This window comes from Leisingera aquaemixtae (assembly GCF_001458395.1).
Lineage (GTDB): Bacteria > Pseudomonadota > Alphaproteobacteria > Rhodobacterales > Rhodobacteraceae > Leisingera > Leisingera aquaemixtae.
Map to the genome: position 1 here is coordinate 1 of NZ_CYSR01000034.1, position 57,671 is coordinate 57,671.

44 protein-coding genes (1 of these 44 running past the window's edge) are annotated in these 57,671 nt (G+C 63.5%); 25 read left to right on the forward strand and 19 right to left on the reverse strand.

Annotated elements, in window-relative coordinates:
* Positions 1–546: integrase core domain-containing protein (locus PHA8399_RS19160; RefSeq protein ID WP_145977075.1), on the forward strand; the 546-nt coding region annotated here is incomplete at its 5' end.
* Positions 547–795: 249 nt separating this feature from the next.
* Here PHA8399_RS19160 and PHA8399_RS19165 read toward each other — a convergent pair.
* From PHA8399_RS19165 to PHA8399_RS19175, 3 genes are read right to left on the reverse strand one after another with little or no spacing between them, the layout of a single operon-like run.
* Entirely contained in the window at positions 796–1,695 is a 900-nt protein-coding gene (locus tag PHA8399_RS19165; protein WP_058287711.1) for a plasmid partitioning protein RepB C-terminal domain-containing protein, read from the reverse strand.
* Entirely contained in the window at positions 1,692–2,585 is an 894-nt protein-coding gene (locus tag PHA8399_RS19170; protein WP_058287712.1) for a plasmid partitioning protein RepB C-terminal domain-containing protein, read from the reverse strand. The genes PHA8399_RS19165 and PHA8399_RS19170 overlap by 4 nt, the downstream gene beginning before the upstream one ends.
* Positions 2,585–4,078: a recombinase family protein gene (locus PHA8399_RS19175; protein ID WP_058287713.1), complete on the reverse strand. Its 1,494-nt coding sequence runs from the start codon at positions 4,076–4,078 to the stop codon at positions 2,585–2,587. Before PHA8399_RS19175 ends, PHA8399_RS19170 begins: the two co-directional genes overlap by 1 nt.
* Positions 4,079–5,699: 1,621 nt before the next feature.
* On the opposite strand from PHA8399_RS19175, the gene PHA8399_RS19185 reads away from it, so the two are divergent.
* From PHA8399_RS19185 to PHA8399_RS19195, 3 genes are all read left to right on the forward strand, one after another.
* Positions 5,700–7,358, forward strand: coding sequence for a transcriptional regulator (locus PHA8399_RS19185; protein ID WP_058287715.1), 1,659 nt, complete (start codon positions 5,700–5,702; stop codon positions 7,356–7,358).
* 165 nt (positions 7,359–7,523) lie between these two features.
* Positions 7,524–7,982 carry a hypothetical protein gene (locus PHA8399_RS19190; protein ID WP_058287716.1) on the forward strand — a complete coding sequence of 153 codons (459 nt, stop codon included), beginning with the start codon at positions 7,524–7,526 and terminating at the stop codon, positions 7,980–7,982.
* Positions 7,983–8,225: 243 nt separating this feature from the next.
* Positions 8,226–10,874: a methyl-accepting chemotaxis protein gene (locus PHA8399_RS19195; protein ID WP_058287717.1), complete on the forward strand. Its 2,649-nt coding sequence runs from the start codon at positions 8,226–8,228 to the stop codon at positions 10,872–10,874.
* A gap of 24 nt (positions 10,875–10,898) precedes the next feature.
* Here the strand turns inward: PHA8399_RS19195 and PHA8399_RS19200 are convergent, their stop codons facing one another.
* A complete protein-coding gene (locus PHA8399_RS19200) occupies positions 10,899–11,810 on the reverse strand; it encodes an MBL fold metallo-hydrolase (RefSeq protein WP_058287718.1) in 912 nt (303 codons plus the stop codon).
* A gap of 128 nt (positions 11,811–11,938) precedes the next feature.
* Positions 11,939–12,865: a pca operon transcription factor PcaQ gene (gene pcaQ, locus PHA8399_RS19205; RefSeq protein ID WP_058287719.1), complete on the reverse strand. Its 927-nt coding sequence runs from the start codon at positions 12,863–12,865 to the stop codon at positions 11,939–11,941.
* An 86-nt stretch (positions 12,866–12,951) separates the two neighbouring features.
* Between pcaQ and pcaC the strand changes: the two genes are divergently transcribed.
* Genes pcaC through PHA8399_RS19225 form a run of 4 tightly spaced genes read left to right on the forward strand, consistent with a single transcriptional unit; the run spans position 12,952 to position 15,543 of the window.
* Positions 12,952–13,347, forward strand: coding sequence for a 4-carboxymuconolactone decarboxylase (gene pcaC / locus PHA8399_RS19210; protein WP_058287720.1), 396 nt, complete (start codon positions 12,952–12,954; stop codon positions 13,345–13,347).
* Positions 13,344–14,081: a protocatechuate 3,4-dioxygenase subunit beta gene (gene pcaH / locus PHA8399_RS19215; protein ID WP_058287721.1), complete on the forward strand. Its 738-nt coding sequence runs from the start codon at positions 13,344–13,346 to the stop codon at positions 14,079–14,081. Before pcaC ends, pcaH begins: the two co-directional genes overlap by 4 nt.
* Positions 14,081–14,701, forward strand: coding sequence for a protocatechuate 3,4-dioxygenase subunit alpha (gene pcaG, locus PHA8399_RS19220; RefSeq protein ID WP_058287722.1), 621 nt, complete (start codon positions 14,081–14,083; stop codon positions 14,699–14,701). The genes pcaH and pcaG overlap by 1 nt, the downstream gene beginning before the upstream one ends.
* Positions 14,702–14,712: 11 nt before the next feature.
* Entirely contained in the window at positions 14,713–15,543 is an 831-nt protein-coding gene (locus PHA8399_RS19225; RefSeq protein WP_058287723.1) for a 3-oxoadipate:acetyl-CoA acetyltransferase, read from the forward strand.
* A 99-nt stretch (positions 15,544–15,642) separates the two neighbouring features.
* Here PHA8399_RS19225 and cueR read toward each other — a convergent pair whose 3' ends face one another.
* Both cueR and PHA8399_RS19235 read right to left on the reverse strand, forming a co-directional pair.
* Positions 15,643–16,032: a Cu(I)-responsive transcriptional regulator gene (cueR, locus tag PHA8399_RS19230; RefSeq protein WP_058287724.1), complete on the reverse strand. Its 390-nt coding sequence runs from the start codon at positions 16,030–16,032 to the stop codon at positions 15,643–15,645.
* Positions 16,029–18,536, reverse strand: a complete 2,508-nt coding sequence (locus PHA8399_RS19235; RefSeq protein ID WP_058287725.1) for a heavy metal translocating P-type ATPase — start codon at positions 18,534–18,536, stop codon at positions 16,029–16,031. The genes cueR and PHA8399_RS19235 overlap by 4 nt, the downstream gene beginning before the upstream one ends.
* 356 nt (positions 18,537–18,892) lie before the next feature.
* Here PHA8399_RS19235 and PHA8399_RS19240 point away from each other — a divergent pair, with 356 nt between their 5' ends.
* The gene (locus PHA8399_RS19240) at positions 18,893–20,005 is read left to right on the forward strand and encodes an S-(hydroxymethyl)glutathione dehydrogenase/class III alcohol dehydrogenase (protein ID WP_058287770.1); all 1,113 of its coding nucleotides are present in this window, start codon (positions 18,893–18,895) and stop codon (positions 20,003–20,005) included.
* A 79-nt stretch (positions 20,006–20,084) separates the two neighbouring features.
* On the opposite strand, the gene PHA8399_RS19245 is transcribed toward PHA8399_RS19240, so the two are convergent.
* From PHA8399_RS19245 to PHA8399_RS19255, 3 genes are read right to left on the reverse strand one after another with little or no spacing between them, the layout of a single operon-like run.
* Positions 20,085–21,599, reverse strand: coding sequence for a SpoVR family protein (locus PHA8399_RS19245; RefSeq protein WP_058287726.1), 1,515 nt, complete (start codon positions 21,597–21,599; stop codon positions 20,085–20,087).
* Complete coding sequence (locus PHA8399_RS19250; RefSeq protein WP_058287727.1) at positions 21,586–22,923, reverse strand: YeaH/YhbH family protein; 1,338 nt, start codon at positions 22,921–22,923, stop codon at positions 21,586–21,588. Before PHA8399_RS19250 ends, PHA8399_RS19245 begins: the two co-directional genes overlap by 14 nt.
* A gap of 18 nt (positions 22,924–22,941) precedes the next feature.
* Positions 22,942–24,876 (reverse strand): PrkA family serine protein kinase, encoded by a 1,935-nt coding sequence (locus tag PHA8399_RS19255; RefSeq protein WP_058287728.1) that lies wholly within the window; start codon positions 24,874–24,876, stop codon positions 22,942–22,944.
* 722 nt (positions 24,877–25,598) lie between these two features.
* Here PHA8399_RS19255 and PHA8399_RS19260 point away from each other — a divergent pair.
* The 4 genes from PHA8399_RS19260 to PHA8399_RS19275 all read left to right on the forward strand — a co-directional run bounded on the left by PHA8399_RS19260 (position 25,599) and on the right by PHA8399_RS19275 (position 32,997).
* Entirely contained in the window at positions 25,599–28,124 is a 2,526-nt protein-coding gene (locus PHA8399_RS19260) for an Ig-like domain-containing protein (protein ID WP_058287729.1), read from the forward strand.
* Between the two features lie 72 nt (positions 28,125–28,196).
* The gene (locus tag PHA8399_RS19265; protein ID WP_058287730.1) at positions 28,197–29,489 is read left to right on the forward strand and encodes a TolC family protein; all 1,293 of its coding nucleotides are present in this window, start codon (positions 28,197–28,199) and stop codon (positions 29,487–29,489) included.
* Positions 29,486–31,822, forward strand: coding sequence for an ATP-binding cassette domain-containing protein (locus tag PHA8399_RS19270; RefSeq protein WP_058287731.1), 2,337 nt, complete (start codon positions 29,486–29,488; stop codon positions 31,820–31,822). The genes PHA8399_RS19265 and PHA8399_RS19270 overlap by 4 nt, the downstream gene beginning before the upstream one ends.
* The gene (locus PHA8399_RS19275; protein ID WP_058287732.1) at positions 31,819–32,997 is read left to right on the forward strand and encodes an HlyD family type I secretion periplasmic adaptor subunit; all 1,179 of its coding nucleotides are present in this window, start codon (positions 31,819–31,821) and stop codon (positions 32,995–32,997) included. Before PHA8399_RS19270 ends, PHA8399_RS19275 begins: the two co-directional genes overlap by 4 nt.
* A 63-nt stretch (positions 32,998–33,060) precedes the next feature.
* Here the strand turns inward: PHA8399_RS19275 and PHA8399_RS19280 are convergent, their stop codons facing one another.
* Both PHA8399_RS19280 and PHA8399_RS22425 read right to left on the reverse strand, forming a co-directional pair.
* Positions 33,061–33,774, reverse strand: coding sequence for a trypsin-like serine peptidase (locus PHA8399_RS19280; protein WP_082649591.1), 714 nt, complete (start codon positions 33,772–33,774; stop codon positions 33,061–33,063).
* Between the two features lie 34 nt (positions 33,775–33,808).
* Positions 33,809–34,078, reverse strand: coding sequence for a hypothetical protein (locus tag PHA8399_RS22425; RefSeq protein WP_145977076.1), 270 nt, complete (start codon positions 34,076–34,078; stop codon positions 33,809–33,811).
* A 310-nt stretch (positions 34,079–34,388) separates the two neighbouring features.
* Here PHA8399_RS22425 and PHA8399_RS19285 point away from each other — a divergent pair, with 310 nt between their 5' ends.
* The 4 genes from PHA8399_RS19285 to PHA8399_RS19300 all read left to right on the forward strand — a co-directional run bounded on the left by PHA8399_RS19285 (position 34,389) and on the right by PHA8399_RS19300 (position 39,925).
* Complete coding sequence (locus PHA8399_RS19285; protein WP_244270262.1) at positions 34,389–36,734, forward strand: methyl-accepting chemotaxis protein; 2,346 nt, start codon at positions 34,389–34,391, stop codon at positions 36,732–36,734.
* 670 nt (positions 36,735–37,404) lie between these two features.
* Positions 37,405–38,136, forward strand: a complete 732-nt coding sequence (locus tag PHA8399_RS19290) for a response regulator (RefSeq protein WP_058287734.1) — start codon at positions 37,405–37,407, stop codon at positions 38,134–38,136.
* A gap of 231 nt (positions 38,137–38,367) precedes the next feature.
* Positions 38,368–38,862: a response regulator gene (locus tag PHA8399_RS19295; protein WP_058287735.1), complete on the forward strand. Its 495-nt coding sequence runs from the start codon at positions 38,368–38,370 to the stop codon at positions 38,860–38,862.
* A complete protein-coding gene (locus tag PHA8399_RS19300; RefSeq protein WP_058287736.1) occupies positions 38,834–39,925 on the forward strand; it encodes a sensor histidine kinase in 1,092 nt (363 codons plus the stop codon). Before PHA8399_RS19295 ends, PHA8399_RS19300 begins: the two co-directional genes overlap by 29 nt.
* Positions 39,926–39,976: 51 nt before the next feature.
* Here the strand turns inward: PHA8399_RS19300 and PHA8399_RS19305 are convergent, their stop codons facing one another.
* Positions 39,977–40,645 carry a GntR family transcriptional regulator gene (locus tag PHA8399_RS19305; RefSeq protein ID WP_058287737.1) on the reverse strand — a complete coding sequence of 223 codons (669 nt, stop codon included), beginning with the start codon at positions 40,643–40,645 and terminating at the stop codon, positions 39,977–39,979.
* Positions 40,646–40,746: 101 nt separating this feature from the next.
* Positions 40,747–41,361, reverse strand: coding sequence for a helix-turn-helix domain-containing protein (locus PHA8399_RS19310; protein ID WP_058287738.1), 615 nt, complete (start codon positions 41,359–41,361; stop codon positions 40,747–40,749).
* Positions 41,362–41,534: 173 nt separating this feature from the next.
* Here PHA8399_RS19310 and lpdA point away from each other — a divergent pair, with 173 nt between their 5' ends.
* The 7 genes from lpdA to PHA8399_RS19345 all read left to right on the forward strand — a co-directional run bounded on the left by lpdA (position 41,535) and on the right by PHA8399_RS19345 (position 50,864).
* Positions 41,535–42,917: a dihydrolipoyl dehydrogenase gene (gene lpdA, locus PHA8399_RS19315; RefSeq protein WP_058287739.1), complete on the forward strand. Its 1,383-nt coding sequence runs from the start codon at positions 41,535–41,537 to the stop codon at positions 42,915–42,917.
* Positions 42,918–42,935: 18 nt separating this feature from the next.
* On the forward strand, positions 42,936–43,880 hold the full coding sequence (gene lipA / locus PHA8399_RS19320) for a lipoyl synthase (RefSeq protein WP_058287740.1): 945 nt from the start codon (positions 42,936–42,938) through the stop codon (positions 43,878–43,880).
* 25 nt (positions 43,881–43,905) lie between these two features.
* Entirely contained in the window at positions 43,906–45,276 is a 1,371-nt protein-coding gene (locus PHA8399_RS19325) for an alanine/glycine:cation symporter family protein (RefSeq protein WP_058287741.1), read from the forward strand.
* Positions 45,277–45,345: 69 nt separating this feature from the next.
* A complete protein-coding gene (gene gcvT / locus PHA8399_RS19330; RefSeq protein ID WP_058287742.1) occupies positions 45,346–46,443 on the forward strand; it encodes a glycine cleavage system aminomethyltransferase GcvT in 1,098 nt (365 codons plus the stop codon).
* Between the two features lie 21 nt (positions 46,444–46,464).
* Entirely contained in the window at positions 46,465–46,830 is a 366-nt protein-coding gene (gene gcvH / locus PHA8399_RS19335; RefSeq protein ID WP_058287743.1) for a glycine cleavage system protein GcvH, read from the forward strand.
* Between the two features lie 73 nt (positions 46,831–46,903).
* A complete protein-coding gene (gene gcvP, locus PHA8399_RS19340) occupies positions 46,904–49,762 on the forward strand; it encodes an aminomethyl-transferring glycine dehydrogenase (protein WP_058287744.1) in 2,859 nt (952 codons plus the stop codon).
* Positions 49,763–49,859: 97 nt separating this feature from the next.
* Positions 49,860–50,864, forward strand: coding sequence for a helix-turn-helix domain-containing protein (locus tag PHA8399_RS19345; protein WP_244270263.1), 1,005 nt, complete (start codon positions 49,860–49,862; stop codon positions 50,862–50,864).
* Between the two features lie 64 nt (positions 50,865–50,928).
* On the opposite strand, the gene PHA8399_RS19350 is transcribed toward PHA8399_RS19345, so the two are convergent.
* The 5 genes from PHA8399_RS19350 to PHA8399_RS22430 form a co-directional block, all read right to left on the reverse strand.
* Complete coding sequence (locus PHA8399_RS19350; protein ID WP_058287746.1) at positions 50,929–52,215, reverse strand: ABC transporter permease; 1,287 nt, start codon at positions 52,213–52,215, stop codon at positions 50,929–50,931.
* Complete coding sequence (locus PHA8399_RS19355) at positions 52,212–53,132, reverse strand: ABC transporter permease (protein WP_058287747.1); 921 nt, start codon at positions 53,130–53,132, stop codon at positions 52,212–52,214. Before PHA8399_RS19355 ends, PHA8399_RS19350 begins: the two co-directional genes overlap by 4 nt.
* Before the next feature lie 13 nt (positions 53,133–53,145).
* On the reverse strand, positions 53,146–54,258 hold the full coding sequence (locus PHA8399_RS19360; RefSeq protein WP_058287748.1) for an ABC transporter ATP-binding protein: 1,113 nt from the start codon (positions 54,256–54,258) through the stop codon (positions 53,146–53,148).
* Positions 54,259–54,411: 153 nt separating this feature from the next.
* Positions 54,412–55,536: an extracellular solute-binding protein gene (locus PHA8399_RS19365; RefSeq protein ID WP_058287749.1), complete on the reverse strand. Its 1,125-nt coding sequence runs from the start codon at positions 55,534–55,536 to the stop codon at positions 54,412–54,414.
* Positions 55,533–55,721 carry a hypothetical protein gene (locus PHA8399_RS22430; protein ID WP_145977077.1) on the reverse strand — a complete coding sequence of 63 codons (189 nt, stop codon included), beginning with the start codon at positions 55,719–55,721 and terminating at the stop codon, positions 55,533–55,535. Before PHA8399_RS22430 ends, PHA8399_RS19365 begins: the two co-directional genes overlap by 4 nt.
* A 265-nt stretch (positions 55,722–55,986) precedes the next feature.
* Here PHA8399_RS22430 and PHA8399_RS19370 point away from each other — a divergent pair, with 265 nt between their 5' ends.
* Positions 55,987–57,671: the 5' portion of a GcvT family protein gene (locus PHA8399_RS19370; protein ID WP_058287750.1), read on the forward strand. 751 nt of this gene lie beyond the right edge of the window; 1,685 of the gene's 2,436 nt are visible here — the first part of the coding sequence; the start codon lies at positions 55,987–55,989; the stop codon falls past the right edge of the window.

A 57,671-nucleotide genomic window follows, 5' to 3' on the forward strand; every position in this document is an offset into this window, starting at 1 on the left:
GGTTATCTGGGGTCACAGGATACGTTCTATGTCGGCACGCTGAAGGGCGTCGGGCGGGTCTACCAGCAGACCTATGTCGACACCTATTGCAAGGTCGCCCATGCCAAGCTCTATACGACCAAAACCCCGATCACTGCCGCTGATCTGCTGAATGATCGCGTCCTGCCATTCCACGATGAACACGACCTGCCGGTGCTGCGGATCATGACGGACCGGGGCACGGAATACTGCGGCCGGGCCGACAAGCACGACTACCAGCTCTTCCTGGCCATCAATGACATCGACCACACCAAGACCAAGGTGAAATCGCCCCAGACCAACGGCATCTGCGAGCGGTTCCACAAGACCATTTTGCAGGAGTTCTATCAGGTCGCGTTCCGCAAAAAGCTCTACGACAGCATCGGTGCGCTGCAAACGGACCTCGACGAATGGCTGCATAACTACAACCACCAACGCACTCATCAGGGCAAAATGTGTTGCGGCAGAACGCCGTTCCAGACCATGATTGAAGGCAAGCAGATCTGGAAGGAAAAGTTCGTGAACTGAACTTGGCCTGACAGACGCCGCCGGAAAAACGGCCAACTGTCAGATCACATCTGAACCACTACATGTGAGCAACATTCACACTTCTGCCGGATGTAAAATCCCGGCTTTGTGGGCTCCGCACGGGATCGCCGCCATCCCCACAGCCGCACTTGATCCGCCCCACCGTGCGGCGTCTCCTGCGGTCCCCGCGCTTTTTCGGGTCCGGGTCCCCAGTCGTGATCCCATCCCAATTGACGGGAACCACTTGGATCACAAAGTCAGTGCTTCCGTCTCCGTAACCTTTTCAAATTCGGGCAGAAACTCGGTATGGTGCATTTCTATGTATCGTACGATCCGTGGGTTTTTGATGAGCTTGGAAACATACCCCCGCGCCAGAACCAGATCGAGATGATCGGATCCGTAGGTATCTTCGACCAATCGCAGCTCCCGCTCCAGATTTGCAGACTCGCGTTCCATAAGCTCAAGTTGCTGGCGGGAAACCCCCTTTGCAGCCTTGGGTTTCTCCGGATTGACAAGCTGGCTTTCAGGCGTCGCAGCCAGCAGCGACTTCGCATAGTTCACGGTGAACTTGTTCATGGTTACCATCAGCTCCGCAGCTTCGATCTGGCGCAGCGGCTTCATCTTCTTGAGAACACGAAACCCCGTCAGCGTGACCTGCTTGTCCTTCAGCAATTCGGCCGCTTCTGGACAGATCCCATCCAACAGGCGCCTCTTCTCCTGGAGCGTTTTGATGTTGATATTCAAGGCGCGCGCTAATCTCTCCTCTGGTACGCCACGCTTCAATGCCATCAGGATCATTTTGTGTTCCTGAATGATCGCAAGCCGGCTGATGCGCTTGTTGTAGGTATAAGCTTCGTCATCAGTGGAGATTTGGCAAAGAGCATCACGCTTACCCAGGTCTTGCAGGATTGCATGGCGCAAGTGCCCATCGAGAAGCATGTAATTCCCTGGGTCAGACTTGTCCGCAGTGACGACAAGTGGCTCGACCAGACCGATTTCCTCAACGGATGCAGCAACCTGACGATACTTGACCGTCTCCTTTGTCCCTTTCTGGACGACGTAAAGTGGATAGATGCGTCTCAGCGGCACACGGACAAATTCCTTTTCAAACGCCAGAGTAATCTGTTTCTTTTGCTTTGAACCCTTCATTGTATTTCCCCTGTGCGGGACGCAAGCCTGTCAGTCAGCTTCTTCGGAATTGTCGCCAGGCTTTCCGCGCGAAGCAATGTCACGAAATTTTCATCGTTCAGCAAAGTCCGCAAAGCTTCCGTGATGAACATCAATTCGTTGCGGGTTGCCGTCGCCTTTCGAAGCAGCACCTGCTTCTTCTCCACGTCGTTTTGGTATGTGCGCAGCAGGCTTTCGACAGATAGCGGCCGTCTTGGCCGTTTATCCGTGCCGGGCTGCCCCTTGCCATGCTTCTGGCGAGCCTCCACCAAGCGCTTTGCGGCCAAGAGCCTGCTCCCCCGGAGAAGGTTGCTCTCATAGGCCTGGCGCAGGATGTCTTGTACTTTTGTATCGTCGGCGTCGGCGATGTCGACAGCTACACTTACCGGAATTTTGCTACTTTCAACCGCCCGTAGAAGCCTGTGTTCACCGCTTTCCAAAAGCCGCAGCACACCGCGCACATATTTCATCGTCAGATTAGTCTTTTGCGCGATCTCGACGTCTGAATAGCCCCTATCTTTCAAACCTTTAATGTCGCGGAGCAGATCCAGAGCTCTGTGCTGCCGGCGGGCTACATTCTCAACAAGACTCATGACAAGACAATCTTCACCGCTGGCGGAAATCACGATCGCGGGGATTTCTGTTTGCCCAAGCTCTTGGAAGGCTTCCAGCCGTCCCTGGCCGCAAACCAAATCATAATGCGGGCCAGCATCGCTGTCTCTTCTTGCTACCGTGATGGGCCGTTTCAGGCCCAGTACAGCAATGCTGTCGACCAGCGCAGCAAAGGCATTACGGTTTCGAACGCGAGGATTGATGACCGTAATTCGATCAATTGGCACCATTTCCGCAGCTGTGTGAGCTTCCTCAATCATCAGGCAGCCTCCGGAAGTGGTACCTGAATCGCCATTTCGAACAGGGGAGACAGCGTGCCGAAACAATAAGCATCAAGCGATAACCCGTTGTTCTCTGCAAGCCGAAGGCGCGGTAGTGTCATGTCGATGCCTGGAAGCAGGTAATAATCGAGCGGACTCTGGTTCGGCCTGTCCATACGAACAGCAACAGTAATGTCGGGCTTCAACCTCGTGTCGAAACGGATGTTCCAGCGGAGGGAACCTGCGCTTGTCTGATGACACCGGACAATGACCAGTGAAGCGGTAAACTCATTGTTAATGGTCAGGAGATCCGTACTTGGATCCTGTTCTACAAACCCGCCTGCTGCTTCAATTCCTGCTATAGTTTCCGCCACAACACCAGGGTGCAGCTCACGCAGGCGACGATTGATCTCAATATACCGATAGTCGCGATCCGGTTGGAAACCAACAAGCTTGTATGCGCGAATTAAGCTCCCGAATCGGGTGCGGTAAGAACCGCTTGACGGAAGCGCGTCCGCTTCGTCGATGATCAGGCCTGACAAATACCCCTGGGATTGAAGGATATCCCGAAGGCCGGCCAGCATCTCATCGTCAGTCAGCCTTGCTGATCTCGCGCCAATGATGGCACCAGCCGCGGAAAAGAGCTCCGGATCGACAATTGCTTCGAAGACACCCTCCGCTCTGACCCAAGTATCCGGGTCGTTTTGCACCCGATACTTCTTCAACTTGAAAGAGCTTCGGTTCCAGACATTGTTCCCGATGTATTTCTCGTTGATCAGAAGCTGGTGCACAGTACCTCGGGTCCAAGCTCGTCCCAGATCGGTCAGTATTCCACGGGAGTTCAGCTTCTCCGAGATTTCTGTTTCAGATTTGCGTTCCTCGACAAATGATCGAAATATCTCTACTACGATGGCAATTTCTTCGTCAGGCCCTGGCACAAGGATCACCCGGTCGGTTTGAATACTCTTATGCTGGCCTCGTTCAAGAATACCTTTGGGCTGACCTCCCTCATCGATCAACATACGCCTCAGACCGAAACCCGGCGGCCCGCCCTGCCGGAACCCGCGTTCAATCAGGCGGCATTGCCCGGCGAATACCTTCTGGGAAAGCTCGCGGCTGTATTCACCGGCCATCGCACGTTTGACGCCTTTGACAATCGTCGATACCGGACTGCCATCATTCTCAAATTGCTCGGCACAATAGACGACTGATATGCCCGCACGCTTGCAGATGTATTCGTAATAAGCACTTTCGTCGGCATCCTGAAACCGCCCCCAGCGGCTGATGTCGTAGACAAGAACAACCTTGAAATCGGCGTTCCCGGACTGAATGTCTTCGAGAAGCTGCTTCAGCCCGTCGCGCCCTTGAATTCGAAGACCGCTCTTTCCTTCATCCGAATAGGTCCGAACGATGTCGATGCCTCGCCGCCGGGCGTATTGCGCAATGGCGTCAGACTGGTTCTCAGTAGAGTAGCGCTGGTGTTCTGTAGACATGCGCACGTATTGCGCTCCGCGGATCGCACGCTGGGATTTTGGAGCCCCAGGGCTCTCTTCATGATCATCGCGCCGACTCAAGAGCCAATCACCTCCCTTCGTCAAAATCCAAATCAGTTGGGAATGGCCGCGATTCCTGCGTGCCAAAGCTTAAACGCGGGACCTCGGAAAAGTGTTTCCGAAGATGGGCAATGTTTTTTCAGATCAGGACAAGGGCAAATGAACAAATTAGACTACCGACTGGAGATCTCGGCTGCACTAAAGCGCGAACTTGGGGGATCTCACCGGGCGATCAAGGCTTCCATGAATTGGACAGGGGCATCTGAGAGAACCGCGAAGAACTGGTTGGCCGGAGCAAACTGCCCAACGGGCGAGCACTTGATCGAGCTCATGAGGCACTCAAATGAGGTCGCGTTAACTGTATTGGCCTTGTGCGGCAGAAACGAAGCATGCATTTCTTTTGAGCTCGATCGGCTCCGCCAAACACTTGTCAGAATGCTCTCGACTGCAGAGGAAATTTTGGGCCCAGAATCTGGGGCACCGCATCAAGCCGCAGAAAACCGTCGCGGCAGCAAAGAAAGCTCATAGTCTGCTCAGGTACCGAGTGTGGCGCGTCCTCAAGGCACTGCAAAATGATCCATGCCTGAGACAGTGAAATCTGAAGGCCCGAGAAAGCCTGTTTCTGCCCCATGCGCGCCGGGCAGTCATGGGGTCCGGATTCCTGCAACGCATTTGCTCAACCGGGCACTGCATCCTCAGACTGCAGCGTGGATACAAACTGGGATACGTTCTTTTCCACTTGACCACATATCCTCAGTATTTTACCTTTTAATTGTGTAATAACATGGACTTAGCATGGCATCCTACCACCCCAGCCATCGGCTTCTCACACAAGAAAACAAGCACCCGGTGCACCCGTTAGCCCCGAAAAGGCCCCCGGTTTCGGCCCCAGTGTTTTGGCGTGCTGTTAGCGGCTTCAGAACGTGTGTCTCGGGTGGGTCGGGAGGCCCCCAGCGGGCTGCTGGAGACCATCGCCACAGGTTAGAGCAAGCGAAAGTCCACATCGTTCGCCCAGTGATCCCAGTCATCGCACTCGTTATCCGCCGCCGACCCTTCGATCAGATGTTCTGGCCGACAGCACAGTTGATTTCCTCCCCCTTTGCCTGAAAGACGGTTTCGCTGCTGAGAGTGCGGGACTTGGCCATGGCCGCGCCCTTGGCGAGGGAGAATTCACACTGCCCTTCTGCCCCGCCAACTCCTCCGCCGTTTCTGCCGCGCTGCGATCAGGTCGCGGGGTTTGCATCCGCACGATCCGGCCCGGAATTACGCGCTGAAGCAGAAATTGCACGCATACCGTGCGTAGCCGCCGCCAAACTTCAGACAGCGGCAAACCGCCTTGCGAGGCTGCAGCAAGGCGGCCTGAACAGCCTGAACAGTGTCCTGTTGAAGAGTGACGCAAGGTCACTTATGATGCCGGAACGCACGCAGGCTTGCTGCTGATGCAACGTGCTGAACCTCCCCCCTCAATATTTTACAATCAGTAATTGCAAAACAAATTAAGGCAATGCAATATGATGGTGATTTAATATTAGATGCAACAATCGTTCAGTGGGGTTGACGGATGACTGTCTTTCTCAAGATTTGCCGGTTTGGAGCTTTTGGCGTCTTTGATGCGCAAGGGGAAAACGTACAGCTGGGGGCCAAGCACCAGGCGCTGATGTCGCTGCTGTCCACGGCCGACGGAGGGATACGGACGCGGGCGTTTCTGGAGAAGACACTGTGGTGCCTGGCACAGCCGGAGCAGGCCAAGGCCAGCCTGCGCACGGCGCTGTCGACGCTGCGGCGGCACCTGGGGCCGGAGGCGGCCAAGCTGCTGTTTGCCAACCGCGAACGGGTCATTCTGGACCTGACCCGGGTGGAGCTGGACAGCTGCGCCGGCAGTTCGGAATTCATGGAAGGTTTTGAGCTGCCTCATGAATCCGTCTTCAATAGCTGGCTGTCGGACACCCGGGCGGAGTTTTCCCGCAGTTCCGCGCACCCGGTGCCGCAGGCTGGTGCCGCTCCGGGGCGGGTGATCCTGGACAGATTGCTGCCGTCGATTGCGGTTCTGCCCTTTGTTCACCGGTCACCGGGGGCCGCGGATGCGCCGCTTGGATCGCTGATGTCCGAAGAGCTGTCGCGGCACCTGTCGCGCAGCTGGGCTTTCTCGGTGACGTCCTACCTCGCCTCACGCCAGTTTGACCCGGAAAAGGTGCGCCCGGCCGAGGTGTCCTCGGTTGCGGGGGTCGACTACCTGATTTCGGGAACGGTCACCAGCGACGGCGGCCGGTTCCGCGCCGAAATAGACCTGCATGATGCGGTCCGCGAGAAGGTGATCTGGTCGCGCAGCTTTGACGGCAGCAAGAGCAGCCTGATGGAGGGACGCAGCTCCGTCCTGCGCAACGCAACGCTGCAGATCGGCCAGACCGCCGCGGGCGAGGCGGTCCGGCTGGCCGGGTTCAAGCCGCTGAAGGCGCTGGAAAGCCATGTGCTGCTGATGGCGGCGATCTCACTGATGCAGGAAATGGACGCGGGCAAATTCCAGCGCGCGCATGAAATCCTGTCCCATCTGCTGGAGCGGGAGCCGAACCATGCGCTGCCGCTGACCTGGATGGGATTCTGGCATGTGATGCGGGTGGAAAAGGGGTTGTCGCCGAACCGGGAGGAGGACAGCCGTCTTGCCAGCAGGATGGCGGACGCGGCCATTGACGCGGCGCCCGCGTTCTCACTGGCCCACACCCTCAAGGGGCTCATCTCCAGCCACCTGACCTTCCGGTTCGACCTGGCGCAGGACGCTTATGACCTGGCACTGCGCGACAACCCGAACGAAGCCTTGGCGCTGCTGCTCAAAGGGGCGACGCTGGCGTACCAGGATATGCCGGACGCGGCGGTGCAAATGACAGATGCGGCGCGGCAGCTGACCCCCTTGGGACCGCAGTGCTATTATTTTGACGCGATTTCGGCCCTGGCACATTTGTCGGCCCGCAATTACGGCCGCGCGATCGAACTGGCCGACCGCTCGCTGGACGCCAAGGGCGCCTTCCCGGTGCCGCTGCGCTCCAAGGCGATTGCCTTGCAGATGTCCGGACGGGGCGACGAGGCCCGGAGCACGGTGCAGAAGCTGCTGGAGGCAGCGCCGAAGTTCTGCCTGTCGCAATTCCAGCGTGACAACCCCGCCGCGATGAGCCCTGCGGGACCGGAATGGGCCTCTGCCCTGCGGCAGGCCGGGGTGCCGGAGTAACCCTGACCGGGCGCCGCCAAGCCCCGGCTGCCGGGTGACGCTGGGAAATGCGCATCTGGCCCGCATCTTTTGCCGAAAGGCCAGGATAAACGTGTTAGCATCCGGTAGAACCCGGCGGCTGGCCGGGCCGGCAATGACCCGCAAAGGGCGGCGCAGGGAGAGGGCGTGAGCGAACATCTGGAATTTGAACGGCGCTTCTCGGGCTTCGGGCCGGCGGTCCGGCCCGAGGAACGGACACAGGAGATTCTCGACATTGTGGACGGCTTCATGCACCGCTGGGGCTACTCGGTCAGCAATCTGATCGGCGCAGAACTGACAGTGGGGCATCTTGGCGGCAGCCCGGAAGGGGCCCCGGACCTGATATTCCGCATGGCGGTGCTGGACTATTTCGAAATTGTCATCCGCAGCCGCAACGGCACCGTCAGCTATGGCGGCTGGCTCACCGGCACCTTACCGGTCTCGGTGTCCAGTGAGCAGGTCAACGGCCGCCCGGTTCTGCTTACCACCTGCCGCGAGGGCGGCCGGATCCGCCATGTGTTCGATCCGCTGGCCGGGTACCGTCCGGTGGCGGATGCCGCTAACCTGCCGTTGCATGCTGTGTGGCGGCTCTCGGACCCGGCCTAGGCGCAGCCCCAAGACGCTTGCGGTCATCTGCTCCGGGACCGCCGCGCCGCTGCCGGCCGGTAAAATACAACGGACTTTCCCGCGCCTGCTCATGCTTTCTTTAGAGTCTTTCTGGCCTTCTAGCACAAAGAAGCAGGCGGGCGGACTTGCACCTGCAATCCCTGACCAGTCCCGCGCGCCAGCGGGGTGCCCCATGACTGGCCCGGGTTCAGATAGAAGCGGGCGGATGCATTGGGTGAGACGATGACTATTGAAAAAGACGTTCCGGCGCGGCGCCGTTTCCGGCTGTTTTCCAGTATTGGCGCCAAGATCACGCTGATCCTGATGACGATGGGCGCTGCCTGCGCCGTGGGCGGCATCCTGGTCACCCTGGTGTTCACGCAGACCGGCCGTCAAATGCAGGTTCTGACGCAAGAGAAGGTCCCGCAGCTGGAGCTGAGCAGCCGCCTGGTAAATGCCGCAGGCCAAGCCAAAAACACGATGATCGGCGTTCTGCAGGCCGGATCGGTTGAGGATCTGGCCCAGGCCGAGGAAAAGGCCGCCGCCGCCATCGCGCATCTGAACAGCACGGTCGCCGGGCTGCCCGCCGGGGAGCAGGCCCAATTCGCACCGGAGGCCGCTGCCGCTGCTGAACGGCTCAATAACCTGATTGCCGCGCGCAAAGGCGCCTTCGCCAACCAGGTTGCAATCGACACCCGGACCGCCCGCCTGCAGACCCTCAGCCAGGCGGTGCAGGACAAGCTTGTCATGGTCGCCTCCGAAGCCCGCAACAGCCTGATGGACGGCGGCGAAGAGACCATCATCCAGGTCGACGAGGTTCTGAACGATCTGGTGGAGCAGCAATTCGGCGGACTGCAAACGCTGCTGGAAGCACGCGCGGACATCAGCATCCTGTCCGGCGCGGCGCTGGCACTGGGGCATGTGCGCGACGTCCCGACCAAAGGGGCGCTCAAGAAAATGGCCAAAGACGCGCTGAAACGGCTGGAGCCTGTGCTGGGCCGGCTCGAAGAGCTGGGACTGGACGCCGGCCGGGTGCAAAAGGTCCGCGAGTCGGTGGAGCTGTTCCGCTATACGCTGACGGCCAGCCGCAAGGAGCTGAAGGACAGCCGCAAGGAGGTGCTGGCCGCCCGCAACGCCAGCGTGCGCCCGCTGACGCAGGCGATGGAGCGGATGGTATTCACCCTGTCGGTCGCAGCAACCCAGGCCAGTGCAGACAACCGCACCGCCATCCAGGGCCTGCTGGACAACCAGGTCGGCGTGCTGCAGCAGCTTCTGGAAATCAACGGCTGGATCAGCGCCTTTCAGGTTGCGGCGCTGGACATGGCCGCAGCGCATGAGATTTCCGCCGCCCGGGCCGCTGCCGGACCGCTGCAGGACGCCGCCGCTGCGCTGGCGGGCTACAGCGGGTTCAATGACGGGGTGTTTGCTCAGGAACTGGAAGGGATGATCGCGCTTGCCGATCCCTCGCAAGGCCTGCCGGTGTTCAAGGCCGCGGCGCTGGAGGCTGCGGCCGAAGCTGCTACGGCATCGCAGGCCACCGTGGACGCCGTGCTGGAATTTGCTGGCAAGGCGACCGCCCTCGGGGCCGAAAGCCAGCTGGAAATCGCCTCAATCGCGGACGGGCTCGCCAGCGACGTGACCGCAGCACAGCGGCAGCTGCAGATCCTGGCGGCTGTGGCGGCGGCGGTGTTTCTGGCGGCGCTGGTTCTGACCCGGATTCTGATCCTGCGCCCGCTGGCCGATATCAGCGGCACAACTGAGCGGCTGGCCGCCGGAAATCTGCGCCCGGTGACCGGTTACGAGCGCTCCAGCGATGAAATTTACCGCATCGCCACGGCGCTGTCGGTATTCCGCGACGGGCTGGTGCAAAAGGCCGAAGTGGAGGCCGCAGCCGAAGCGGAGCGCGATGCGCGCCTGGCCGAGCAGACCGCCGCGGTTACGGCCATCGGCAGCGGTCTGGAACGGCTGTCGCAGGGCGACCTGACCTACCGCATCCGCACCGAAATGGGCGAAGGCTATGCCAAGCTGCGCGACGATTTCAACGCAGCGCTGGAGAAGCTGGAGGCCTCGGTGAGCAGTCTCAGCGCCAGCGGCCAGTCGATTGCCGGCGGCAGCACCGAAATTTCCTCGGCGTCCCGCAACCTCTCCGAACGTTCGGAGCACACTGCCCAAACCCTGGCCGGAACCGCGGCGGCGGTGAACCAGCTTTCGGTCTCAATCGCCGGCACCGCCCAGGCCTCGGGCGAGGCCTCCGCCTCGGTCGAGGCGGCACGCCAGAACGCCAATGAGAGCATTGAGGTGGTCAAACGGACCTACGGCGCGATGGAGGCGATCAAGGAAAGCTCCGAGAAGATTTCCCGAATCATCGGCATGATCGAGGCAATTGCCCAGCAGACCAACCTGCTGGCGCTGAACGCCGGCGTCGAGGCGGCCCGGGCAGGCAATGTCGGCAAGGGGTTTGCCGTGGTCGCCTCGGAGGTGCGGACGCTGGCGCACCGGTCCAAGGAAGCCGCCACGGAAATCGCCGCTTTGGTGGAGGAAGCGGGCCAGAATGTCGAGCTTGGCGCCGATCTGGTCGAGCAGACCCGCGCGGCGATCAGCGACATTTCTGCCTCTGTCACCAGCGCGGCCGACCTTATGAAGTCCATTTCCCAGGCATCCTCGGAACAATCCGGCAGCCTGCAGGAGATCAACACCGCAATGGCCAATCTCGACGACGCCACCACCCGCAACGCGGCCCTGTTCGAGGAGGTCACCTCCTCCAGCCTGGGGCTGTCCAAGGAAGCTCAGGCTATGGCTGGCGCCATCGGCGCCTTCCGCACTCAAGCGGCGGCCCCCGGACATAGTGCCAGCGGCACAGAGCAAGAGGAGATCTGGCGGCTGCAGGCCTGAGGCGGTGCTCGAAACAGCCCTGCCCTACTCCCCGGCAACGAAGCGGTAGCCGCTGCCGGACCGTTCTGCCCGCCCGATGCCGCCGCCCGGCAAGTGATAGCCAATCAGCCGCATCTGCTCCGCGGCCAGCAGATCCAGCAGGCGCAGGCGCGTCGCGGCCGCCGTTTGCGGATCCTGGTCAGAGCCGACCGGCCAGGAGGGTTCTGCAAAGCTGACATGGTGATTGCCAACCGCGTCGCCCAGGATCAGGACGCTTTCACTGCCGCCGCGGACTTCAAAGGCCATATGCCCCGGCGTGTGGCCGGGGGTGGCGCGGGCGGCAACGCCGGGCAGGATTTCCGCCCCATCGGCGAACAGCTGCACCCTGTCCTCCAGCGCCTCCATCCGGCGGCGCGCCCCGGCGGCCATGGCAGCGCGGCTGCTGCCGATGCTGGCGGCCGTGTCCGGATCGTACCAGTAATCCCATTCATCCTGCCCCATCAGAAAGGCCGCCTCGGGGAACAGCAGTTCATCGAAATCGTCCAGCACCCCCCACAGATGATCCGGGTGGCAATGGGTAAAGACCACGTGGGTTACGTCCTCCGGGGCGACCCCGATGGCCTCCAGCGCCCCTGGCAGCTTGCCCGCGCTGTCCTGAAACCCCGGCCCGGAACCTGCGTCAAACAGAACCACCCGGCCCTCGTCCCTGAGCAGGGTGACATTGACCTCTGGCATCAGCGGCCCCGCCCCGATCCCGTAGCGGTGCAGCAGCGGTTGCAGCGCCTCCGGGTCAAGCCCGCCAAAGATGAATTCCGGCGGCAGGGTCAGGTGGCCGTCCGACAGCGTTTCAATCTTCTTGGCCCCCAGCTCGATCCGGGCCAGCGCCCATCCCGGTGCCGCCGCCGCAGCCAGCCCCGCCGCAGCCCCCAGGCCGAAATTCCGTCTGCTTAAGGCCATCGCCTTTCCTCCCGCTTCAGTCTGCCTGCATCAAATGCAAATATTCTATTTGGTGAATTATACGGCATGGCCGCAGCAACGCAAACTCCTGCATTGCCGCAGTCCTGCCAGTCCGGCCAGCAGCGGCGCTAAACCAGTCCCAGAGCGGCGCAATGGCTGCGCAGCGCGGCGCAAAACCGCTGTGCAGCGGCGGTCAGCCGGTGATCGCGGCGGGTGCACAGGCCAACCGGGCCCAAGGTGCTGTCCGTGTTCACCGGCAGCGCAGCCATGGTGCCCGCCTGCAGATCCGGCCGCACCACGCCGTGACTAATGATCCAGACCGCCTGATGCGCCAGCACGAAGCGGCGCCCAAAGGAAGATGAGACCGTCTCGACCGGAAAGCGCGGCAACGCCAGCCCCTGCTCCAGAAACATCCGCTCGACCAGAGGGCGGATGATAGACCCTTCCGACGGTATCAGCACCGGATAATCCTCAAACACCGCCGGCGGCAGATGGGCAGCCCCGGCCAGCGGGTGGCCTGCTGCGACCACCACCGCGACGCGCTCACGGTACAAGGGGTCGAATTCCACCCCGGCCATCGTTTCCGGCGCGGGCAGCCGGCCGACCACCACATCCAGGCTGCCGCGGCGCAGCTGGTCAATCAGATACTGATTGCCGCCGGACATCACCAGGAACCGCCCCGGTGCCCTGCCTGCACGCAGCTGCGCCAGCGTGTCGGGCACCAGATCCGCTGCCACTGTAGGCAGCGCCCCGATGTAGACCTGCGGCCCCTCCGCCTCCCCCAGGCCCTGCAGCAGCGCCACCCCGTCACGCGCCAGCGCCAGGCTGCGCCCCGCATGATCCCGGAACAGCTCTCCATAGCTGCTGAGCCGGATGCCGCGGCCATGTTTTTCCACCAGCGGCTTGCCGCAGACCGCCTCCAGCTCGCGCAGCGCCCGGGTAACAGCGGGCTGGGTCATGCCCAGCGCCTCAGCCGCCTGGGTGACGCTCAGCTTGCGGGCGACTTCAACGAAGACTTCAAGATGGCGCAGCTTCAAAGAGGACGAAAGTCTCATATCACCACAGGTATCATTTCATGCCTGATTGGGGATTATACAGATCACCTGCGGTATGCGATACTCCTATGCAAAGGGAGACCGCAATGACGCAAGACAGATACGACCGCGGCATGCAAGTCCGGCGCAGGGTGCTGGGCGACGCCCATGTGGACCGCGCCGAGGCCGCCAAGACGGCGCTGGACCAGCCGTTTCAGGAGCTGATCACTGAGGCCGCCTGGGGCACGGTCTGGGCGTCGGACCGGATTTCCATGCGGGAACGGTCGATGCTGACATTGGCGCTGCTGGCAGCGACCGGCAATTTCGCTGAGATCCCGATGCACATCCGAGCCACCGCCCGCACCGGCGCCAGCCAGGAAGACGTGCAGGAGGCCTTCCAGCATGTGGCCGTCTATGCCGGCGTGCCGCGCGCCAATCAGGCGCTGAAACTGGCCAAGGAAACCTATGCCGCAATGGCAGCCGAAGGGGAGGAGCCCGCATGAGCACGCCGCCGAAAGAGGGGGAGTTCTATCAGCGCGACCGCCGCTGGCACCCCCCTGCCCTGTCGCAGGACTACAAGACCTCGGTCACCCGCTCGCCCAAATTCCCGCTGATCAGCCTGGAGAACACCCCCAGCGAGATCACCGGCCCGGTGTTCGGCCACAACGATATCAACGCCGCCGACAATGACCTGCTGAGCAACTTCGCCCAGCCCGGCGAAAGCCCGGTCGGCGAGCGGATCATCGTGCATGGCCGGGTGCTGGATGAAAACGCCCGCCCGGTGCCGAACACGCTGGTGGAGATCTGGCAGGCCAATGCGTCCGGCCGATACCGGCATAAGAAGGACAGCTATCTTGGGGCGCTGGACCCGAATTTCGGCGGCTGCGGCCGGACGCTGACGGATGCGAACGGCTGCTACCATTTCCGCACTGTAAAGCCCGGCGCCTACCCCTGGCGCAACTGGGTGAACGACTGGCGGCCCGCGCATATCCACGTTTCGGTCTTCGGCAGCGGTTTCGCCCAGCGGCTGATCACTCAGCTCTATTTCGAGGGCGACCCGCTGATTGCCCGCTGCCCGATCGTGAACACCATCCCGGACCCGGAGGCGGTTGAGATGCTGGTGGCCCGGCTCGACATGAACGCCACCATTCCGCTGGACACCATCGCCTACCGCTTTGACATCGTGCTGCGCGGGCGGCGGTCCACCCTGTTTGAAAACCGGCTGGAGGGAAACTGATGCGGCAGAAGCTGGAATACCTGAAAGAAACCCCCTCCCAGACCGCTGGTCCCTATGTCCATATCGGCCTGGCCCCTGGTGCGGCGGGGTTTGAGATCTACGATCAGGAGCTTGGCTGGGACATTGCAGGTCCCAATGCCAAAGGCGCGCGCATCCGGGTCGAGGGCGTGGTGACCGACGGCACCGGTTCTCCGGTCAAGGACGTGCTGCTGGAGGCCTGGCAGGCCAATGCGGACGGCGTCTATGCCCACCCGGAGCATGTGGGCGAGGTGGAGCAGGGGTTCCGCGGCTGGGGCCGGGTGATCACCGACTTCGAGACCGGCGAATGGGGATTTGACACCGTGAAACCCGGGCCTGTGATGGGCCGGGGCGGGCAGATGATGGCGCCGCACATCAATCTGTGGATCGTCGCGCGCGGCATCAACGTCGGGCTGAATACCAGGGTCTATTTCGAGGACGAGGAAGAGGCCAATGCGGCAGACCCGGTGCTGAATGTGATAGAATGGGAGCGCCGCCGCGCCACACTGATCGCCAAGCGCGAGGCGCGGGACGGTCTGGCAGTCTACCGGTTCGACATCCGCCTGCAGGGCGAAGATGAGACCGTGTTTTTCGACATTTGAAGGGGAATTTAATGAGCACACCCTGCATCATCTGCGTGGCCATCACCGGCTCGGTCCCGACCAAGGAGAACAATCCGGCGGTGCCTGTCACTATCGCGGAACAGATCGAAAGCACACAGGAGGCGTTCGAGGCCGGCGCCTCGATTGCGCATTGCCATGTGAGGAATGACGATCAGACGCCGACCTCGGATCCGGAAAAATTCGCGCGGCTTATGGAAGGGCTTCAGAAACACTGCCCCGGCATGATCATACAGCTGTCGACAGGCGGCCGCTCCGGCGCGGGGCGCGAGCGCGGCGGGATGCTGCCGCTGCGCCCCGACATGGCATCGCTGTCGGTCGGATCCAACAACTTCCCCACCCGGGTCTACGAGAACTCCCCCGACCTGGTCGACTGGCTGGCCTCCGAGATGCGCACCTACGAGGTGAAGCCGGAAATCGAAGCCTTTGACCTGTCGCATATCCACCAGGCGGTGAAGATGAACCGCGAGGGGCGCATTCCCGGCACGCTTTACGTGCAGTTTGTGATGGGGGTGAAGAACGCGATGCCGGTGGATAAGGACGTGTTCGACTACTACGTCAAAACCATGCAGCGGCTGGCGCCGGAGGCCCAATGGTGCGGCGCCGGGGTCGGGCCGGGGCAGATCCTGGTCAACGAATGGTCGATTGCCGCAGGCGGCCATACCCGCACCGGGCTGGAGGACAACATGCGGCTCGACCGCGAGACGCTGGCCCCCTCCAACGCGGCGCTGGTGAAACGGGCCGCAGACCTGTGCGCGAAATACGAGCGCCCCGTCGCCACCTGGCAGCAGGCCCGCGAGATCCTGGAGCTGCGCCCCGCCTGAATGCGCCCGCTTCGGGCCGCAAGGCCCGAAGCCGTGCCCAAGGCCGCCAGGCGGCCCGTCAGGGCAGCCGCGGGCGCGGGAGCGCCGCGCCGGGCTTGCTCAAACCTCGCCTGACAGATCCTTGAGGATCGGGCAGTCCGGGCGGCTGTCGCCTGCGCAGCCTTTGACCAGTTCGCCAAGCGTGTCGCGCATGGCCTGCAAGTCGGCGATCTTCTCCTCGATCTTGGCCAGATGCTCCAGCGCCAGCTGTTTCACATCGGCGCTGGCGCGGCTTTCGTCCTCGTAGAGCGCCATCAGGGTGCGGCAGTCCTCGATGGTGAAGCCCAGCGCCCGGGCCCGGCCCAGAAACGCCAGCTTGTGCAGATCGGTCTCCGCAAAGCAGCGGTAGCCGTTGGCGCTGCGGTGCGGTTTGATCAGGCCGATGTCCTCGTAATAGCGGATCGTCTTGGCGGGCAGCCCGGAGCGGCTGGAAACGTCACCGATGTTCATGCGCGCGCCTCCTGTCCGCCTGCTGCGGCCGCTGCGCGGGCAGTGTGGCCCTCCTCTATCGCTGGTTTCAGGCGGCGCAGGCGCAGCGCGTTCGACAGCACAAACACGCTCGACAGCGCCATCGCGCCCGCGGCCAGCGCCGGCGACAGCAGCGGCCCGCCGAAGGGATACAGCACCCCGGCTGCCACCGGGATCAGCAGCACGTTGTAGCCAAAGGCCCAGACCAGGTTCTGGCGGATGTTGCGCATGGTGGCGCGGCTGACGGTCAGCGCATTCACCACCCCGCGCAGATCGCCGGAGACCAGCACCACATCTGCGGCCTCGATCGCCACGTCGGTGCCGGTTCCGATGGCAATGCCCGCATCTGCCGTGGCCAGCGCAGGCGCGTCATTGATGCCGTCGCCGACGAACGCCAGGGTGCCGTGCTCCTGCTGCAGCTCTGCAATTGCGGTCACCTTATCCGCCGGCAGGCATTCCGCCTTTACCGCGTCAATGCCCAGCTGCGCGGCAATCGCCTGCGCGGTGGCCGCAGCATCGCCGGTGATCATCGCCACCTTCAGCCCCTGATCATGGAACGCCTTGATCGCGGCAGGGGTGCCCGGCTTGACCGGGTCGGCCACCGCAATCACCGCCGCCGCCCGCCCGTCAATCGCTGCGTACAGCGGGGTTTCGCCGCGTTCTGCCAGCCGCTGACCCTCGGCCTCAAGTGCGCCCAGCGCAATGCCTTCGCGGACCATCAGCCGGGCAGCGCCCACCAGCACTTCGCGCCCCTCGGCCCGGGCCCGCAGGCCATAGCCCGGGATCGCCTCAAAAGAATCCGCCTTGGGCAGCCCTTTGCCTGCCGCTGCCGTGATGGCGCGGGCGATGGGGTGCTCCGACTGCGCCTCCGCCGCGCCGGCCAGACGCAGCACCTCGTCCCGGCTGAAGCCCTCGGCACAGACCAGCGCAGTCAGCGACGGGCGCCCCTCGGTCAGGGTGCCGGTCTTGTCGAGCGCCACCACCTGCACTTCCTGCAGCCGCTGAAGCGCGTCGCCCTTGCGGAACAGAACGCCCATCTGCGCGGCACGGCCGATGCCCACCATGATCGACGTCGGCGTTGCCAGCCCCATCGCGCAGGGGCATGCAATGATCAGCACGGAGACGCCGGCCACAAGGGCCAGCGGCAGCGACGGCGCCGGGCCGAACAGCGACCAGGCCAGCACGGTCAGCGCCGCAACCACGATTACCGCGGGCACGAACCACAGGGTGATGCGGTCGACCATCCCCTGCACCGGCAGCTTGGCGCCCTGCGCCTGCTCCACCATGCGGATAATCTGCGCCAGAACGGTGTCGCGGCCCACGCGGGTGGCGCGGAATTCCAGTGCCGCATTGCCGTTGATGGTGCCCGCCGTCACCTCATCCCCCGAAGCTTTCGCGACCGGCACCGGCTCGCCGCTGATCATGCTTTCGTCGATGTAGGAGCTGCCCGAGACAATCTCGCCGTCCACAGCGATGCGTTCGCCCGGGCGGACACGGATCAGATCCCCTGCCCCGATCTCCTCCACCGGGGTCTCCACCGCCTCGCCAGCGGCGACAACCATGGCGGTTTTCGGCTGCAGCCCGGCCAGCTTGCGGATGGCGGCGCCGGTGCGCCCCTTGGCGCGCGCTTCCAGGAACCGGCCGGTCAGGATCAGCACCACGATCACCGCCGCGGCCTCGTAATAGACATTGGCAGTGCCTGCCGGCAGCAGCCCGGGCGCGAACGTGGAGATGACCGAAAACCCGTAAGCCGCAGAAGTGCCCAGCGCCACCAGCGCATTCATATCAGGCGCGCCCCGGAACAGCGCCGGGAAGCCCTTGGTGTAGAACTGCCGCCCCGGCCCTGCCAGCACGAGGGTGGTCAGGGCACATTGCAGCAAATAACTGTTTTGCATACCGATATTGGCCGCCACCCAGTGGTGCAGCGCCGGGATTATGTGGCTGCCCATCTCGATCAGGAAGACTGGCAGCGTCAGCACCGCCGCGATCAGCACCTGCCGCCCCAGCGCGGCAATCTCATCCGCCTTGCGCTGGCTTGCCTGCTCCGCCTCATCCGGGGCACCGCTGCTCAGCCGCGCCGGATAACCCGCTCCTGTCACCGTGCGGGCCAGATCGGCGGCCCGGACCGCCCCGGTCAGGAACCGGACCTGCGCGGTTTCGCTGGCCAGGTTCACACGCGCCTCCAGCACCCCCGGCACCGCCAGAAGCGCCCGCTCCACCCGCCCCACACAGGACGCGCAGGTCATACCGCTGAGCGCCAGGGTCACCTCGGACTCAGCCGCCGGATAGCCTGCGGATTTCAGCGCATCCGTCAGCTGAACCAGTTTCACCTCCGGCACAGCCTCGACCTGGCCGGTTGCGTTTGCAAGGTTCACGGATGCCGCTTGAACCCCCTCAACGCCCGCCAGGGCACGTTCGGCGCGCCCGGCACAGCCTGCGCAGCTCAGGTTGGTAATTTGCAGTGATATACGGGTGTTTTCTGACATGGGAGACCTGCGGTTTTGTCCTATGCTGGATCATATGAGGGTTCCAGTCAGGGGAAGGTCAAGGCCCCGCGGCAAGATTCCTTCCCAAAACTGGAAGCCTGCGGGCAAGCAGCTGGAAAAGGCGGTTTCTTTCTTCCTTGGCCGATGGCGCGGACCGCTGCTCAGCCGTCGCATTCGGGGCCAAGCCCAGCACGCCGGGACTGATAGGGTGCCGAGGCGGCGCTTGCGTGCGCCGGCCTGCAAATGTAACGCTGAGGCAATCAGACCCGCGGTGCTGCTGCTGGCAACGCATTCACCCCGGTCCCGCCCTAGGGCGGCCCGGCCCCGGAGAATTTGGACGAAGGACCAGTCACATGATCAAAACCCGCGCCGCCGTTGCGGTTGCCCCCGGCAAACCGCTGGAAATCATGGAGGTGAACCTCGAAGGCCCCAAGGCGGGTGAGGTTCTGGTGGAAATCAAGGCAACCGGCCTCTGCCACACCGATGAATTCACCCGGTCGGGCGATGACCCCGAAGGCATCTTCCCGGCGATCCTGGGCCATGAGGGCGCAGGCGTCGTGGTCGAAGTCGGCGAGGGCGTGACCAGCCTGAAACCCGGCGACCACGTGATCCCGCTTTACACGCCCGAATGCCGCGAGTGCGAATACTGCCTCAACCCCAAGACCAACCTTTGCCAGGCGATCCGCTCCACCCAGGGCCAGGGGCTGCTGCCCGATGGCACCACCCGTTTCTCGATGCTGGACGGCACCCCGATCCATCACTACATGGGCTGCTCGACCTTTGCGAACCACACCGTGGTGCCGGAAATCGCGCTGGCGAAAATCCGGGAGGACGCGCCGTTTGACAAGGTCTGCTACATCGGCTGCGGCGTCACCACCGGTATCGGCGCGGTGATCAACACCGCCAAGGTGGAAATTGGCTCCCGCGCGGTGGTCTTTGGCCTCGGCGGCATCGGCCTCAACGTGATCCAGGGCTTGCGTCTGGCCGGTGCCGACCAGATCGTCGGTGTCGACCTGAACCCGGGCAAGGTCGAAATGGCCGAGAAGTTCGGCATGACCGACTTCGTCAACCCCGCTGAGGTCGAGGGCGACCTGGTGGCGCATCTGGTCGAGCTGACCGGCGGCGGCGCGGATTACACCTTTGACGCCACAGGCAATGTGCAAGTGATGCGCACTGCATTGGAATGCGCCCACAAAGGCTGGGGTGAAAGCATCATCATCGGCGTGGCGCCCGCAGGGGCCGAGATTTCGACCCGCCCGTTCCAGCTGGTCACCGGCCGCAGCTGGCGCGGCACCGCCTTTGGCGGCGCATCAGGCCGCACCGACGTTCCGAAGATCGTCGACTGGTACATGGACGGTAAGATCGAGATCGACCCGATGATCACTCACAAGCTGACCCTGGATCAGATCAACGAAGGTTTCGACCTGATGCACGAGGGCAAATCCATCCGCGCCGTGGTCGAATTCTGATCCTCAGAATTGATGTGAAACAGATGAAATGCAGGCCCAGGGGCCTGCGTTTTTTCGCGCAAAAGTTGTCAGCTGGCAATCAGTGTTCGCTTGCGGTTTCCACCGCATCCAGCCTGACACCGTAACCCCAAAGCCGGCGCAGGTGCTTCAGCACCTCTTCCTGTTCCTCTTCATCCAGGTGGATGCCGTCGCGCACGGTGTGGGTCAGTTTCAGCTCCCGGTCGCCGCGCAGGTCCGCGTCCGTCACCTGAATGTCCGGCTCCAGATAGGCCAGGTCATACTGCTTGGCCAGATCGCGCCGGATCGCCTTATAGCCGGCCCGGTTGTGGATCTGGCTGACAACCAGATTGGGCAGATCCGCGTCATTGGTCAGCGTGAACAGCTTGAACTTGCGGATCAGGTTCGGAGACAGGAACTGCTGGATGAAGCTTTCGTCGCGGTAATTCGCCCAGGCATCGCGCAGCACACCGCGCCAGTCCGGGTTGCCGGCAAAATCCGGGAACCATTCACGGTCTTCGTCGGTCGGGTTCTGGCAGATCCGGCGGATGTCCTGCATCATCGCAAAACCCAGCGCATAGGGGTTGATGCCCGAATAGCGCGGATCGTCGTACTCCGGCTGCATCACCACATTGGTGTGGCTGTGCAGCATCTCCATAAAGGCGCCTTCGGTGATCTGGCCCTGCTCATAAAGCTTGTTGATGATGTAGTAATGCACAAAGGTCGCGCAGCCCTCGTTCATCACCTTGGTCTGTTTCTGCGGATAGAGGTACTGCGCCAGCATCCGCACGATGCGCAGGATCTCGCACTGCCAGGGCTCCAGCTTCGGGCTGTGCTTCTCCAGGAAATACAGCAGGTTTTCCTGCGGCAGGTTCATCTGCTTGCGGCGCGCGCTGAAGGAGGCGTCCTCTGGCTGTTCCAGCTTGTCCCGGCCCAGGGTGGAGTCGGTCCAGATATCCAGCACGCTCTGGCTGCTCTCATAGCCCTCGCGCACCTTCTGCATGGCGACCAGCTCCTCGCTGGTCGGCTTGGGCGGGCGGCCATAGCGGAACACGCCCTGAGACTGCAGCGCATGGGCGGCGTCCAGCACCTCCTCCACCGCGCTGAGGCCGTAACGCTGCTCGCAGGCGGCGATGTAGTTCTTGGCAAAGGCCAGATAGTCGTGAATGCCCGCGGCATCGGTCCATTGCTGGAACAGGTAGTTGTTCTTGAAGAAATGGTTATGGCCAAACGCCGCATGCGCCATCACCAGGGTCTGCATCGCCATGGTGTTTTCTTCCATGTTGTAACTGATGCAGGGGTTCGAATTGATCACGATCTCATAGGCCAGGCCCTGGCGGCCGGTCCGGTACAGCGCCTCGTCGCGGGCGAAATGCTTGCCGAAGGACCAGTGCTGATACATCAGCGGCAGGCCGACGCAGGAATAGGCGTCCAGCATCTGCTCGGCTGAGATGATTTCGATCTGGTTGGGATAGACATCCAGCCCGAGGTCTTCGAGCGCGATCTGCTCGATGGCGTCGCGCGCCTTCTCCATCAGCTCGAAAGTCCATTCCGGCCCGTCGAACAGCGGCGTGCGCGCCGTTTCAGCTGCCTGCATACTGCGCTCCCTTAACCTTGGGGAGGAAGAACTCCCGGAAAATCGGATAGATATGGCCCGGCTGCGAAACCCGCTGCATCTCGAAATGCTGCGCCTGCGCCTTCACCTCGCGGTAGTTCTGCCACAGGTCTTCGCCTGCTTCGGGGTTGTTCAGCAGCATCTCCGCCGCCTCATCGACGATTTCCACATAGGCATAGAACTGGCTGACCGGCAGCAGGTCGTTCAGCAGCAGCTTCTTGCACCTGACCGAGTCATTGCCGAAGTTCTCGCCGTCGGAGGCCTGGGCGCCGTAGATGTTCCATTCATCCGGCGGATAGCGCTCCTCGATGATCTCCTTCATCTTCTCGAGCGCGGTGGAGACAATGGTGCCGCCGGTTTCGCGGGCATAGAAGAAGGTCTCCTCATCCACTTCCTGGGCGTGGTGGGTATGGCGCACAAAGACCAGCTCTGTGTGCTCATAGCAGCGTTCCAGAAACAGGTGCAGCAGCAGGAAGAAGCGTTTCGCCAAGTCCTTCTCGCGCTCCTGCATGGAGCCGGAGACATCCATCAGGCAGAACACCACGGCGCGGGAGTTGCGGATTTTTTCCGGAACAAAGGTGTCGTAGCGCAGGTCCAGCGGGTCGATATAGCCGACCACCTTGCGTTTGCGGATGATGCCGTCGAGCTTTTTCCGCAACGCCTCCAGGAAATCTTCCTGCGGCGGTGTGCGGTCGTCCAGCGCCTCCAGTTCGGCGATCTGCTCTTCCAGATCGCGCTGGGACTTGGTGGTGGGACGCTGCAAGGCGATCCGGCGGCCCAGAGAGTTGCGCATGGTGCGCACCAGGTTGAGGTTGTTGGGCGTCCCGGCAGTTGTCAGGCCGGCGCGGCGGGTTCCGATGGTCTCGGTTTCCACCGTGGCCTTTTCCACAAGGTCCGGCAGCTCCAGCCCTTCGAACAGGATTTCCAGATATTCCTCCTGAGTCAGGGTGAAGGAAAACTCGTCCTCGCCATCGCCTTCCTCAGAGGCCTTGCGGCCGCCCTGCCCGGCGCCGCCTTGCGGCCGTTTGATGGTGTCGCCGACAACAAAATCCTTGTTGCCGGGCAGCACGTGACGGCGCAGGCCGCCCTTGGAGGAATGGAAGAACCGCGGCTCCTTCAGCCCCCTCGACGGGATCGTGACCTTTTCGCCGCCGTCCGGGACACCGCTTCCGCTTTGGATCGACTTCCCGCGGACCGACTGGTCGACGCGCTCCTTAATATTCTCCCGGGCCCGCCGCAGGAACCGCTGGCGGTTCCCGAGGCTCTTGCCCTTCGGATTGGCGCGCCTGTCGATGAAATGATGCATGTTGCACAGCGCTCCTCTTTAGCCCGCCTTGTTGACGCGCATGTACCATTCGACCAGGCGCCGGACCTGGCGGTCGGTGTAGCCGTGGCCGCGCATCCGCTCGACGAACTCCTGGTGCTTGCTCTCGGTCTTGCTGTCCTTCTTGGACCCGAAGGAAATCACCGGCAGCAGTTCCTCGACCTGGCTGAACATGTGCTTCTCGATCACGTCGCGCAGCTTCTCATAGGAGTTCCAGGCCGGGTTCGAGCCGGTATTGGCGCGGTGGCGCAGCGCGAACTTGACCACCTCGTTGCGGAAGTCCTTGGGATTGGCGATGCCGACCGGCTTCTCGATCTTGCTCAGCTCCGCATCCAGCACCTCGCGGTTGTAAAGCTGGCCGGTATCCGGATCCTTGTAGTCCTGCTCTTCGATCCAGGCATCAGCATAGGCGATGTAGCGGTCAAAGACGTTCTGGCCGTATTCGGTATAACTTTCGAGGTACGCCTTCTGGATTTCGTTGCCGATGAACTCCTCATAGCGGGGCGCCAGCTCGGTCTTGATGAACTCAAGATACTTCTGCTCCGTCTCTTGCGGGAACTGCTCGCGCTTGATCATCTGCTCCAGCACATACATCAGATGCACCGGGTCCGCTGCTACCTCGTTGGTGTCGAAGTTGAAGGTGGTCGACAGCACCTTGAAGGCAAAGCGTGTGGAGATGCCGTTCATGCCCTCGTCGACGCCGGCGCGGTCCTGGTATTCCTGCACCGTCTTGGCCTTGGGATCGGTGTCCTTCAGGCTTTCGCCGTCATAGACGCGCATTTTCGAGTAGAGGTTGGAGTTCTCATGCGGCTTCAGGCGGGTCAGCACCGAGAAGCGGCTGAGGATCTTCAGCGTCTCCGGCGCGCAGGGCGCGTTGCGCAGTTCGCTGTTCTCGATCAGCTTTTCATAGATCGAGGTTTCGTCCGAGACCCGCAGGCAGTAGGGCACCTTGACGATCGACACCCGGTCGATGAAGGCCTCGTTGTTCTTGTTGTTCTTGAAGGACTGCCATTCGCTCTCATTCGAGTGCGCCAGGATCAGGCCGCTGAAGGGGATGGCGCCGAAGCTTTCGGTGCCCATGTAATTGCCTTCCTGGGTCGCCGTCAGCAGCGGGTGCAGCATCTTGATCGGCGCCTTGAACATCTCGACGAATTCCAGGATGCCCTGGGTCGCCCGGTTCAGGCCGCCGGAGAAGCTGTAGGCATCCGGATTGTCCTGGCTGAAATGCTCCAGCTGGCGGATGTCGACCTTGCCGACCAGGGTCGAGATATCCTGGTTGTTCTCATCGCCCGGCTCCACCTTGGCCACGCAGATCCGGCGCAGCCGCGACGGGTGCAGGCGCACGACCGAGAATTTGTTGATATCGCCGTCAAATTCATCCAGCCGCTGCACCGCCCAAGGCGACATCAGCCCCGGCAAACGGTGCTGGGCAATGCCGTATTCCTCCTCCAGCACCTTGCCCATGCGGACCGGATCGAACAGGCCCAGCGGGCTTTCGAAAATCGGTGAGATCTGATTGCCGGCCTTCAGCACATAGATCGGCTGGTCTTCCATCAGCCGCTTCAGGCGTTCCGCCAGCGAAGATTTGCCGCCGCCGACCGGCCCCAGCAGGTAAAGGATCTGCTTGCGCTCTTCCAAGCCTTGCGCGGCGTGGCGGAAGTAGCCGACGATCCGCTCAATCGTGTCTTCCATGCCGTAGAAGTCGTGGAAGGCGCTGTACCGCTTGATCGTTCGGTTCTGAAAGATCGGCCCGAGACGCGAGTCCTTGGACGTGTCTACCAGTTCCTCTTCGCCAATTGCCTTCAGCATCCTCTCGGCGACGTTCGCGTACAGGCTTGGATCGTCGCGGCAGGCATTCAAATACTCCTGCAGCGGCATTTCCTGCTCGCGCGTTTCGCCGTACTGCTCTGCAAAAAGTTCGGCAATGTCTTTCATCGTGGATCAAGCCTCCTGGTTAACTGGCGCCGTTCCTCCTGGCGTTCCTTCGCACGCGGACAGAGGATGCCCAGCACGTGGGCATAGGTGTCCGCGTCAGTGTTGAGTTCTGATTTCTGCTCGGCGCCGCTGCTGGCGTCATACGTCCGGCTGGCCGCTCTTAGCGGCGGCCTGCGCCCGGTGACCAGGGCTGTCGGCGTCGTCTTTACTTACTCTCGAGCTTACACCAATTACGAACTTCTTCCTATCTGAAAGTGGTGTACTTTTAATTAATTGCCAGAATCTTTTGCGGGAAATTTTCATCACATCGAAGCGACCGCCGCATTCCGGCAGCCCTTCTGCATCGCGGCATTTCAGGGGTTTACGGGCGCGCTTCCGCCCGTGGGGGATTGCTGCAGCACATACTCTCCCTTATGGGGGAAACCGGCGCAGAATGGCTGCACTGCAGGGCGGGCCGCAACCGGAGCTGCCCCGGCTGCAGGCACCGCCCGCCCTCCCGTCCAGATGGAAAACCTTAAAAAATCTGCGGCAGACAGGACACGGTTGCCGCCTTTTTTGCCGCAGCAACGGAGCCTAGATACTGGACAGGCTGCAAAAAATCGTCTCAGTATGGCCTCAAAATGGTCGCAAAAGACGGCCGATGGGCGAAACTACAGGCAACGGAACCACGCAAAGGGCGCCTTATTCACGGCGCCGCGGCGTACAGATTGAGCGGTAGAACAATGAGCACGGTTGCATTTATTACCCGCAATATGGCGGGCACAACACAGCATGGGAATTTCTCCGAAGGCACGCCGGCGCGCATCGACGCCGCCTCGGCCAAGGACATTTCGCTGAATCTCAGCCCGGCCGACGTCGAAAGCTATTCCCGCCGCGGCAGCGATCTGCACCTCACCCTGGCCAACGGTCAGGAACTGGTGCTGGAAAACTACTACGCCTTCGATGCCACCGGCGGCAAGAACCTGTTCCTCAGCTCCGAGGGCCAGTTCATCGAGGTGGTGCTGGAGGACAAATCCAGCGGCATGCTGTTTGCCACTTATGAGCCGCTCGACCTGACCGGCAAGTGGAGCGCCTACGACGAGATGGTCTTTCTGGACGTCGACCGGATCGAGCCGGTGGTCGCGCCGCTGGCCGCGCCGCTGTTCGGCGGCCTGGGGGCCGCAGGGGCTGCAGCAGGCGTTGTCGGCGCGGCCGCCATTGCCGGCGGCGGCGGAGATGGCGGCGGCGGCGGAACCGGCGGCATCGTGCCCACGGTGAATGACCCGGACGCCACCTACCCCGTTTCGGGCTCCACCAGCACAGCAGTTGAAATTACCGGCACCGGGGCGCCGGGGTCCGAGGTCACAGTCACCGTCGGAACCGCGACCCAGACGACTACTGTCGATGAGGACGGCAACTGGGGCGTGACCTTCCCGGTCGATGACCTGCCGCCGGACGGCAACTACGAGTCGACCGTCCATGTGGTTGACCCGAACGGCACCGAGTTCGACCTGGACGGGCCCACCGTGGTGATCGACACGGTTGCCGATGTGACCCTGGACGAGGGCCAGGCCGGCGGCGATGACATGATCAACGCGGCGGAAGCCGCCGATGGCGTCACCCTGACCGGCACCGCCGAAGCCGGCGCCACTGTCGAAGTGACCTTCCAGGGCGTCACCCGCACCGTCACCGCGGCAGAGGACGGCACCTGGAGCGCGGATTTCGCCGCATCGGAGATTGTCGCAGGCGAATACGATTCAGAAGTCACCGTCACGGCGACCGACAGTTTCGGCAACACCGGCAGCGTCACCGGCACCATCCGCGTCGATACCTTAACTGCGGTGGCGATTGATCCCGGCCAGGCCGGCGGCGACGATCTGGTCAACAGCTCTGAGGCCGCGGCAGGCCTGACCCTGACCGGCACCGGCGAGCCGGGCGCCACGGTCAGCGTCACCGTGGAGGGCGTCACCCGCAGCGCCACGGTGGACGCGGACGGCAACTGGGCCGCGGAATTCGAAGCAGGCGCGCTGCCTGCCGGCGAATATGACTCCACCGTCAGCGTGACCTCGACCGACGCGGCCGGCAACACCGCGACGGCGACCGCCGACCTGCGCGTGGACACGCTGGTCGACCCGCTGACCCTGGAGGCCGGCAGCATCGAAGGCGACAACGTCGTCAACAACACAGAGCACAGCGACGGTGTGACCCTCACCGGCACCGTGGAGCCGGGCTCGACCGTTGTTGTGCAGTTGGGCAGCGCCACCGAAACCGCGACGGTTGATGCCGGCGGCAACTGGAGCGTGGATTTTGCCGCCTCCGACATTGCTCAGGGCAGCTATGAAGCGGACATCACCGTCACCGCCACCGATGCCGCAGGCAACACCTCGGCAATCAGCGATACGCTGACCATCGACACCGAAGTAACGCCCTTCACCGCGGACAGCAGCCAGACCGATGACGATGTGCTGAATGTCGCGGAGCGCGCCGCGGGCCTGACCATGACCGGCACGGTCGAGACCGGCTCCAGCGTCGAGGTGACCATCGGCGGTGTGACCCGGGCTGCAACCGTGGATGCCGATGGCAACTGGAGCGCCGCCTTCGACGCCGATGACCTGCCCGAGGGCAACACCACCGCCACCGCTGAGATCACTGCGACCGACGCGGCGGGCAACACGCAAACCCTGACTGAATCCTTCGGCATCGACACCGAGTATGACGCGCCGGACGTCGGCAGCGTCATCAGCACCGGAGCCGGTGTCAGCGGCTTCTTCAGCGAGAATTTCGAATCCGGCGACACGGCGCATGAGCTGACCAGCGGCGGCGGCGTCGCCGACGTCACCGGCACTGAAACGGCCCTTGGCGCCGGGCAGACCCTGTTCAGCTTCGACGCGGATGTGCCGGACGGCTCGCATCTGGTGGTCAACCGCGTCGATGATGCGGGCAACAGCTCCGGCACGATGGTCGTGCTTGAAGACGGCGCGGACGCAACCGTGCTGGACCACGCGGGCCTGTCGCAATTCAACATTGACGAGCTGAACCTTGTGCATGCCGACGGCGTCGACCTGACCCTGACCGAAGCGGACATCAACGCGCTGTCCGGCAACTCCGATACCGTGATCGTGCATGGCGGCTCGGATGACACGCTCACCATCACCGGCGCAACCCAATCGGGCACCAAGACCATCGATGGCGAGGCCTACAACGTCTACACTATTGGCGATGACGGCACCACGCTGATCGTCGACGAAGACGTCAACACCGTGATCTGAACGGCCGGCCCGGCGGCGCCTTCCGCCGGGCCCAACACACCAAAAGCCTTGGACACAAGGGCAAGGGGCAGGATGCAACCGGGACGCTTTCTTTGCGCCATCGCAGTGATGTGCAGCCTGTCGGCCTGCGCCCGGTCACCGCTGTCCGGCGGCCCGGAAACCGCGGCCGGCACAGCCCCGCGCAGCAATTTCGCGCAACCCGGCGAGGCGTCCTCCGAGGTGATCCGGCAATTGATGGACCGGCGCTCGCTGCTGGCCGGGGACAGCGCCTACGGCCAGGTTGCCGCAGCTGCCATCGCCGCCTCCTCCCGCGCCGCCGAAGCTGAGCTGATCAGCGCCAAGCTGCGGGCCGAAGCGGCCTCCAAGAACTGGCTGCCGACGCTGGGGCCTTCGGTCAGCCTGACCGACCTGGGCGATCTGGTGGCGGGGCTGCTGATCGAGCAGGTGCTGTTTGACAACGGCCGCCGCAAGGCCGAACGGGCCTTTGCTGCCGCCGACGTCGAGGTCGCCGCGGTCAGCCTGTCTGAAGACATGAACGGCCGGGTCGAGACCGCCGTCGGCCTTTATGCTGCCGCGCTGCGCGGCGACGAAAAGGCAGCCTATGGCGAGAGGGCGCTGCGCCGGATGCAGGACTTCCGCCGGATCGTGCAGGGCCGTGTGGATGGCGGCGTGTCGGACCGCGCCGATCTGAATGTGGTGGACAGCAAGATCAGCGGCATCCGCACTGCCACGGCCACCGCCCGCGACGCTGCCGCCACCGCCCGCGCCGAGCTGCAGGCGATGACCGGCCAGTCCTTCCCGCAAAAGCCCGCGCATCTGGACATCGGCACGCCGCCGGAGCAGGTGCAGTTCCTGTCCGTGCTTCGGGCCAGCGCCGAAGCGGACCGCACCATTGCACAGGCCAAATCCGGCCGCGCAGGGCTGCTGCCGCAGATCTCAGCCGCGGGCAACGTGACAACAGACGGCTCCGGCGCCGGGCTGACCCTGGGCACCGGCCAGCCGCTGGGCCTGGGCACCCCTGCGGCACTTCAGGCGCTGGAAGCTTCCAAGGAGGCCGCCAGGCGCCAGGTCGGCGAAGCGGAAGAAGCCGCGCGCCGCACCTACAGCCGCCAGATCCAGCAGATCGCCTCCTACCGCCGCCAGGAGGCCGAGACCGCGGCCCTGGTGCGCCGCAGCCGCGAGACCTATGAGCTGTTCCAGAAACAGTTCGAAGCGGGCCAGCGTCCGGTGATGGAGGTAATCCAAGTCTATGAGGAGCTGGTGCGCCGCGAGCAGGCCTTTATCGACGCAAAATATGAGGTGGTGCTGATCCAGCTGCAGCTGGCACGCGACCTGGGCCTTTTGGCCGATGGGGACAAGATTTGACGGACACGACACAAAAGCTCCCCGGTCCCCTGCCCGCCTCCGGCAACAAGCCGGTGCTGCGGGCTGTGCCCGTTTCCAGCCCGAAGGCTGCGCCGCAAGGCGGGATGCAGCCTGCCAACACCCCTGCCCCGGCGCCCGGCCCCAAGGCGCAGCTCAAGCCGCGCACGGACAACCGGCCCAAACCTCAGCCGCAGGACGCCCTGCCTGAAGTCGGCTCGCTGCTGGAAGGCGCTGCGGCCCGTATCCAGCACCGCGCCAGCCTGATTGCCACCCTGGCCGCCCTGAAGGGCAGCGACGTGCCCATCAGCGACGTTGCCGCCTTCCTGTGGAAGGAAACGCCGGGCGATCTGTCGCTGCACACGCTGGCCAAGGCGGTGCAGGCCTCCGGACTGCAGCCGAAAATCCTGGAAAAGCAGCTCCTTGCCCCTGCCCTGTGGCCTGCGCTGGCGATCATGTCCGGCGGCCAGTGCGTGCTGGTGCTGAGCCAGGCGGACGATGCGCTGACGATCTACGACACCTCCTGCGCGGACAACCGCACCGAGGTGCCGCTGGACGAATTCAGTCCCTATTTCACCGGCACCGTGCTGTCGGCCCGCCCCTCGCTCAAGCAGATGGCCGCACGGCACACGCCGCAGATCGACCCGGGCCACTGGTTCTGGAGCGAGTTCCCGAAATACCGCCGCCAGGTGGGCGAGATCATGCTGGGGTCGCTGGTCGCCAATATCCTGGCCGTCTCTGTCGCGCTGTTCTCCCTTCAGGTCTATGACCGGGTGGTGCCGCATCAGTCGCACGCCACCCTGTGGGTGCTGGCGGTTGGCGCCTTCCTCGCGATTGCGCTGGAGGCGATGCTGAAGCTCGCCCGCGCGCGGCTCACCGATGCGGCGGGCCGCCAGATCGAGCTGTCGGTGCAGCACAACCTGATGCGCCGCCTGATCGGAATGCGCTCCGACAAGAAGCCCTTGCCGCCCTCGGGCCTGTTTGCCGCGATGCGGGACTTCAGCTCGGTGCGCGAGTTCTTCACCTCCTCCACTATCTCGACGCTGGCGGACATCCCCTTTATCGCGGTGTTCCTGCTGCTGGTCGCCTCCATCGCCGGGCCGGTGGTCTGGGTGATCGTCGCGGGCGGCATCCTGATGCTGCTGCCTGCCTATTTCATGCAGAAGAAGATGATCGCGCTGACCCGCCAGACCCAAGGCGCCAACGCCAAGGCCGGGCGGCTGCTGCATGAGGTGGTAACAGAACTCGACACCGTGAAGACCCAGCGCGGCGAGGAGCGCGTGCTGCGGCTGTGGGATGAGCTGAACACGCTGTCGTCGCATTCCGCGACCGAACAGCGCAAGCTGTCCAGCGCCCTCACCTACTGGTCGCAAGGGGTGCAGCAGGCGACCTACATCACCGCGGTGGTGCTCGGCACGCTCTTGGTCTTTGCCGGTGAATTCACCGTCGGCACCATCATCGCCACCGGCATCCTGACCAGCCGGACGCTGGCGCCGCTGACCCAGTTCGCCGCCACGCTGGCGCGCTGGAGCAACGTCAAGGCGGCGCTGGAAGGGCTGGACGCCATCGCCCAGGCACCGCAGGAAAAGGAACAGGAGCGCACCTATCTGCGCCGCCAGAAGATCGACGGCCGGTTCGAGCTGCGCGAGATCCTGTTCCGCTATGACGACGACGCCGCCCCGACTGTGGATGTGCAGGGGGTTGCGATCACCCCGGGGCAGCGGATTGCGGTTCTGGGCGTGAACGGGTCAGGCAAGTCCACCCTGCTGAAACTGCTGTCGGGCCTTTATGCGCCGGACCGCGGGCGCATCCTGCTGGACGGCACAGACATGGCGCAGATCGACCCGCGCGACCTGCGCGCAAATATCGGCTACCTCAGCCAGGACGTGCGGCTGTTTGCCGGCTCCCTGCGCGACAACCTGAACCTCAACCAGCTGGAACGCGACGACGACCGCCTGATGGAGGCGCTGGAGTTCGCAGGCCTCGGCGCCCATGTGCGCAACCACCACAAGGGGCTGGATCTGGAAATCAGCGACGGCGGCCATGGCCTGTCGATCGGCCAGCGCCAGTCGATCGGCTGGGCGCGGCTGTGGCTGCAAAACCCCTCGGTCGTGCTGCTGGATGAACCCACCGCAGCGCTGGACCAGACGCTGGAGCGCACCCTGGTCAGCCGCCTGGAAAGCTGGCTTGAGGGCCGCACGGCGGTGATCGCCACCCACCGGATGCCGATCCTGTCGCTGACCAACCGCACCCTGATCCTGCAATCGGGCCGGATGGTGGTGGACGGCCCGCGCGACCAGGTTCTGGCGCATCTGGCCGCCGGAGAAGGCAAATGACGATGGCTCTGCACGATCCTTACGGCAACGCAGAAACGCCGCGCAGCGCCAGCCGCATCATCTATCTGGCGCTGGCCGCCGTTCTGACCTTCCTGATCTGGGCCGCCTTTGCCTCCATCGACGAGATTGTCCGCGGCGAGGGCCAGGTGGTCTCCTCCTCCCGGGCGCAGATCGTGCAGAACCTTGAGGGCGGCATCCTGGCGGAGCTGCATGTGCGCCAGGGCGATATCGTCACCGCCGGCCAGGTGCTCGCCAAGCTGCAGGACACCAAGTTCCGCGCCGCCGCCGACGAGCTGCAGAACCAGATCGACGCGCTGGAAATCAAGCGCTTCCGGCTGGAGGCGCAGATGAAAGGCGCCTTTGAGTTCTCCGTGCCAGACATGCTGGCGCAGCGATCGCCCGGCATTCTGGCCTCCGAACGCGGCCTGCTGACCGCCCGCCAGACCGACTTCACCAGCCGCCGCGACAGCGCCCGGCAGATCATGGATCAGCTGAACGGCGAGCTGGCCAATATGGAGCAGCTCTACAAGCAGAAGATCGTCGCGCTGATTGAGGTGAACAAGGCGCGCAAGGCCGCCACCGACGCCCGCGCCAAGTACAACGAGATCGGCACCCAGGCCGAGCTTGAGCAGGCGGAGGAGTATTCGCAGACGCTGCGCGACCTCACCACGCTGCGCCAGGAACAGCGGCTGGCGGTGGACCAGCTGAACCGCACCATCATCACCTCCCCCATGGCCGGGATCGTCAACAGCCTGGCGGTGACCACCATCGGCGGCGTGATCCGCCCCGGCGAGGAAATTCTGGAGATCATCCCGCTGGGCGAGGAGCTGTTTGTCGAAGCCCGGGTGAGGCCCGAAGATATTGCCAGCGTGCAGCCCGGCCAGGACGCCACCATCAAGCTGTCAGCGTATGACTATACCATCTACGGCTCGCTGCGCGGCAAGGTGGATTTTGTCTCAGCCGATACCTTTGAGGATGAGCGCAACCCGCGCGCCGAACCCTATTACCGGGTGACGGTGCGGGTCGACAAATCCGGCTTCACCGAACGCCAGCAGTCCATCGAAATCCGCCCCGGCATGCGGGCCACGGCAGAGCTGCAGACCGGCGCCAAAACCGTTTTGCAATACCTGCTGAAACCGCTCTACAAGTCCCGCGAGGCCCTGCGCGAGCCCTGATGCCGCCAGCGCCTGGCCGCGCGGCAGCAGGCTTGCGGCTGTTTCGCCAACCGGCGGCGGCCCCTATCCCGCCCGCCGCATCAGGTCACGCAGCGATCCATCCAGCGCCGTGCCGATCGTCACCCGCCGCTTGCCCATCGCCGCCTTGGCAGAGATCACCGAGACCAGCCGCGGCGGCAGGCCCGGCCGCATCTCCAGCACCGGCGACCCGGACGCGCCGAAGTCCACCAGGCAGGACAGCACCAGGGTCCGGCTGCGCCGCGCCAGCACGCTGCAGGACGGTTCCAGCCCCGGCCGGGAGGCACGCTTCCGGGTATAGGACAGAACCCCCAGGGTATCGCCGCGCTCCGCGTCCTGCGACATGACCAGCGGCCGGATCCGGCTGCGGCTGATCGGCCGGTCCAGCTTGAGCACCGCCAGATCGCTGCCGATCTGGTGCGTGCCCGCGGGCCGGTAGCGGTATTGCGGATGCACCACTGCCTTCACCACTTGCCGCAGGGCCACCGCCTGCCGCCCCGACAGCCCGGCCTCGAACCAGACCGATGCAGGCGCAACCTGCGCCCCGGTGCGCGGATCGAACAGGCAATGCGCGGCTGTCAGCACCAGGTCCGGCGCCACCAGCGCCCCGGTGCAGATGTTCCCGTTAGCGATGTTCAGCCGTCCGACAGCCTCCCACCCGTCAAGGGTTGTGGCGCCTGGCCGCGCATCTTCCGCAGCGGCACCGAGGGGCATGCCCAGGGACAGGCATGCCGCCATCGCAGCAATGAATAGTTTCATGACCCACTCCAGCTTCCCACAAATTCATCGTCATTCAGGCGTGCGGCTGGAATGAGGCTAAAAGGTGCCATGAAGAGCCGGTTTCATGGACAGATTGCGGCAGCGTTAACAATTCCCTAATCCCCCGTTTATTGATGCTTAACCATGGCAAATAAAGCACCTGCAATGCCACAAAAACCCGGGCAGCAATGGCGGCAACCCGGAAACCACCTGAAAACGCGGGAAAATTTGCTGCTGGCCTACCGGGATACAGGCGCCGCACCGTCACTGCAGAGACGATTCGCACCGCCCCGGCGTTAACCATTTATCTGTTCCTGGTCCGGCAGCACTCCGCCGTAACGCTGTGTGCGCCGCCGCAATCGTTAAGAGCCAGACCGTCCGGGCGTCTGCGCTTGCCTGGGCCATCAGGAACAAAACTGCAGCGCAAAGGGCCGACCACAACCTCAAGGTGACGTGAAGGAAAATCGAAACCCTATCGTAAAAGCGCAGGATCGTTAACCGATAAAAAATCTATCTGACGTTGAAACTGTGACAAATCGCATCACTGGCATCCGGCCGGGGACCGCCCGCAGGATGCCTCTCCGCTGGAGGGTAAATTGAAAATTCTGAGATCCATGAAACTCGCCCACAAGCTGCCGCTGCTGATCGTCAGCACTGCGCTGGTGCTCACAGCCGTGCTGATTGCCGTCAGCACCAGCAACTTCCGGCGCGGGGTGCTCCAGAACAGCGAATTGTTCATGCAGTCGCTGGTGGAGGACCGGGAACTGGCTCTGCAATCCTATTTCGAAGGAATCGAAGCCGCCATTCTGACCATCGCATCGGTCCCCTCCACGGCCGGTTCAATGAAGGATCTGACCGCAACCTGGGCCACCAGAAGCGGCGAAGGCCAGGCTGAGGTGCAAAATCTGTCGATGTTTGCGTCCGTCGCGTCGCCCTATGAAATTCACTTCAAGCGCACCCATTCCGCCTTTCAGAAAGTGATGGAGCGAATGGGCTTTTACGACATCTTCCTGATCACCGCGGCCGGGGACGTGGTGTTTTCGGTCACAAAGGAAAGCGATTACGCCACCAACATGGTGTCCGGGCCCTTCCGCGAGACGGGACTGGCCAAAGCGTTCCGGATGGCGGAGGCAGGGGAGCCCGGGCGGGTCTATTTCTCTGATATCGAAGCATACGATCCCAGTGCTGGCGCCCCGGCCGCCTTTGCCGCGACCCGGGTCGAGGATGACGCCGGCCGGTTCGCGGGGGTGTTTGCCCTGCAAATAGCCATCGACGAGATCGCCATGATCACCACCAATTTCGGCGGCGCGCTGGAAACTCTGGATGTGTACCTGATCGGCGGCGACTTTAAGGCCCGCACCAAATCGCGCCTCGAAGGCCGCCACGGCGTGCTGGAAGAACTGCCGAACCTCCCCTACATCGAGACCGCCTTCGCCGGCAGCAGCTCCGAAAGCAGCGCGTCAGATGCGGAGGAGGAGCGGTCTGTCTCGTTCCACCCCGCTGTGCAAAAACCGGACGGCCGCACGGTTGCAGCCGTCACCGGGCCTTTCAGATACCGAGACCTGAACTGGGCGATCGTTGCCGAGCTGGACCGGGAGGAAATCCTGGCGCCTGCGGTCCGCCAGCGCCAGATCATGCTGCTGATCTCCTTGGCCTGTGCTGCGGCTGTCTCCTTCCTCGGCTGGCTGTTTGCGCGGTCGATTACACGTCCGATCGACAAGATCTGCACCCGTATGGAGGCTGTTGCCTCAGGCGATCTGGACACCAGCATCGAAGCTGCCGCACGCAACGACGAAATCGGCAAGATCGGCAAGACGCTGGTGTCGATGCAGGCCGACCTGAAGCAGGCGCGTATCGCCGAAGAGCGCCGCAACGAGCAGCAGCAGGAGCAGCAGTTCGTGGTTGAAAGCCTGAGCGCCGGCCTCGTGCGGCTGTCCGCAGGAGATTTTTCGCAGCCGATCACCGAGGCCTTTCCGAAGGATCACGAGCAGCTGCGCCACGACTACAACCTGACCCTGGAAACCCTGAAAGAAACTGTGCAGCAGGTGATCGAGGCGGCCCGCAGTATTCGCAACGGCGCCGAAGAGATCAGCCAGGCCTCCGATGACCTCTCGCACCGCACTGAGAGCCAGGCAGCCACCCTGGAAGAGACCGCAGCGGCGCTGGATGAGCTGACCGCGTCGGTCAAATCCGCCGCCGAGGGCGCCCGCAGTGTCGAAGCCACCATGGCAGAGGCGCGGGCCGAAGCCGAGGCCAGCGGCTCCGTGGTCGGCAACGCCGTGACCGCCATGACCGAGATCGAGCAGAGCTCGAACCACATCAGCCAGATCATCTCTGTGATTGACGACATCGCCTTCCAGACCAACCTTCTGGCCCTGAACGCAGGCGTCGAGGCGGCGCGGGCAGGCGAGGCCGGCAAAGGCTTTGCCGTGGTCGCGAGCGAAGTGCGGGCGCTGGCCCAGCGCTCCTCCGACGCGGCGATGGAGATCAAGACTCTGATCGGCGACAGCTCCAAACAGGTGGAGCGCGGGGTGGATCTGGTCGGCAAGGCCGGCGAGGCGCTGCAAAGCATCGTCAAACGGGTCACCCATATCTCGCAGCTGGTCTCCGGCATCGCCGAGGGCGCGGCCGAACAATCGACCGGGCTGGCCGAGATCAACACCGGCGTCACCCAGCTGGACCAGGTGACCCAGCAGAACGCGGCCATGGTGGAAGAGGCCACCGCCGCCGGCCACATGCTGCACACCGATTCAAACAAGCTGGCGGAACTTGTGTCGCATTTCACGATTGAGGGGCAGCATGCCCCCCGCTCGGACCGCAAGAGACCGGAACCCGCCAGTGCGCACGCTGCTGCGGCGCCAAAGGACAGCTGGAGCGATGACCCCAGCCTGCCTGCAGATGGTGCCGGCCAAACCCTGGCAACGGGCACCGGCGGAGCAGGGAAATGGGAAGATTTCTAAGCCTGGCGGGCGCACAGCCCGCGGCACCGCACGCCTCGGTCAGGCAAGCCTGAGACAGCGGTACTGAAACCAGAGGCCGGACCGCAGTTCCGGCCTCTGGTCCGGCCATAATTCCTCGGCTGAACGGGCGGGCAGAACTGGTGCTGCGGACCGGATACTGCGGCTCTCCTGCTGCCCTTTATGGCGTTGCGCAACCGCAAAGCCTTGCCGTGCAGCACTGCCCCTGGACGCGCCGCGCACGCTTCCTGGCAAGGCCGCGGCAGCGGACTTTCATGCCGCTGCCGCCGCGGGCTGCTGCCTCAGCTCCGGGCCACAGAACGTCTGCGCGTGGCCGGGAGCGCCCTGCCGCCCGGATCTTTGAGGCGCTGTAACGGCCCCGCTCAGAACAGGCTAAGCAGCTCAACCTGCAAATAATTTTCGCAAAATTCCCTGCTTCTCCCCGCTTCGGCCGGTTGCGCGGCCTCCCGTAACGCAAGGGGTCCGCAAATATCATTTGGCAAACGTGTCCTTAACGTAAAATCCTGGCCGCCGCCCCCTGCACTCAGTTTTCCTTAATCAAATGCCTCAAGATAATAAATCCATACGTGAAAATAAGCGAATATAATACCGCCTAGAGTGTGAAGTCCCGGGCAGCCGCTCCGGGTGCAGCTTAGTATTAAAAGGTATCAGGATGAGAAATACTCCGTTTTCCAGCAAGGGCGCCCCGCCGGTTCTGCAGCCCGTCAATCTGAACATTCTCTCTGTTGATGACGATGAGATTGACAGGCTGCGCCTGAGCAAACTGTGCCGCAAGGCCGGGATGACTGCAGAATTCCACGAGGCCGCGACCCTGGACGAAATGCGCCAGCAGCTGGACGCGGAGCAATTTGATCTGGTGTTCCTTGACCACAACCTGGGCATGGACACGGGACTGGACGCGCTGAGGCTGCTGGTGTCGCATGAAGATCAAGTGCAGGCGGTTCCCATCATGCTGACCAGCGCGACGAATTACCATATCGCCGTCGAGGCCATGCGCCGCGGGTGCGCGGATTACATTGTCAAGGATGAGCTGACCACGGATTCCCTGATGAAATCCATCGCCTCAGCGCTTGAGCGGCGGGCGCTTTACGGGCAGCTGTCGAGCGCACGGGCCTCGGAGAAGGAGCTGAGGCGGATTTTCCAGCGGTTCATTGTCGGCTGCGGGCCCGATCTCCGGCTGCTTCTGAGCCGGACGCTTGCCGGGGTGCGCGTGATCAAGTCGCAGGCGCGTCAGGATGACAGCGTGCCCCCCGCGATGCTGTCTGATGTCTCGCTGCTGGAACGCAGCTGCAAGGATCTGGTTGTGTTCATGGATGATCTGGACAGCGTGATCGACGACACCCGGGAATTCGCCGCCAAAGCTTCGCCCAACTTGCTGCAGTAACAGCCAGCCGCAGGTGCGGGCGGGCCCGGAGATCCAGAGCAATTCCTTCCCGAGAGGCTCGAAACCTCCCCCCCTCCAAAGGCCAAAGGCCTTCACAGCGGACTCCGGCACGGACCTGCCCTGTACAGGAACAGCGAAAGACGGCCGGATTGCGCTTCAGTCCGGCTGGCCAGCGGACCCCGCCTCCGCCTCTCCCGGCCGCTGGCCGCCCCGGAACAAGGAAAATGCAGCATGGCCGTCAACAGCGCCCCCGCCAGCCGCCCTGCCCTGAACATTGTGCTTGTCGAGGACGATGACGGCGATGCCAAGGCCCTGCGCCGCGCGTTTGACCAGGCCAGGATCGCCAACCCGATCCAGCGATTCACCGATGGTGTCGAAGCATTGGCGTTTCTGCGCGGCGAAATGAGCCAGGTGCCGCCGCCCAATTTTGTGGTGCTGAGCGACATCAATATGCCGCGCAAGAATGGCCTCGAACTGCTGGAGGAAATCCGCGCCGATCCAGTGCTGCGCAAGGTCCTGTTTATTGTGCTGACGACGTCCGAGGACGAAAGGGACATTTCCGCAGCCTATGCCAATAACGTGGCCGGCTACATTCTCAAGTCCAATGCCGGAGACATGTTTGTCGATCTGATGGCCACGCTCGACCATTACTGGCGCATTGTTGAACTGCCCGAAATTCACATCACAAAGGTGTCCGATGACGGTTCTCAATATCCTGATCATTGACGATGACGCTGGCGACCGGAAACTGGTGCGCAGGCTTTTGCTGCAAATGCACCCGGACGCCAAGGTTGCCGAGGCGGACTGCGGGCAAAGCGCCCTGTCTCAGGCCGGCCTCCCGGTGGATGTGATCCTGCTGGACTACCTTCTGCCGGACGGCACCGGACTGGACCTTATCACGCAGCTGACGGCGACCTGGCCGCGGGCGGTTTTGTTCATGACCACCGGCCAGGGGGACGAGGAAATCGCCAAGAGCGTCATTCTGGCCGGCGCCAGTGATTACATTCCCAAATCCGCGATCACTGCCGAGGCCCTCCAGCGGATGGTTTCGAACGGCCTGAAGGTCGCTGAAATGCGCTGGCGGATCCAGGAGCAGCAGAATGAGCTGCGGCTGTTTTCCGATGTGCTGGTGCATGACATGCGGGCGCCGCTGCGCGCCATCAAGTTTCTCAGCGACCAGATACAAGAAGACTATGACAACGGTGAATTTGACGAGGTCACCCGGCAGCTGGGCCTGATGAAGAAGTCGGTCCGCAAAACCTCTGACCTGATTGAACGGCTGGCAAGCCACATCAACCCGCACAGCAACGGGACCGCTGAGCATGTCACTGTCGATAGCCTGTTCGACAGCTTGCGCGCTGTCATGGCGCAGGATCTGGCGGCGTCCGGCGCCCGGATTGAATGGCTGTCCGGGGGTTTGAACGTCTCGTGCTTTCCGCCGGACATCGTGCAGCTGCTGCAAAACCTGATCGGCAACGCCATCAAGTACAGCGGCTGCAAAACCCCTGAGATAACGGTGACGGCTGAACCCGCTGCCGGCGGCGTGATGATCTCGGTTGCGGATAACGGCATTGGCGTCCCGCCGGAGTACCGGGAGAAGATTTTCGAGCCCTTCAAGCGGCTGCAGCGCGGCAGCGACCAGCCCGGCACCGGCCTTGGGCTGGCCACCTGCGCCAAAATCGCCAAGCGTCACAACGGGGCAATCTGGTGCGATCCCCACGCGGAGGCCGGCACGACAATCCGGTTTCTGGTCTGCCTCGGGAAATCCCAGGCGCAGAGACCGGCCTGACGGCGGCGCCCTTTCGGCAGGCGCTGCGGGCGGCCTGGCCTTTGGCGGCGGTCAGGAGCCCGCCTGCGCCGGGAAATGCGCCAGCAAGGAGGCTTTGGCCTCCAGAATATGCGCTCGGGTCAGGTCCGAGGCCAGCCGCGCATCGCCCGCCTCGCACGCCTCCAGGATGGCAAGATGCTCCCGGCCTGCACGCTCCATGCCGTTGCTCATCACTAGCTGCGCCCGGATATAGCGGTCGATCCGGTCCATTGCGCCGCTGGCCGCCTCGCGGAAGAAGGTCAACCGGCTGGCACTGTACAGCCCGTCATGGAAGGCCCGGTTCAGCACCCCCCATTCCATCGGATTTTTCGAGGCATCGAAGGCGGCGAAATCGGCACGGGCCCGGGCCAGCAGCTCTGGCGGCATCCGCGGCACCGCATCGCGGATGATCTCCGGCTCAAGCAGCGCGCGGAAATCAAAGATTTCGGCAGCCTCATCCGCCGAAAGGCCGGCCACCACGGCGCCCTTGAACCGCTGGGTCCGGACCAGGCCGTGTTCTTCCAGCCGGTTGATCGCTTCGCGCACCGGCAGCCTGCTGGTCCTGAAATGGCGCGCGATCTCATCCTGGCGCAGCGGCTCCCCTTCCGCCAGCCGGCCCTCGATGATGGCCTTGCGCAAGGCGTCGAACACCGCTGCCGAGGCCGAAGCCGATTTCGAGATATCCACAGGGTCCAGTTTCATGGCAGCGCGCCTCCTTTCCAGCAGGTGTAAGCGAAGCGGCTTGCCTGGAAAAGCGGCTTAACCGGCCATCGGGACAGGCAGCCCGGCGGGCGGCTTCCCCGTCACACTTCCAGCGAGACCCACAGCACCTTTGCGTCCTCCGCGCTGACCGACACGCAGCCATGGCCCATGCCGCTGTCGTAATAGACCGAGTCGCCCGGCCCCATGCGCAGCGGCCGGTAATGCTCGGTGTACAGGATCACCTCGCCGCTCAGCACGAACATGAACTCCTCCCCCTGATGGCGCACCCAATTGTCGAATTCGGTGACATCGCGCGCCTTGATGGTGCTGATGTAGGGGACCATCCGCTTGCTGGTCAGGTCGCTGCACAGCAGTTCATGGTCATAGGTAGTGGTTTCCTTGTGCTCCCCCTCGCCGGTGCGGGTAAAGTCCCGCCGCCCGGTAACGCCGCTTTGCCCGGACTGCAGGAACAGCTGCGGCGTTTCCAGTTCCAGCGTCTGCATCAGGCGGCGGATGATCTCGAAACTGGGCCGGGTCTGGTTGTTCTCGATCTTCGACAAGGTCGAGCGCCCGATGGCCGCGGCCTTGGCCGCTTCCTCCAGCGTCAGGCCCTTCTCCTTGCGGGCGTCGCGAATCATTTTCCCCAGGACTTCCCCGTCCGGAGCTTCCATGGCCTCGGGGCCGAGCCCTGTTTCTTCTGAGGGAATTGGTTCCATCTCTGCGAATTCTCCTGTTCCGCAAGCAGCTTAGCTTTGATGTATCCGCGGGTCAAAATTTCCGCATCAATACTTTTAGTTTGCAATAGGGAAAAAGTTTCCTATAGGAGACGCAACGTCGTATACGGCAGCGTACGTGCCGGTCTTGGACCGCATTTCGGAGGAGAAACAAAATGAGCGCTTATGATCTGATCGTGGTCGGAGCCGGTCCGGGCGGTTATGTCGCAGCGATCCGCGCGGCGCAGCTGGGCCTGAAGGTTGCTTGCGTCGAGGGCCGCGGCGCACTGGGCGGCACCTGTCTCAACGTCGGCTGCATCCCCTCCAAGGCGCTGCTGACCTCCTCCGCCAAATATGCAGAGCTGTCCCATCTGGCCCAGCATGGCATCGCAGTTGAGGGCGCCAGCCTGGACCTGAGTGCGCTGATGGCCCGCAAGGACAAGATTGTCGGCGACCTGACCAAGGGCATCGCTTTCCTGTTCAAGAAGAACGGCGTCGACCACATTGAAGGCTGGGCCAGCATCCCCGCCCCCGGCCAGGTGCAGGTGGGGGGCGACACCTACACCGCCAGCAACATTTTGATTGCCACCGGGTCGGAACCCAGCCCCCTCCCCGGCGTGGAGATCGACGATGCGGATGTGCTGAGCAGCACCGGCGCGCTGGCACTGGACGCCGCGCCGGAGCATCTGGTGGTGATCGGCGCCGGCGTGATCGGGCTTGAGCTTGGTCAGGTCTGGTCCCGCCTCGGATCCAAGGTGACGGTGGTGGAATACCTCGACCGCATCCTGCCCGGCATCGACGGCGAGATTGCCAAGCTGTCCCAGCGCGCGCTGAGCAAGCGCGGCCTGAAATTCCAGCTGGGCCGTGCTCTGAAGAGCATTGAAAAGGGCGCAAACGGCCTGACCCTGACGCTGGACCGGGTCGGCAAGGGCACGGAAGAGCAGATTGAGGCAGACAAGGTGCTGATCGCCATCGGCCGCCGCCCTGTGACCCGCGGCCTGGGGCTGGAGGCGCTGGGGGTATCCATCAATGCCCGCGGCTTCATCGAGGTGGATGAAACCTTCCAGACCTCTGTCCCGGGCATCTTTGCCATCGGCGACTGCGTGCCCGGCCCGATGCTGGCCCACAAGGCCGAGGAAGACGGGGTTGCCTGTGTCGAGATACTGGCAGGCGAGCATGGCCATGTGGATTACAACACTGTTCCCGGCGTGGTCTACACCGACCCCGAAGTCGCCTCCGTCGGCCAGACCGAGGAAGCGCTGAAAGAGGCCGGCACCGAATACATCACCGGCCAGTTTGCCTTCATGGCCAACTCCCGCGCCCGCTCCACCGGCGAGACCGACGGTGCCGTGAAGGTGCTGGCAACGCCCGACGGCAAGATCCTCGGCGCGCATATCTGCGGCGCCCACGGCGGCGATCTGATTGCCGAACTGGTGCTGGCGATGACCAAGGGCGCCACGGTCGAGGACGTCGCCCGCACCTGCCACGCGCATCCGGCGATGGGCGAAGCGGTGAAAGAAGCCTGCCTTGACGCGCTTGGCCGCGCCATTCACGCCTGATCCGGAGAAAATTGTCAGATGACAATTCAGCTGCGCCCCCGCCACCCGGAAAAGGCCCGCAAGGCCGACAGCGCCATCCCGCGCAAACCGAAATGGATCCGCAAGAAGAAGATCGAAAGCGCGGAATACTACCAGACCCGCAAGCTGATGCGGGAGCATGATCTGGCCACCGTCTGCGAAGAGGCCGCCTGCCCGAACATCGGCGAATGCTGGTCCAAGCGCCATGCCACCATGATGATCATGGGAGAGGTCTGCACCCGCGGCTGCTCCTTCTGCAATGTAACCACCGGCAAGCCGGACACGCTGGACGCGTTTGAGCCGGGCCGGGTTGCGGCGGCGGTCAAGAAGCTGGGCCTGCGCCATGTGGTGATCACCTCCGTCGACCGGGACGACCTGGCGGACGGCGGTGCGGAGCATATTGCCCAGACCATCCGCGCCACCCGCCATCAGAACCCCGGCACCACCATCGAGGTGCTGACCCCGGATTTCCTGGGCAAGGGCGAAGCGGCGCAGGCGGTGTTCGAGGCGGCGCCGGATGTGTTCAACCACAACCTGGAAACCGTGCCGCGGCTCTATCCCCGTGTGCGCCCCGGCGCGCGCTATTACACCTCGCTGCGGCTGCTGGACGACGCCAAGCGCGCCAACCCGCAGCTGTTCACCAAGTCCGGCATCATGGTCGGCCTGGGCGAGACACTGGAGGATGTGCGCCAGGTGATGGACGACCTGCGTGCAGCGGGCGTCGATTTCCTGACTGTGGGCCAGTATTTGCAGCCCACCCCCAAACACCACCCGATCGACCGCTTCTGGTCGCCGGAAGAATTCGAGCAGTTGGAACAGATCGCGCGCTCCAAGGGCTTTTTGCATGTGTCAGCGACACCGCTGACCCGCTCTTCGTTCCACGCGGATGAAGATTTTGCCGCCCTGAAAGAGGCCCGTCAGATGGCCTTGGCAAAGGGCAAATAACATTAACGCAAGCGGGAGGAGACCCATGGAAGCGTTAAATTCAATCGTAGGAGAAGTAAACGAAGTGGTTTGGGGGCCGATGATGCTGGTCCTCATTCTCGGCGTCGGCTTCTTCCTCCAGGTCGGCCTGAAATTCATGCCGATCCGGAAACTGGGCATGGGCTTTGGCCTGATGTTCAAGGGCCGTGAAGCAACCGGCGAAGGCCAGATCACCCCGTTCAACGCGCTGATGACCGCGCTGTCGGCCACCATCGGCACAGGGAACATTGCAGGCGTTGCCACTGCCGTGTTCCTCGGCGGCCCCGGCGCGCTGTTCTGGATGTGGATGACCGCGCTGGTCGGCATGGCCACCAAATATTCCGAAGCCGTCTGCGCCGTGAAATTCCGCGAGCGTGACGAAGAAGGCAACTATGTCGGCGGCCCGATGTACTACATCAAGAACGGCCTCGGCGCGAAATGGGCCTGGCTGGGCGTTGCCTTTGCCGTGTTCGGCTCCATCGCGGCCTTCGGCATCGGCAACGGTGTGCAGGCGAACGGCGTGGCACAGGTTCTTGAGACCAACTTCGGCTTCAACACCTCCATCACCGGCATCGTGCTGATGGTGCTGACCGGCGCCGTGATCCTGGGCGGCATCACCCGCATCGGCGCGGTGGCGGGCAAGCTGGTTCCGTTCATGGCGGTCAGCTACATCATCGCAGGCCTGATCGTTCTGGTTGTCAACGCGGACGCCATCGGCACCGCCTTCAGCCTGGTCTTCACCCATGCCTTCACCCCCTCGGCAGCCGAAGGCGGCTTTGCCGGTGCGGCGGTCTGGGCGGCGATCCGCTTTGGCGTGGCCCGCGGCGTCTTCTCCAACGAAGCAGGCCTCGGCTCTGCCCCGATCGCGCACGCAGCGGCTGAGACCAAAGGTCCGGTCAACCAGGGCCTGATCGCCATGCTGGGCACCTTTATCGACACCGTCATCGTCTGCTCGATCACCGGTCTGGCGATCATCGCTTCCGGCGCCTGGACCTCGGGTGAATCCGGTGCGGCGCTTACCTCGCTGGCGTTCGAAACCTCGCTGCCGGGCATCGGCGGCTACCTGATCGCCATCGCACTGTCGATCTTTGCCTTCACGACCATCCTCGGATGGTCCTATTATGGCGAGAAGTGCATGGAGTTCCTGTTCGGCGTGAAGGTCATGCTGCCCTACCGCATCCTGTGGATCATCGCGATCTACTTCGGGGCCACCGCCGACCTGGGCTTCATCTGGCTGCTGGCTGACACGCTGAACGCGATGATGGCCATCCCGAACCTGATCGCCCTGGCCCTGCTGAGCCCGATCGTCTTCAAGGTGACGAAAGAGTTCTTTGCCACCGGCGGCAAATCGGAAGAAGCCGGCCACGCTGCTGAGTAAGCTCTCCGGGAGGGCGCGTCCTGCGCCCTTCCCCACCCCGAAACCCTACAAATTCAAAGGCTGCACAGGATGACCGACGCACCCAAACGCACCCCGCTTTATGACCTGCACGTCGAGCTTGGCGGCAAGATGGTCGACTTCGCCGGCTGGGAAATGCCGGTCCAGTACCCCATGGGCATCATGGGCGAGCACAAGCAGTGCCGCGAGAAGGCAGCACTTTTTGACGTCTCCCACATGGGCCAAGTGATCCTGCGCGGTGAAAACGTCGGCGAGAAGCTGGAAACGCTCTGCCCGCAGGCCTATGCCGGCCTGAAGGAAGGCAAGGCGCGCTATGGCTTCTTCACCAATGAGAACGGCGGCATCATGGACGACCTGATCGTCTCCAACGCCGGCGATCATTACTTTGTCGTGGTGAACGCAGCGCTGCGCCATCAGGACATCCCGCATATGCAGGCCAACCTGGACGGCGTCGAAGTGACCGAAATCTTCGACCGCGCGCTGGTTGCCGTGCAGGGCCCCAAGGCCGAGGACGTGGTGGGCGAACTGTGCCCCGCCGCCCGTGAGCTGAAGTTCATGGAAACCACCGTGGCGGAGATTGACGGCGCCGAATGCCGGATTTCGCGCCTGGGTTACACCGGCGAGGACGGCTACGAGATCTCGATCCCGGAAGCGGATGCCATCCGCATTTCCAAACTGTTCCTGGCCCATGACGACTGCGAACCCGCAGGCCTCGGTGCCCGCGACTCGCTGCGCCTGGAGGCCGGTCTCTGCCTTTATGGCAACGACATCGACCAGTCGACCTCGCCGATCGAGGCGTCGCTGTCCTGGGCGATCCAGAAGCGCCGCAAGGAAGAGGGCGGCTTCCCCGGTGCCGCGCGCATTCAGAAGGAACTGGCCGAAGGCCCCGCCAAGAAACTGGTCGGCATCAAGCCCGAAGGCCGCGCCCCCGCCCGCCAGGGTGTGGAAGTTCAAAGCGAAGGCGGCGATACTCTCGGCACCATCACCTCGGGCAGCTTCGGACCCACGGTCGGCGGCCCGGTTGCCATGGGCTATGTTGCGGCAGACCATGCCGCGCCGGGCACCAAGGTGAACCTCATCATCCGCGGCAAGGCGCAGCCGGCTGAAATCACCGCCCTGCCCTTCGTCACTCAGAACTACAAACGCTAAGACATCATCAGGAGAGTCAACATGGCCACCTATTTTTCCGAAGACCACGAGTGGATCACCGTTGAAGGCGACACTGCAACTCTGGGCATTACCAAGCACGCCGCCGACCAGCTGGGCGAAGTTGTCTTTGTCGAGCAGCGCGAAGCCGGCGACGAGTTCGAAAAAGGCGGCGAGATCGGCGTCATCGAGTCGGTGAAAGCCGCGTCGGAAATCTACGCGCCGCTGGACGGCGAAGTGATCGAGGTGAACGAAACCCTGGCCGACAACCCCGCCGCGCTGAACGAAAGCCCGGAAGGCGACGCCTGGATCTACAAGATCAAGATCTCCGACGCCTCTCAGCTGGACGATCTGATGGATCTGGACGGCTACAAGGCCCTGATCGGCTAAGCATCCCCTCCCCGCCGGAACCGTCCGGCGGGGTCCATTGCCCCAGACATTGCCCCAGACAAGGACCTCTGTAATGGCCTTCAAACTTACCGATTACGAAGCCTATGACTTCGCCAACCGGCGCCACATCGGCCCCTCGCCGCGCGAGATGGCCGACATGCTGCAGGTGATCGGCTTCAAAACCCTGGACGAGCTGATCGACGCCACCGTGCCGCCCGCCATCCGCCAGAAAGAGGCGCTGGACTGGGGCCCGGCAATGACCGAGCGCGATGCGCTTTTCCACATGAAGCAGGTGGCCTCCAAGAACAAGGTGCTGACCTCGCTGATCGGCCAGGGCTATTATGGCACCACCACCCCGGCGCCGATCCTGCGCAACATCCTCGAAAACCCGGCCTGGTACACCGCTTACACCCCCTATCAGCCGGAAATCTCCCAGGGCCGTCTTGAAGCGCTCTTGAACTTCCAGACCATGGTCAGCGATCTGACCGGCCTGGACATCGCCAACGCCTCGCTGCTGGACGAAGCCACTGCTGCTGCCGAAGCGATGGCAATGGCGCACCGCGGCTCGCGCTCCAAGGCGAACAACGCGGCCTTCTTCGTCGACAAGAACTGCCACCCGCAGACCGTTGCCGTGATCCAGACCCGCGCCGAGCCCCTGGGCATCGACGTGGTGGTTGCCGATCCGGACGAGCTGGACCCGGGCGCGGTCTTCGGGGCGATCTTCCAGTATCCCGGCACCTACGGCCATGTGCGCGATTTCACATCGGAAATCGAAGCCATCCACGAGCACAAGGGCATCGCCGTTGTCGCCGCTGACATTCTGGCGCTGGCGCTGCTGAAGTCGCCCGGCGAGATGGGCGCGGATATTGCCATCGGCTCCACCCAGCGTTTTGGCGTTCCGATGGGCTATGGCGGCCCGCACGCGGCATATATGGCGACCACCGACAAGCTGAAGCGCGCCATGCCGGGCCGCATCATCGGCGTGTCCGTCGATGCCCGCGGCAACAAGGCCTACCGCCTGGCGCTGCAGACCCGCGAACAGCACATCCGCCGCGAAAAAGCCAACTCCAACGTCTGTACCGCACAGGCGCTGCTGGCCGTCATCGCGTCGATGTACGCGGTCTACCACGGCCCCGACGGCATCAAGGCCATCGCCCAGTCGGTGCACCGCAAGACCTCCCGCCTGGCCGCGGGCCTGGAAGAGCACGGGTTCAAAGTGGAGCCGGAAGTGTTCTTTGACACCATCACCGTCGAGGTCGGCCCGCTGCAGAAAACCGTCATGGAAGCGGCCGTTGCCCGCGGTGTGAACCTGCGCAAGGTGGGCGAGGACCGCATCGGCATCTCGCTGGACGAGCAGACCCGCGCCGAGACCATCGAAGCGGTCTGGGGCGCCTTCGGCATCGAGAAGAAGGACGACAGCGTCAAGAACCGCGCCTACCGCCTGCCGGATTATGCGCTGCGGGAAAGCGAATATCTGACCCACCCGATCTTCCACAAGAACCGGGCCGAGGCAGAAATCACCCGCTACATGCGCCGCCTTGCCGACCGCGATCTGGCGCTGGACCGTGCAATGATCCCGCTGGGCTCCTGCACCATGAAGCTGAACGCGACCATCGAAATGATCCCGGTCACCTGGCCGGAATTCGGCAACCTGCACCCCTTCTGCCCGGAAGACCAGGCGCAGGGCTACCACCAGATGATCGCCGATCTGAACGACAAGCTCTGCCAGATCACCGGCTATGACGCGATCTCCCAGCAGCCGAACTCCGGTGCGCAGGGCGAATACGCGGGCCTTCTGACCATCCGCAACTACCATGCGGCAAACGGCCAGGGCCACCGCAACGTCTGCCTGATCCCGACCTCCGCGCATGGCACCAACCCGGCCACCGCGCAGATGGTTGGCTATACGGTGGTTCCGATCAAGGCGGATGACAAAGGCAACATCGACGTCGCCGACTTCCGCGAAAAGGCGGAGAAGCACTCTGACCACCTCGCCGCCTGCATGATCACCTACCCGTCCACGCACGGCGTGTTTGAGACCACCGTGCAGGAGGTTTGCGGCATCACCCATGAGCACGGCGGCCAGGTGTACATCGACGGCGCCAACATGAACGCCATGGTCGGCCTGTCGCGTCCGGGTGACATCGGCGGCGACGTCAGCCACCTGAACCTGCACAAGACCTTCTGCATTCCGCACGGCGGCGGCGGCCCCGGCATGGGTCCGATCGGCGTCAAGGCGCATCTGGCAGAGCACCTGCCGGGCCATCCGGAATACGGCACCGCCGTGGGTCCGGTCTCGGCGGCGCCGTTCGGCTCGCCGTCGATCCTGCCGGTCAGCTGGGCCTACTGCCTGCTGATGGGCGGCGCAGGCCTGACCCAGGCGACCCGGGTGGCGATCCTGAACGCCAACTACATCGCCGCGCGCCTGAAGGACGCCTACAAGATCCTCTACACCTCGGAAACGGGCCGCGTTGCGCATGAGTGCATCCTCGACACCCGCCCGCTGGCGGATGAGGGCAACGTCACCGTGGACGACATCGCCAAGCGTCTGGTCGACTCGGGCTTCCACGCCCCGACCATGTCCTGGCCGGTGGCGGGAACCCTGATGGTGGAGCCGACCGAATCCGAGCCCAAGGACGAGCTGGACCGCTTCTGCGACGCCATGCTGTCGATCCGGCAGGAGGCGCAGGACATCATCGACGGAAAGATCGACGCGCAGAACAACCCGCTCAAGCACGCGCCGCACACGGTGCGCGACCTGGTCGGCGAATGGGACCGTCCCTACAGCCGCGAGCAGGCCTGCTTCCCGCCGGGCAACCTGGGCGTCGACAAGTACTGGCCGGTGGTGAACCGGGTGGACAACGCCTATGGCGACCGCCACCTGGTCTGCACCTGCCCGCCGATGTCGGAGTACGAAGAAAACGAGGCCTGATCCGTCAGGCCTCCCGCCCCGCCGGCCTGTCCGGCGGGGCACTCCTGCAGCGCCCGCCGCGCCGCATCCCCGCATGACCCGCTCAGAGGAGAGAATGATGTCCCGTCTCGAACCGCTGACCGTGCCAGCCTCCCGGCAAACCGCTGACAACGCGGCACAGACCCGCCTCCACGACGTCGAAATCATTCTGCCGCAGTCGGAGCCGCCTGCCGCGGCCCAGATGATTTGCGAGGTCTTCCGCGCCGCCAACGATCTGTTTCCCGACAGCGGCTACCGCACCGCCGTGCGCAACCTCAGCTCGCAGATGCGCGCGGTGCCCGCCGGCTGGAAGCCACAGACAGTGATATTCCTCGGCGGCATCGCCAGCCGCTGGCCGCTGAATTCCGGCGAAAAGGCCAGCCTGCAGCGGATCTGCCGCCAGGCACAGCGCTGCCTGTTTGCCGGCAGTGCGGTTTTCCTGCTGCCAGAGACCGGCATCAACGCACCGGTGGAAAGCGCGGTGCACGCGAACTTTGCTGCCGCCGCAGAGGAAGAGCAGCTGGCCTGCGCCCCGGCAGGCACCCTGACCGCCAGCTCGGGCCGGATCAGCACCGCTGTCAGCAGTTTTGCCGCGCTGCGCGTGCTGGCCGCCTTTCTGCGCGCCGACCGCGGCCCGTTCATTGCCGACGCGGTCTGCGACTATCTGGGCCTTACCTTTGGGCCCGTGTCGGAGCAGTCCAAGGTGTCTTTGCAGCTGCGCCAGACCGCCGGCGGCGACGCGCTGATCGTTAAGATCCTCGATCTGATGCAGCAGAACCTCGAAGAGCCGCTGTTGATCCGCGATATTGCCCAGCAGGCCGGCGTTTCGCCGCGCAAGCTGGAGCGCCGCTTCCAGCAGAAGGCCCGCACCAGCCCGCTGGCCGCCTACCGCAAGCTGCGCATCGAAAAGGCCCGCCAGCTGCTGCTGCACACCACCCTGCCGCTGGCCGAGATCGTCGCCGCCACCGGCTTTGGCTCCCGCAGCAGCCTGACGGAATGGTTCAAGCGCGAGTACAAGACCAGCCCGCAGGCGTTCCGGAAGCAGTATTATGCGGACCGCCACCCTGCGGGGTCCATGGCCTGACAGCATCCGGTGCCGGACGGGGAAAAGGCGGCCCCGGGGCCGCCTTTCTTGTGTTCTTGCGGGGTCAATCGCCTGCGCCGCCGCCCTCGCTGCCGCCTGACAGGGCGTTTGGATCGAAGACGTTGCCGAAGCCGGAAGAATTGCCCTGCGGTTCCTGCTCCGCTTCAGGCTCGGCCTCGCTGCTGCCCGACAGGTTGCCGGGGGCGAAGGCGCCGCCGAAGCCGCTGCTGCTGCCGGACGGCGCGGCGGGGGCCGGAACGGCCTCGCCCTGCTGGTCCAGCTGCTCCTGACGGCGCAGCTCGCGCTGGCGGAGCAGTTCCTGGATGCGCTGTTCGGCCTCCAGCCGCTTCTGCTCCTGCACATCGGCGATGCACTGGGCCGGGCTGTAGAGCGCCGCGGTGCCCGCCACCGCCACCGTGACGCAGGCCACCGCGACCAGCGCCGCCGCCGCCCAGTTGGAACGGAAGAACCCGGGCAGTTGCAGCCTGCCGCTTTCCAGCTCCGCCACCGTGGCCTTCTGGCGCGCCGCCGCCACCAGTTCCTTGCGGCGCAGGCTGGCCTCGTTGGCGAGTGCCGCGATCACCGTCAGCACCACGATGATGAAGGCCAGCGCCGAAATCGCGGGGGTGATGCCGTAACGCACCTTCTGCGCCAGCTCGATGGTCAGCGTCGGGTATTCGCCGAAGGTGAATGTGGTGGTGTTGTAGTTCTCAAAGCTCGCCAGGAAGGCCAGCACCGCAGCGCTCGCAATCGCGGGGCGCATGAACGGCAGCAGCACCTTGCGGAAGGCCTGAGCGTGCGTCGCGCCCAGATCCAGCGCCGCCTCGGTCAGGGCCATGTCATAGCGCTGCAGGCGGGCCACCAGCACCAGCATGCAGTAGCTGGCGATGAAGGTGGACTGGCCGATGATGGTCAGGAACAGCCCGTTGGAGAGCCAGCTGTCCGCCCCCAGCCCCAGCATCCGGTTGATCCGGTCCCAGAACACCAGGGTCGAGATCCCCAAGACCACGCCGGGGATGAGGATCGGCGCGATGATGATGGTGTAATAGGTGGCGCGCAGCTTGGGCCAAATCTGGGTCAGCATCAGCGCCCCCGCCAGCCCCATCGCGACTGACAAGACCACCGTGCCCGCCCCCACCAGGATCGAGTTCCAGATGCCGTTCAGGATCCGCTCGTCGCGGAACAAGGCCCCGAACCACTCGAACGTCAGGCATTCCCAGGGGGTCATCCGCGGGAAGGCGGGTGAGTTAAAGGCGGTGGCCGACATGATCACCAAGGGGCCCAGAAGATAGGCGAAGAACACCCCCAGATAGATCCAGAGGCTGAGGCGCATAAAGGTGAACCGCTTCATTTGCCGATATCCCCCATGTTCACCTTGAACAGGCGCATGACGGCCAGAACAAGCAGAATACAGGTGACCAGCAGCACCACCGCATAAGCCGCGCCCTGCGGCCAGTCGGAGTTGTCATTGAACTGCTGATAGATCAGCTGGGTGAACCACAGGGAGGACGGCCCGCCCAGGATCTGCGGCGCCGCCAGCGCGCCGGCCGACAGCATGAACACCATGGTGCAGCCGGAGGAGATGCCGGGCTTGGCGTAAGGAATGACCACCCGCTGGTGGATCTTGGCCCAGCTCGCGCCCATGTCCCGCGCCGCCTCGATCTGGTTGCGGTCCAGGCTTTCGATCACATTGTAGATCGGGAAGATCATCAAGAGGATGTAGGCGTATCCCAGACCCGCATAGAGCGCGATGTCATTGCGGATGAAATCGAAGGGGGTGTCGAAAATCCCCAATCCAACCAGCATGTTGTTCAGCACCCCGGTCTCGCCGAAGATGATGCGCAAGGCGAAGGCGCGCAGGATCTCGTTGATCCAGTAGGGGATGATCAGCATCAGCGCGAAGATGCGGATGTGGTTGCCCTTGGTCTGGGCCAGATAATAGGCGATCGGGTAGCACAGGATCAGGTTGAAGACAGTGACGCAGACCGCCGCCACCAGGGTGCGGAAGAACACCCTGAGGTCGACCGCGTTGTAATCCTGGCTGCCGCCCTCGGGGCCGTAGATCAGGTATTTGTAATTCTCCAGCGTGTAGACGTCCCTGGGCCCGCCGATCTCCGGCGGCGGCAGGTTAGGGCGGAACGAGAAGTCGAGCATCGACAGCTGCGGCAGGATGATGAGGCCGACGGTCCAGAACAGGACCAGCCCCAGCATCAGGCTGCCCATGCCCGTGCCGTTGCGTTTGAAGAACTCCCTCAGGAAGCTTGGCATGGTTTGGCCCCCCTCATTCCGCGGCCAGTTCACCGGCTGGCACGATGACGGCGTTCTTCGTCTCGTATTCCAGGGTGATGTTCTGGCCGGTGTGATCCTCGAACGACTGCCCGAGGTTGGGGATCGAGACCTTCAGCTCCTTGCCGCCGTCGCCTTCCATGAAGATGTTGAAAGCGTTGCCCTCGAACTCCTCGTGATTGACCTTGGCGGTCACAAAATGCGTGCCGGTGGCTCCTTTGGGTGCCAAAGCAAAGGCTTCGGGGCGGATGAACATCATCGCGGCGTCGCCTTCCTTCATCCGGCCCTGGTTGGCGCTGGAAATCCGCGCCACCAGATCACCCGACCGGTTGGTCTGGATCAGCGCCTCATTGCCCATGACACGCTTGACCTTGCCGCGGAACACGTTGTTTTCGCCCACGAAAGACGCGGCAAAGGCGGTGGCGGGATCGTTGTAGATGGCCTTGCCGTCGCCGATCTGGTCAATGACGCCGGCCCGCATCACCGCGATGTTGTCGGACATGGTCAGCGCCTCGCCCTGGTCGTGGGTGATGTAGATGAAGGTGATGCCGACCCGCTGCTGGATTTCCCGCAGTTCGGTGCGCATGTGCTGGCGCAGCTTCAGGTCCAGCGCCGACAGCGGTTCATCCAGCAACAGAACGTCCGGCTCCGCACAGAGCGCCCGCGCAATCGCCACCCGCTGGCGCTGGCCGCCCGACAGCTCCGACGGCAGCTTGCCGCCCTGGCCGGGCAGCGCGATCATGTCCAAAAGCTCATCCGCGCGCTTGCGCCGCTCGCGCGCCGAGGCGCCCTTGATCTCCATCGAGAAGGTGATGTTCTCCCAGACCTTCATCAGCGGAAACAGCGCCAGGTTCTGGAAGATCAGCGCGGTGGGGCGCTTGTTCGGCCCGATCCCCTTCATGTCGTTGCCGCCGATCAGCACCCGGCCGCCGCTTGGCTCCAGGAAGCCCGAGACCGCGCGCAGGATGGTGGTCTTGCCGCAGCCCGACGGCCCCAGGAAGGAAAAGAAATCCCCCCCGTTGATGGTCACATTGGCATCGCGCACGGCAACAAAGTCACCGAAGCGGATCCACAAGTTCTCGAGATCAACACCGACCCCTGCACTCATTTGGCTTCTCCCTAAGATGCAGACCTCCATTCCGGTGGCATGCCACCGGCCCCGCAAGAGCTGCTATCCGTATCTGTTCGTATGTGTTGGCGCCGCAAAATGTGCGGCTGGCCCCAGGGCGTGCCCCGGGGCCAGGTTATTCAAGCGCGCGGGTCAGGCGCTCTTGAACTTGTTGACGAATTCGGTGCGCACGTCGGCGTACCAGGGCGCCTCGGCCGGCCAGGGGTTCAGATTGGCCAGGCTGTCGCCCGGATAGGCCTCGGCGAAGTTCTTCTTGTAGATGTCGCCGGAGAAGCCGTCGGCGCCCAGCACCGGCGAGTTGTAGCCGTGGCTGTCGATCGCCTTGCCCGCAGGCTCCTGCTGGAAGGCATAGTCGATGAAGGCATAGACCTGCTCCTCGTTCTGGGCGCCGACCGGCATCGACATGCCGTCGACCCAGGCCATCGCGCCTTCGACGGGCGCCTGGTAATGCACCGGCTCGCCTGCGGATTTCAGCGCCAGCGGCGGGCCGTCCCAGGTCTGGCCGACCACCACACCCTCGTTCAGCAGACCGTTCTTCTGGGTGTCGGCGTCGTTCCAGATCAGCTTGATCCGGTCCTTGCGCGCCACGCACCAGTCGGTGACCTGGCCCCAGACCTTGCGCATGGTTTCCTCGTCGTCATAGGCAGCCCAGATCGAGCCCGGCTCCATCTCGCCCGAGGCTTCCATGTAAAGCCCTGCACCCAGCATCATCGAATGCGCCCGGCCCATGGTCTTGCCCGCGTTCTCCTCGCTCCAGACGTCGCCGTAAGACGGCGCATCGCCCGCAGGCAGCCATTTGTCGGTGCGGTACGCAATGCCTTCGGTGCCCCAGATATGCGGCAGCCAGTGGACGCCTTCACCGCCGAAGTTCCAGGCATCGGTGCCGATCTTGGCCATCGCCGGGTTCACCGCGTCGATGTTGACCTTGCTCATGTCGAAGGGCTTCAAAAGCTCCAGCGGCCCCCACTGCAGCGAGCGGTTGTTGGTGGGCGAGACGATATCGAAGCCCTGCCCCTTGGTGGCCTTCATCTTGTTGATGATTTCCTCGTTGGAGCCGATGCCGGTGTAATTCACCTTGATGCCGGTCTTGGCCTCAAAGCCGGAAAGGAACTCCGGCGGCAGGTAGTCCGACCACATCAGGATGTTCACTTCGCCCGACGACGCCAGCGCGCTTTTCGAATAAAGCGGCGCCGCCAGGGCCGCAGCCCCCGCAGCTTTCAGCACAGAACGCCGCGAAACAGTCGACTTTACTGTCATTTGATCAATTCTCCCTTTGGACTGGTATTTGTTATTTTTTGTTTTGTTGAACGGTGAAACCTTGCGGAGGCTTGCATCGCCCCGACAGTGACAGTTTGGAAAAACGATAAGGCCAGATTGCCCGCAAAGTTTCCCGGCATGACGCCAGTTTCGGCACAGTTTGAAGCCATCTGCGACATTTCCATTGGATGAGCCTCCACTGCTGCCCCGGCAGTGTGCGTTTGTGCGGGGCGGGCCGTCAACGGCCATGTGCGTTTCCCACCGCACCCGGTTGCGCTGCCGATCCCGGCGTCCCTGGGATTGCCGCCTCTTGCGGCGGCCAGTGACCGCCCCGTTTCTTTCGCATCCTGCAAGCAAGCATTCGAATTTCTGCGAAACTGGGCCGCCTGCATTGCCGCCGCGCGCGTCTGGGCGCTTAGTCGGTAGAGGGTAAACCGGAGGCTCCTTGTCATGAAATCGCGCACCAAGGTTGTGGTGATCGGCGGCGGCATCGCCGGCTGCTCCACGCTGTACCACCTCACCCAGGAAGGCTGGAGCGACGTTGTGCTGGTCGAACGCAACGAGCTGACCAGCGGCACCACCTGGCATTCGGCGGCGCAGGTGACGAACTTTGGCACCAACCAGACCATGATCGGGCTCAAGTCCCGCTCCATCAGCCTCTATAAGGAGCTGTCCGAAGACCCGGATTATCCGATCAACTACCACCACGGCGACGGCGGCATACGGCTGGCCAATACCGAGGCGCAGATGCAGGGGTACCGGCATTTCGCCTCGGTAGCCCGCGGTATGGATGTGCATTTCGAGATCATCAGCGCCGAGGAATGCGGCCGCCGCCACCCGCTGATCTCTACGGATAAACTGGTGGGCGGCCTGTGGGACCCGCTGGATGGCGACATCGACCCGGCGCAGCTGTGCCAGGCGCTGGCGCGGCGCGCCCGCAAGGCCGGCGCCGAGGTCTACCGCAACACGCCAGTGACCGCGCTGACCCAGCATAAGGACGACACCTGGACCGTGCACACGGAACACGGCGATATCGACTGCGGTATTGTGGTGAATGCCTGCGGCTACCGGGTGAACGAGGTCGGCGCGATGATGGGGGTGCATCACCCGGTCGCCTCGATGGAGCATCAGTATTTCCTGACCGAGGACATCCCCGCCATCAAGGAGGCCGGCCGCCGGATGCCGCTGATCCGCTGCCCGATCTCAGACTACTACTGCCGCCAGGAAAAGAACGGTCTGCTGATCGGCTTTTACGAGCAGAACTGCAAGACCTGGGGCATGGACGGGATCGACCCGGATTTCGTCAACGCTCTCTGCCCTGACGATCTGGAGCGGGTGATGGACGTGCTGGAGGGCGCGTTTGACCGGATGCCCGCGCTGCGCGAAACCGGTATCCGCGCGATCGTCAATGGGCCGATAACCTATACCATCGACGGCGCACCCCTGATCGGCCCGGTCCCGGGCAAGCGCAACGCCTTCTGCGCCATCGGATTGCGGGCCGGGCTGGGGGAAGGCGGCGGCCATGGCTGGCTGCTGGCGCAGATGATCGTGCACGGCGAGGCCTGTTTTGACACCTGGTGCCTGGACCCGCGCCGCTTTACCACCCACGCCAATGCAGAGCTCACCGCGCTGAAAGCCGTGGAAGACTACCAGAACGAGTTCCGCTTTCATTTCCCGCATGAGCACCGCCCGGCGGGCCGGCCGGCCAAAACTACGCCGCTGACGCCGGTGCTGGCCGCCGAAGGCGCGGAGTTCAGCGTGGTGAACGGCTGGGAGCGGGTGGATTACATCAAACCCTCGCCGGATTTTCACCCCTCGCGGACCTTCAACTTCGACGAAGCCTTCGGCGTGGTCGCTGCGGAAGTAAAGAATGTGCAGGACAACGTGGGCCTTGCTGAGGTCAGTGGCTTCAACCGGATCGAGATCACCGGCGCGGACCGCCACAGTTTCCTGGACCGGATGTTCTGCGGCACCGTCACCCGCCGCGCGGGCCGCGCCGGGCTGGGCTACCTTCTGAACCGCCACGGCATGGTCAAGGGCGAGGCCACGGTGGCGAACCTGCCCGCATCCGACCGCGGGCCGGAGCGGGTCTGGTACGGCTCTGCCGCTGCCAGCGAGTTTCACGACATGGACTG

Coding starts and splice junctions, on each gene's coding strand:
- pcaQ (WP_058287719.1), bottom strand. CDS start 12,865: ATGAGACTTTCGTCCTCTTTGAAGCTGCGCCATCTTGAAGTCTTCGTT.
- PHA8399_RS19350 (WP_058287746.1), bottom strand. CDS start 52,215: ATGAAGCGGTTCACCTTTATGCGCCTCAGCCTCTGGATCTATCTGGGG.
- PHA8399_RS19300 (WP_058287736.1), top strand. CDS start 38,834: ATGACGGTTCTCAATATCCTGATCATTGACGATGACGCTGGCGACCGG.
- PHA8399_RS19280 (WP_082649591.1), bottom strand. CDS start 33,774: ATGAAACTATTCATTGCTGCGATGGCGGCATGCCTGTCCCTGGGCATG.
- cueR (WP_058287724.1), bottom strand. CDS start 16,032: ATGAACATCGGTGACGTTTCCAGCCGCTCCGGGCTGCCCGCCAAGACG.
- PHA8399_RS19245 (WP_058287726.1), bottom strand. CDS start 21,599: ATGCAGGCAGCTGAAACGGCGCGCACGCCGCTGTTCGACGGGCCGGAA.
- PHA8399_RS22430 (WP_145977077.1), bottom strand. CDS start 55,721: ATGGAAATGTCGCAGATGGCTTCAAACTGTGCCGAAACTGGCGTCATG.
- lpdA (WP_058287739.1), top strand. CDS start 41,535: ATGAGCGCTTATGATCTGATCGTGGTCGGAGCCGGTCCGGGCGGTTAT.
- PHA8399_RS19365 (WP_058287749.1), bottom strand. CDS start 55,536: ATGACAGTAAAGTCGACTGTTTCGCGGCGTTCTGTGCTGAAAGCTGCG.
- gcvP (WP_058287744.1), top strand. CDS start 46,904: ATGGCCTTCAAACTTACCGATTACGAAGCCTATGACTTCGCCAACCGG.
- PHA8399_RS19235 (WP_058287725.1), bottom strand. CDS start 18,536: ATGTCAGAAAACACCCGTATATCACTGCAAATTACCAACCTGAGCTGC.
- PHA8399_RS19310 (WP_058287738.1), bottom strand. CDS start 41,361: ATGGAACCAATTCCCTCAGAAGAAACAGGGCTCGGCCCCGAGGCCATG.
- PHA8399_RS19265 (WP_058287730.1), top strand. CDS start 28,197: ATGCAACCGGGACGCTTTCTTTGCGCCATCGCAGTGATGTGCAGCCTG.
- gcvH (WP_058287743.1), top strand. CDS start 46,465: ATGGCCACCTATTTTTCCGAAGACCACGAGTGGATCACCGTTGAAGGC.
- PHA8399_RS19290 (WP_058287734.1), top strand. CDS start 37,405: ATGAGAAATACTCCGTTTTCCAGCAAGGGCGCCCCGCCGGTTCTGCAG.
- PHA8399_RS19225 (WP_058287723.1), top strand. CDS start 14,713: ATGAGCACACCCTGCATCATCTGCGTGGCCATCACCGGCTCGGTCCCG.
- pcaC (WP_058287720.1), top strand. CDS start 12,952: ATGACGCAAGACAGATACGACCGCGGCATGCAAGTCCGGCGCAGGGTG.
- PHA8399_RS19170 (WP_058287712.1), bottom strand. CDS start 2,585: ATGATTGAGGAAGCTCACACAGCTGCGGAAATGGTGCCAATTGATCGA.
- PHA8399_RS19325 (WP_058287741.1), top strand. CDS start 43,906: ATGGAAGCGTTAAATTCAATCGTAGGAGAAGTAAACGAAGTGGTTTGG.
- PHA8399_RS19260 (WP_058287729.1), top strand. CDS start 25,599: ATGAGCACGGTTGCATTTATTACCCGCAATATGGCGGGCACAACACAG.
- gcvT (WP_058287742.1), top strand. CDS start 45,346: ATGACCGACGCACCCAAACGCACCCCGCTTTATGACCTGCACGTCGAG.
- PHA8399_RS19185 (WP_058287715.1), top strand. CDS start 5,700: ATGACTGTCTTTCTCAAGATTTGCCGGTTTGGAGCTTTTGGCGTCTTT.
- PHA8399_RS19275 (WP_058287732.1), top strand. CDS start 31,819: ATGACGATGGCTCTGCACGATCCTTACGGCAACGCAGAAACGCCGCGC.
- PHA8399_RS19345 (WP_244270263.1), top strand. CDS start 49,860: ATGTCCCGTCTCGAACCGCTGACCGTGCCAGCCTCCCGGCAAACCGCT.
- PHA8399_RS19360 (WP_058287748.1), bottom strand. CDS start 54,258: ATGAGTGCAGGGGTCGGTGTTGATCTCGAGAACTTGTGGATCCGCTTC.
- PHA8399_RS19195 (WP_058287717.1), top strand. CDS start 8,226: ATGACTATTGAAAAAGACGTTCCGGCGCGGCGCCGTTTCCGGCTGTTT.
- PHA8399_RS22425 (WP_145977076.1), bottom strand. CDS start 34,078: ATGGTTAACGCCGGGGCGGTGCGAATCGTCTCTGCAGTGACGGTGCGG.
- PHA8399_RS19200 (WP_058287718.1), bottom strand. CDS start 11,810: ATGGCCTTAAGCAGACGGAATTTCGGCCTGGGGGCTGCGGCGGGGCTG.
- PHA8399_RS19355 (WP_058287747.1), bottom strand. CDS start 53,132: ATGCCAAGCTTCCTGAGGGAGTTCTTCAAACGCAACGGCACGGGCATG.
- PHA8399_RS19295 (WP_058287735.1), top strand. CDS start 38,368: ATGGCCGTCAACAGCGCCCCCGCCAGCCGCCCTGCCCTGAACATTGTG.
- PHA8399_RS19250 (WP_058287727.1), bottom strand. CDS start 22,923: ATGCATCATTTCATCGACAGGCGCGCCAATCCGAAGGGCAAGAGCCTC.
- pcaH (WP_058287721.1), top strand. CDS start 13,344: ATGAGCACGCCGCCGAAAGAGGGGGAGTTCTATCAGCGCGACCGCCGC.
- PHA8399_RS19165 (WP_058287711.1), bottom strand. CDS start 1,695: ATGAAGGGTTCAAAGCAAAAGAAACAGATTACTCTGGCGTTTGAAAAG.
- pcaG (WP_058287722.1), top strand. CDS start 14,081: ATGCGGCAGAAGCTGGAATACCTGAAAGAAACCCCCTCCCAGACCGCT.
- PHA8399_RS19305 (WP_058287737.1), bottom strand. CDS start 40,645: ATGAAACTGGACCCTGTGGATATCTCGAAATCGGCTTCGGCCTCGGCA.
- PHA8399_RS19175 (WP_058287713.1), bottom strand. CDS start 4,078: ATGTCTACAGAACACCAGCGCTACTCTACTGAGAACCAGTCTGACGCC.
- lipA (WP_058287740.1), top strand. CDS start 42,936: ATGACAATTCAGCTGCGCCCCCGCCACCCGGAAAAGGCCCGCAAGGCC.
- PHA8399_RS19255 (WP_058287728.1), bottom strand. CDS start 24,876: ATGAAAGACATTGCCGAACTTTTTGCAGAGCAGTACGGCGAAACGCGC.
- PHA8399_RS19285 (WP_244270262.1), top strand. CDS start 34,389: ATGAAACTCGCCCACAAGCTGCCGCTGCTGATCGTCAGCACTGCGCTG.